A 57,469-nucleotide genomic window follows, 5' to 3' on the forward strand; every position below is an offset into this window, starting at 1 on the left:
CAGACGCCGCAAAAGAACGCGGGAACATCGGCAAACCCGCGGAGCCGGTGGGCGACGGCGGCACCGTGCTGGCCAATGGCAAGAAACCCGTGCTCGCGATTCCCACGGTGCAGGAGTTCGACGGGATGTCGCAGAACGCGCTGGTCTTCGACCACGAGGACGCGCTGGCGCTGCGCAACGGCACGGTCGCCTTCCGCTTCAAGACCGGGTCGGAGCTGTCCTACGGTGCGCTCTTCTCGAAGGACGCGACGGATTACGGCGCGGGCGGGCACCTGACCGCCTATGTGGAATCCGACGGCGACCTGGTGGTGCGGTTCCAGACGCGGGACGCCACGCATTACCTCGTTGCCTCCGACATCCTGGAGACGAAGACCAGCTACGAGTTCGCCTTCAGCTTCGGCAAAGAGGGCGCGGCGCTCTACGTGGACGGGGTGAAAGTCGCCTATGACGAGGACCTGACGCAGACGCTCTACCGCAACAGCGAGGCGCTGGTCGTCGGCGCGAGCGGCACGAGCAATACCCCGGGCAAGGCCGACAAGGTCAACGGCGCGTTCACCGGCAAGATCGACGATTTCGCGATCTATTCCGGCCAGCTGGAAATGAAGGCGCTCTACGGAAACGCAAAGGCCGAGGGAACCGTCAGTTTCGACGGCGAGGTTGGCAAATACCGGTTCTCCACCAACGATGGCGGATGGCTGGAGGTCACCGGGAAAGGCGCGACCAAGGTCATCGGCAACAAGGCCCGTTTCCTCGACTTCGACGATCTGACGGTGCGGCCGGACGACGTGCAGGTGGGCACGGGCGAGGACGAGACGCTCTACGGCACCTCGGCATCCGAGATCTTCTCCGCGGGCGGCGGCAACGATACGGTGCATGGCCAGGATCACGACGACTACATCTTCGGCGGCGGCGGGGACGACCGGCTCTATGCCGGCGATGGCCGCGACATCGTGAAAGGCGGCGACGGCGACGACTACATCGACGGCGGCGCCAATGCCGACGTGATCGCGGGCGGCGCCGGCAATGACGAGCTCAAGGGGAATACCGGCAACGACCGCCTCGCCGGCGGGCTTGGCGACGACTCGCTCTTCGGCAACGGATGGGGCGACGGTGGCGTGAAATCCGAGCGCGACCGGGCGATCTTCGACGGCGACTACGCCGATTACCATATCGTCGCAGAGAGCTACTACAACAGCGCGCGCGGCAAGGATCAGCAGCGCCTGATCGTGACAGACAGCTATGACGGTGGCGCAGACGGCTACTACGAGGGTCGGGACCTGCTTTACGACATCGACTTCCTGGTCTTTGATGACCGCACGGTTGCTGTGGCCGATATCGTCTGAAGCGGGCGCGGTGACGCGTGTCAGGCGACCGCGCGGAACCGCGCGGTTGCCGGATCGCAGCGGTAGCGCGGCAGAAGTTCGTCCAGCCGGTCCAGCAGGTCCAGCACCGAGGCGATGATGTAGCGCGCCGTTTCGTCGGACATCAGCACCGAGAAGTTCAGCCGCACCCAGCCCGGTTTCTCAAGCTCGTGACCTGCCGCGAGTTCGCGCTGAAGGTCGCGCGAGGCGGCACGGCCGATCCCCAGCAGACGGTGGGCATAGGGGCCGGCGCAGGCGCAGCCGCCGCGGGCCTGTATCCCGTAGAGATCCGACAGCATGCGGGTGAACAATTGCTGGTGAACCGGCTGGCCAGACGTGTCCCGCACCAGCATGGAGAAGATTGGCAGGCGGCGGGCGGTGTCGCAGCCCAACAACGTGAGTTGCGGGTGGCCGTGCCAGGCGGCGAGCGCCATTGCGTTCAACTCGGCCTCGCGCGCGTCGAGGCGCGCCTGCCCGATGGCCTCCTTGACCAGGAACACGAGGGCCGCGCGGATGTCTCCGACGATGTTCGGCGTGCCGGCCTCCTCGCGCGCCGCGAGATCGCTGGAATAGCTGTGCGCCCAGGGGGACACGAAGGAAACGGTTCCGCCGCCGGGCCAGCTGGGCCGCTGCCGGTGCACGGCGCGGCGGCGCAGAACCGTCACGCCGGAGGCGCCCGGACCGCCGGGGAACTTGTGCGGCGACAGGACGATGGCGTCCTTTGCTGCGGCACCTTCGCCCATGTCCATGTCGAGATAGGGTGCGCCACCGGCGTAGTCCCACACCGAAAGTGCGCCATGTCGCTTCAGTGCAAGCGTGACCGCGCGGTCGTCCGTGACAATCCCCGTTACATTCGAGGCGGCGGAGAAGCTGCCGATCTTCAGATCGGCCGCATCATATTGTTCCAGAGCGATTTCGAGCGCCTCAATGTCCGGCCCGCCGTCCGGCGCTTCGGGGATTTCGACGACCTTCGCCTTGCTCTCCCGCCACGGGAGGATGTTCGAATGGTGCTCGTAGGGGCCGATGAAAACCACCGGGTTCTGCGCCTCTTCGACGCCCAGCAGCGTCACCAGCCGGTTGAGACCCGCCGTCGCACCGGCGCCGGTGAAGATGACCGCGCAATCGTCGCCCGCCCTCGTCAGCCGCGCGATCTCGGCGCGCGCGGCATTGCGAAGCCGGGTCATGTAGCTGCCGCACCAGGAGGCCTCGGTATGGCTGTTGGCGTAGAAGGGCAGCACATGCGCGGTAACGAATGCCTCCACCTGCTGCAGTGCCCGCCCGGAGGCAACGTAATCCGCGTAGACCAGCCGCACGGGCCCATCGAGGCCCGGTATCGCCACCCCCTCCCCGATCAGGCCGGCCTGAAGCTTGGCGATCACGTCGTCGGATTGGAGATCGGTTTTGAACTGGTCGAGCGGTGCAGGCATGGATGAACACTCCCTTTCCGCCAAGAATGCACCCGTCGCCCGTTGAAAACCTCCCACAATTTGCTAGAATTTCGCGAGTTTATCTATCATACGATAGGCAAATGGCTGAAAATATAGATCATATTGACCGGGCCATTCTTCGCGCGCTTCAACGCGATTCCGCCCTGTCCCAGCGGGAACTGGCGGAGGCCGTCGGGATCTCGCAGAACGCGTGCTGGCGGCGGCTCAAGGCTCTCAGGGATACAGAAATCCTTAAAGGCAGCACGGCCCGCGTGGACCGCAAGGCGCTCGGGCTGGGGCTCGTGGTCTTCGTCATGCTGCGGACCCGCCACCACTCGGCCGAGTGGCTGGATACGTTCCGCCGCCACGTGCAGACGATCCCCGAAGTCGTGGATTTCTTCCGTATCGGCGGCGACTACGATTACCTGCTGAAGGTCGTCACCGAGTCGATGGACAGCTACGACGCGGTGTACCAGCGGTTGATCTCGAAGGTGGAGCTGGATTCCGTGACGTCGTATTTCGCAATGGAATCAATCGTCGAGCAGCGTCCGCTGCCGCTCTAGCACGCAATCGCGGAGCTACCGGAATTCTGCAGACCGTCCTTGTCCACATAGTGGATGAACCGCTGGGGCCGGTTCGATAGACTCGCGTCGGGGCGTTCGCTGACGTCCCGAAAGGAGTTTTTCATGGCACGAACCCGTTTCCTCGGAGACCTGTTGTCCAACCTCTACGGCCGCGGCCGCTGGAGCGCCAACGGCACCGACCGCCGGCCGATCGAAGAGATGTGCATGGCGCTGCTGTCCACCGTGGGCGAGGTTGCCGGCCTGCGACTCGCCTCGGCGATTTTCGACAAGTACCGCGCCATGTCACGCGACGAGAAGTTGGCCTTCTTCACCTTCCTCAACGAAGAACTCGATGTCGATGCCGCGACGGTCGCGGGGCTGGCGCAGGCCTATGGCGAGGTGCCCACGACCGAGAATTTCGCGGCACTTGTACGCGCCGCCGAACCCGGACGGCAGGAATTGTTCCGCCGGCTGCACCAGGCGCCCGGCGCAACGGCGGAATTGGTTGCGGCAAGGGTGGACCTTCTGGAGATGCTGAAGGAGCGGCCGGACCTCCGGCGAACCGACATGGATTTCGTCCACCTGCTGCGCAGCTGGTTCAACCGTGGGTTCCTGAGAATCGAGCAGATCGACTGGAACACATCGGCGGAGCTGCTGGAGAAGGTCGTCGCCTACGAGGCGGTCCACGAGATCCACGACTGGGACGATCTGCGCCGCCGCCTGCACCCGGCCGACCGGCGCTGTTTCGCCTTCTTCCACCCGACGATGCCGGACGAGCCGTTGATATTCGTCGAAGTGGCGCTGACCAAGGGCGTGCCCGGGTCGATCCAGGCATTGCTGGAAGTGGAGCGGGAAGAGCTGCCGCCCGAGGAGGCGAACACGGCTGTCTTCTACTCGATTTCCAATTGCCAGAAAGGTCTCAAGGGCGTCTCGTTCGGCAATTTTCTCATCAAGCAGGTGGTGACGGAGTTGTCGCAGGAACTGCCGAAGCTCGACACGTTCGTCACGCTCTCGCCGCTGCCCGGGTTCAACCGCTGGCTGGAAACGCTCAAGGGCGATGCCAAGGCCGAAACGGTGCTGGCAGGCGCGGCCACGGACGCGGAGGCCGAGGCTTTTGCCGCGCGCTACCTGCTGGAAGCAAAACGCCCGGACGGCTATCCCCGAGATCCGGTCGCGCGTTTCCACCTCGGCAATGGCGCCATGGTGCACGATGTTCACTCCGGCGCCGACACGAGCGCGAATGGCATGGCGCAGTCGAGCGGCGTAATGGTCAACTACCTCTATGACCGGGCACAGACGGAGAAGCGCCACGAGAGCTTCACGGCGGACAAGAGTATCGCCGCCAGCCGCGCCGTGCGATCCCGCGCCCGCTCCGAGAAGGGCGCGCCGACGGTGCCGGCGCCGGCGGAGACGGAGACGGAGACGGAGTGACCTCCCACCCGCCCCTTGCGCGGGCAAGGCATTGATCGAGCAAAGGGTTCCGTTGATTTCCGCACAAACACCGCTAGGGTGACCCGACACGTCCATCGGGCCCGAACCGGAACGTTATGCGTTTTGTCAAAGAACCACTCTTTCATTTCCTTCTGCTCGCCATGGCGATCTTTGCCTATTACGCGTGGCAGTCGCCGTCCGGGCCCGCCGACGACCGCGCGGACCGCATCGTCATCGACGATCAGGATGTGAACAGACTGCTGGAACAATACCGCTCCACCTGGCGTCGCCCGCCCACGGCGGAAGAGCTTGAACGCCTGGTCGATAGCCTTGTGCGGGAGGAGGTGCTGGTCCGGGAGGCACGGGCCATGGGCCTCGACGCTGGCGACAGCGTGATCCGGGGCCGGCTGACGCAGAAGATGGATTTCCTGACGACATCCATCGCGCAGTCGATGGAACCGGAGGAATCGGCGCTGCAATCGCATCTCGCAGCCAATCCGGAGCGCTTTCTGCAGGCCGGGAAGCTCGCATTCGAGCAGGTCTTTCTCGGCGCGCAGGCGGAGCCGCAGAGCGTGGAGGAACTCCGCGCGGCGCTCGATGGCGGGGCCGACCCGGCAACGCTCGGCCAACGCTCCCTGCTGCCGCAGCAGGTGCCGCTTTCCCCGCAGCAGGCAATCGACGCCACCTTCGGCCAGGGCGTCTTCGCCGCGCTCGAGGAACTGCAGGAAAGCGCGTGGCAGGGACCAATCCGGTCCGGCTACGGCGACCATCTCGTCCGCATCGTCGCGCGGGAACCGGCGCGGCTTCCGGAGCTGTCGGAAATCGAGGAGGCGGTGCTCTTCGACTGGCAGCGTGAAATGTCGCAAACATTGTCGGAGGCGCAGGTCGCGACCCTCGCGGATCGTTACGAAATCGTCAGGCCAGACCTCTCCGACTGGTCCGGAGACGTGCTGCAATGATGCCGCTTCGTCGGCTTTTCCTGGCCATGGCGCTTCTTGTCGCGAGCCTGTGCAGCGCGTCCGGACACGCGCTGGAGCCGGGTTTCCTGGACATCCGACAAGTGGCGCCGGAGAGTTTCCGGGTGTTCTGGCGCAAGCCGGATGTGAATGGCGCGCCCATGGCGATCGACGCGGTCCTACCGGAAACCTGCGCGCCGAACATCGGGCCAGACCCGCGCCACGACGGAGCCGCCTGGGTCGCGGCCTGGGTGAGCACCTGCCCGGGCGGAATTTCCGGTCAGGTGGTCGAGATCGACGGGCTGGAGAGCCAGCGAACCGACGTGCTGCTACGGCTGGAGTTCCTTGACGGCGGGGCGGGCAGCCATCGGCTGACGCCGGATGTCACGACATACACAATCCCGGAAACGCCATCGACGCGCGAAGTGTTCAGCAGCTATTTCCAGCTCGGGTTCGATCACATCCTGCAAGGGCTCGACCACCTGCTGTTCGTCTTCGCGCTGTTGATGCTGATCCGCGACCCGTGGCGTCTTGTCGGGGCGGTGACCGCGTTTACGGTGGCGCATTCCATAACGCTTGCCCTGGCGACGCTCGGCCTGCTCTCGGTGCCCGGACCACCGGTGGAGGCAACGATTGCACTCTCCATCGTGTTCCTGGCGGTCGAGATCCTGAAGCAGGAAGAGGGGCAACAACGGCTCAGCCAGCGGTTTCCGTGGATTGCGTCCTTTGCCTTCGGCCTCCTGCACGGGCTCGGGTTTGCCGGTGCGTTGAGCGAAATCGGGTTGCCCGCTGGCGATATCCCGGCGGCCCTGCTGGCCTTCAATGTCGGCGTCGAGGCCGGTCAACTCGCGTTCGTCGCGGCTGTTCTCTCGGCGGCGGCACTCGCCCGCGCCGCGCTTCCGTCCCTGCTCGCCGCGTTGCGAACCCCGCATGCGCCCGGATCGACGGCCATGGGATATGCCATCGGCAGCACCGCAACACTCTGGCTCGTCCAACGTGTGATGGCATTCTGAGCCGTGCTCAGGCCATTGGGATCCCGGCTGTAATTCTCCGAACGCGGCCGTCCATCGAGAGGGCGGAAGCGCACAGTCGCCTGATGCCACCTAATCGCCAGCCCGGCGGGGCGGACCGGCGATGCGCGGCGACCTGACGGCCTTAGATTCCGCGCGGGAAACGGCGTGCTCGAACGCGGGGCCCGTCGACGCCTTCGGGGCTACCGGGCCTCGTCCCGCCTACCCTTCCGGTCCGTACCAGATCGGCGATGTATAGGCGCGCTCCTGATGGGAGGTTTCCGCGCCTTCGGGAATCGCGACACCGAACCGGAGCGCATCGTAGGCGACCCACCGCGGCGTCGGAATTTCCAGCACGCGGGCATAGTAGAAGGCCTTCTGCGACGCATCGAATTCCGGATCGGTCCAGACCGTCGCCAGTTCGGCCGCGCCGATGGTGTTCGTGTATCCCGCGGCTTCCACGTCCACCGTATTGCCGACGGCGGGCAGCTTCCCGTCCGCGTCCGGCTCACGCCCCTGCGACCAGGCGACGTCGAATACCTTTTCCTGGAGACCGCCCTCGGCGTCCATCCATCCCTTTACGATTTGGATCCGGTCGAGGTTTGCGCCAATCGGATCGCGCAGCGCATAGACCATGAAGGTGGGCGCTTCGGCACCGTCGGGCGCGGCGCGCAGGTCGCTGCCCATGGGCACACCGCGCTCGTACCCGGCGAAGGCCGCCTGGCGGGAGCGCAGGTCGTTCTCGGTGAAGTCCCAGCCGCCGAAGAAGCGCACCATCATGCGCGGCCCGGTCGTGGCGTAGGTCTCCCGGCGCTTCATCGCATCCCAAAGCGCGTGGCGGGTGTTTTCCTCCGCCCAGACGCCCGTGTAGCCGGACGCCACCAACTCGTAGCCTTCGAAGGCGCCGATGTCGGTCTTGGTGAACGGGTGTTGCATGCGGTTCGGGTTGGGCTCCGCGTTCGTCGCCTTGCCGAAGTAGTTGTCGGAATCCGCTGTCGCGAGCGATGTGTGGCTGTCCGTCGACCCCACCGCGCCGAACTTGTACGGGTTGGTGCCGAGTTTCGTCTCAAGCGCCATCCCCTGCTTGAGCGCCTCGCGGGCATATTCGCCCTTGAGCATCTCCGGTGTCTTGGCTTCGGTCAGGTCGAGGTTGCCGACGTCCCATGTCTCGTAATCGGCGAATTCATCCTCCGGGCTGAGCGCCGGATGCGCCTCGCCGTCGCCCTTGATCTGGGTGAACTCATAGAGCGGCTCCCATTTTCCGCGCAGAGCGGCATAGTTCTCGTCGATCGGTGCGCCGGTGTATTGCTGTTCGGTCGGGAACATCAGGCCGTTGGAGAGGTTCCCGTTATGCGCCAGCGCGAAAACGCGCCCGCCGGTCTTTTCCTCGTAGGCTTCCAGCCAGGCATAGAGATCGAGCGGGTCGGTGGAGCCGACCGGCGGCTGGGTCACGATGGGTTCCACCATCAGCGCGCGGTCACCGTTGTCCCGCAGAACGACGTTGCGGTGCAGGTTGTTGCCCTTGACCAGCGAGGTCCATTCGAAACCGATGAACGCGGTGAAAATGCCCGGTTCGTTGTACTCCTCCGCCTTCTCCACCACCGTTTCCCAGACCGAGGCATAGATCGGCGAACCCGGTGAATACTGCGCCATCAGGTCGGGGTCGATCTTGCCCTGCGAGAAGGTGGTGATCAGATCGAGCGCGGCGGCCGCGCTGGCCTCCCCGCCCTCGGCAAGCGCCTCGGCCCAGGCGCGGCTCTGCTCCACCTCCATGACGTTGGGTTTCTGGTCGCGCATGTCGAAGATCAGGCCCATGCCGTCGGAATGGTCGGTCAGCACCATCCAGTCGAGCGGCCGGGCGAGCTTCACCGGCTGGCCGGTTGCGGCCATCACCTGCTCGCCACGGGCGAACTGGTAGGCCGTGTCATGGCCGGTGGTGTTGCCGAAGAGACCGGCATCCATCGAGTAGCCGGTGTGAAGATGGGTGTCGCCCCAGAAGACACGGCTTGGAAAAGACCGCTCGGCATAGGGGGAATAGGCTTTGCCCGGGTACAGACCCTGGATGGATTCCTCGGACGGAATGAATTGCGCGGCGGCGGGCATCGCCAACAGACAGGCGATACCGGTCACGACGGACGCACGAATGAACATAGAAGGCCTCCCACGGCTCAATGGACGTGCAGGCTTGGCGCCTGCCTTGTTGAATCGCTGGGAGCATACCACGAAATCCGGAGAATCTGCCCGCGACCCAAATGCGCGATCCCTGCGGTATTCCACGGCGACGCGACGCGGCGGTGGCGGGAAGTTCCCCTGGGGCGCGCGCGCGTCGCCGCTCAGGTCACGCGTTCCGAAACCGCGCGGGCAATGACAAGCTCCTCATCGGTTTTCACCACCAGAACCTTGACCGGGCCGGTGCCGATGTCTTCGGTGCCGCGGGTCCGGTTGGCATCTGCGTCGACGCCGATCCCGAGGAAGCCCAGATCCGCGCAGACACGCTCGCGGATCTGCCAGGCGTTCTCGCCGATGCCGCCGGTGAAGACGAGCGCGTCGATACCGCCATCGGCGGCTGCGAGCGCCCCCACCTCCCGGCGGACCCGTGCCACGAAATAGGACACCGCCTCCTCGGCTTCCGGTGCGTCGGACTCCAGCAGCGTGCGCATGTCGTGACTGATGCCGGACATGCCGAGGAGGCCGCATTTCTTGAACAGCATGTCGGAGATTTCCTTTGACGACATGCCCTGATCCAGCAGGTAGAGGACGACCGCAGGGTCGAGTTGGCCGCAGCGCGTTCCCATTGGCAGGCCGTCCACTGCCGAGAATCCAAGGGTGGAGGCAATGGACTGGCGGCCCTTGACGCAGCACATGGACGCGCCGTTGCCGAGATGCGCAATCACCACGCGGGCATTGCGGAGATCTGGATAGGTCTCTTCGATGTAGCCGGTCACGTAGTCGTAGCTCAGGCCGTGAAACCCATAGCGCCGCACACCCTTGGCGTAGAACTCCCGCGGCAGCGCGTAGGTGTCGTTCACGAAGGGATGGCCACGGTGAAACCCGGTGTCGAAACAGCCGACCTGGATCGCATCGGGAAACGCTTCCATCGCGGCACGGATCGCCGCGAGATTGTGCGGCTGATGCAATGGCGCGAGCGGCGTGAGTTTTGCAAGGTTATCCAGGATCGGCCCGGTCAATAGGATCGGGTCGGCATATTCCGTGCCACCGTGCACGATCCGGTGTCCGACACCGGAGACAGGCCGGTCCCCCAAGATCGGCTGGAGCACCTTCAACACCGCCTGAAGACCTGCCCTGTGGTCGGCCTGACCAAGCGCGGTTTCCGTTTTCTCGCCCTTGTATGTCAGGATCAGGCGGGCATCGGGGCCGATCCCGTCGATCTGCCCGACAGCGATGCACTCCGGGTCGCCGTCACCGTTCGTGTCCTCGTCGAGATATACGGAATACTTGATGGAGCTGGACCCGGCATTCAGGGTCAGGATGGCGGACATCGGCCCCCTCCTTGTGAGAAAGTGAAAGCAGGCGCCGCCACGCTGCGGTGCGGCGCCGGTCCTGTACAGGCTTACTGTGCCGCGTTCGGGACAGCAACCGGGCCGAGCAGCCCCTCGATGCGTTCGATCATCGCACGGGTCGCCGCCTCCATTTCCGTGGGATCGCCGGCGATGTACTTGGCGGTGTCGAGCGCGCGCATGCGGTCCTCACCGGTGGTCAGGATCTGCGGCAACGTCTCGATCGCCCGCTCCCCACCATATTCCACGATGAGGGTCTGTTCCTGGATCTTTTTGGTCCGAAGCTCGGGTGGCATCTCGTGAAACGGCGGCGTCTCCGAGAGGATCTCGGCCGACCGTGCCAGCCGATCCTGGCGCACGTCGGCGCGGGTATTGGCCAGGAGGATCAAAATGCGCAACAGGCCCTCGGCAAACCCGCCCTCGCCGGTCCGGGCCAGGGCATCCTGCACGCCGGGCAGGCTGACCAGGTCTTCCGGGCGTTTTCGCGTGCGGTGGATATTGCGCGGGATACCGTAGTTGATCGCCATGGGCGCGCCCCAGATCGAGAAGAAGGTCACCTCCTGCATCGCCTCGCGCCAGCTCGTCATCATGTTCAGGCTGGTTTCGATCATGTCGACCGTCAGTTGTTCGGCCAGCAGGAACGGATTGTCCTTCGCCACCGGCTTGCGCAGGTTGCGCACGTTCTCCGCGGCGGCGGGGACATTGGCCATCAGCGGATTGGACGTTCCGAAGGCGCGGCGCTGCAAACGCATGGGGTGGGTGTCTCGGGCAATCTTGCCCATGTCTTCGGTCACCGTCGCCTGCAGGACAGGGCTGACCATCGTGTCATAGGCCTCCGTGATCGCCTCCGACGCACGGGCGACGGCCGCAAAGGCAGGCTCGTCGCGCCGCAAACCGGAATGAGCAGCGACATCCTTGAGGGTCCGGCGCGCGAAACTCAGCGCGAAGTGCTTCTCGTGGCCTTCGCCCTGCACATCCTCGATGACGATTTCGTAGAGCCCGGGCGCCAGCGCCTCGATGGTCTTGAGCGTGGAGGCCATTTCCGTGTGCTCACGCTTCGCGATCTTGGAAGAGACGAAGATCCCGAGATGCCCGACGTCTTCGTGTACGAGGTAGAGTATTCGCTGCCCGAGCACCTCGATCTCGTGTTCGTCGGCATAGGTATCGACGATCCAGTTCAGCGCCTGTCCAACCGGCGTGATGTTGTCGCCATGGGAGGCGAAACAGATGATCGGTGCGCGGATTGCCTTGAGATCAACCGGGCGGCCGGGTTCCAGCTGCGCGGTATTCTGCCCGAGCTTGTTTCCGACAAAGAGGTTTTCAACGATCCAGCGGATCTCGTCGCCGGTCATGCAGTAGAAGGCGCCCCACCACTTCTCGAAGTCGAGGAAGCGGTCGACCCCGTCATCGACGGTGGCGTAAAGGTCGTAGTATTTCCGGAAATAGTTCCGGCCCGGATTCAGCTTCTCGAAATTGTCCACCAAATACGCACCGTCGAAGATGCCGCCGCCGAGATCGGAGGCCATCTGCGCGAGGAAGGTGCCACCATTCACACCGGCGGAATAGCGCATCGGGTCCTGGCCGAGCTTGCCCGACCAATAGGACATGGGCGCGCCGTTGAGCACGATGGGACCGGCGAGGTCGGGATTGGTCGCCGCCAGAATGGCCGTGGCCCAGCCGCCCTGGCAATTGCCCACGACGATGGGATTCGGGCTGTCCGGGTGGCGCTCCCGGATCTTGCGCAGGAAGGCCGCTTCGGCCCGGGTCACGTGCGCGAGGGTTTGCCCCGGTTGCGGCATCTGGCGGAAGGTGACGAAATAGACCGGGTGGCCATCTGCCAGCGCCACACCGACCTGGCTTTCCTTCTTGAAACCGCCGATTCCGGGGCCGTGACCGGCGCGCGGGTCAATGATCACATAGGGGCGCTTCCACGGCTTGATGTCCTGACCGCCGTCCGGGAGGATGCGCAGCAAGACGTAGTTGGACGGCTCCGGCAGATCCTTGCCCTCCATGACGATCTCAAAATCGTACATCAGCACGTGTTCCGGCGGCGCACCGTTGTCCTGCGTCTCGATGTTCATGTCGGACCATTTGCGCAGAGCGTCGAGCGTCAGCACGCTGCGCTGTGCGGCATCGGTCACATATTCGGCCCAGGCGCGGACCAGTTTGCCGTCCCCGCTCGGCATGGCGGCTTCCACGAGGGTCTGCGCTTCCGCACGGACCCTGTCCGCATCCGCCTGCGTCTTGTTCAGCGCCTTCACGCCAAGCCGTTGTGTCACGGTCTGGAGGAAATAGGACTGGAGTTCGGCGGCACCGCGGGCCGCGTCGATGGTATCGGAAAGTGAGCGATGCATCTGATGTCTTCCCCTGTTGGAGACCGCGAGAGGGTGCACGAGGTGCTCCCCGCGACCCGGCGGCCTCAACCCATGATCGAGTACCCGCCGTCGATCTTCACGATCGCGCCGGTGACGTTGCGTGCCTCTTCACTGGCAAGGAAAGCGGCATAGGCGCCGATATCCTCGATGGACGCGAGCTGATGGGTAGGTGCCCGCTTGGCTGCATCGGCCAGCATCTCGTCGAAATGCGCGATACCGGAGGCCGCGCGGGTAGCCAGCGGCCCCGGCGAGAGCGCGTTGACGGAGATCATCTTGTCGCCAAGTTCCGCCGCGACGTAGCGCGTGACGCTTTCCAGTGCCGCCTTGACCGGCCCCATGACGTTGTAATCTTCCACCACCTCCTCGGAGCCGTAGAAGGAGACGGTCAGGCAGGTGCCGCCCTGCGCCATCATCGGTTCGGCAAGCCGGATCAAGCGCAGGTAGGAATGAACCGAAATGTCCATTGCCAGCTTGAACCCCTCGGCAGAGCAATCGATGACGCGGCCGTGCAGATCCTCCTTGGGGCAGAAGGCGATGGAGTGAACGAGAATGTCCAGCGTTCCCCACGTGTCGCGAATGACATCGAAGAGCGCCGCCTCCTGCTCCGGCATGCTCACGTCCAGCGGTTCGATGATCTCGGCGTCCAGCTTCTCGGCGAGCGGACGCACGTATTTCTCCGCCCTGTCGTTCAGATAGGTGATCGCGAGGTCGGCGCCCTGTGCCCGCAGTGCGGACGCGCAGCCGTAGGCGATTGACTGGTCATTTGCGACGCCGACAACGAGCGCCTTCTTGCCGGAGAGTGAAAACATGGCGGAATCCCGAGATTGAGTCGCACCTACCCTAGGGGCGAATGGTAACAATCTCGCTGCAATGCAGCAACAATCGCCCCGGGCACGGCGCGGCCGCTCACCCCGCGGCGGGATGCTCCAGGGCGAGGTTGAGAAACTTGTTCTCGCCGGTGATCGGCCGCGCCCAGAGCGCGGCGAAGGTCTCGCGCAGGTTGGCGCCTTCGTGCAGGATATCATGCACCGCCCGGCTGACCGGCATGTCGATGCCAATGCGGTCGGCCAGGTCGATGACGGAGATCGCGCCGACCTCCCCCTCGATCACCACGGGATTGCCCTGGAAAACGTTCCGCCGCTCGATCCCGGACCCGAGTTGCGCGCCGAAATGCATGTTGCGCGACGTGGTGGACGAGCAAGTCAGTGTCAAATCGCCAATGCCGGACAATCCGGCGATGGTCTCCCGCCGGCCGCCCAGTGCCTCTGCCATGGTCATCATCTCGGCGATCCCCCAGGTGATGAGCGAGGCACGAGTGTTCTCGGCGTAGCCCGCGCCGGTCATCATTCCGCAGGCGATGGCGATCACGTTCTTCACCGCCCCGGCCACCTCGACGCCCACGAGATCATCGCTCACATAGGGGCGAAAGGACTCGGACCCGAGCGACAACGCAAGCCGGGAGGCAGGTGCCGCACGCGGCGCGCGCCGGTCCGCCTGGGCGAAGGGAAAGGCGAGCGTCGCGGCGGTGGGGTAGTTCAGCGCCACCTCGCGCGCGAAGGTCGGCCCCGAAAGCGCCCCCACCGGATGCCCCGGCAATTCCTCGCTCGCCACCTCGCTCAGAAGCTTGCCCGACCCGGTCTCGATCCCCTTGGCGCAGAGCACAACCGGCGCCCCCGGCGCGATATGGGGCGCCACTTTGCGGCAGATCTCCCGCAGGGTGACCGAGGGCGTCACCATCAGTACGCAATCCGCTCCGTCGAGCGCCTGCGCCATATCCGACGTGGCACGAATGGAGGCGGGCAGGTCGATTCCGGGCAGGTAGCGCAGGTTGCAGCCGGTCTTGGCGATGGTGGCCACGTCCTCGGCATTGCGCCCCCAGAGCCGCACCGCGCGGCCAGCCTGCCCGGCGACCAGTGCCAGGGCCGTTCCCCAGGCCCCGGCGCCAAGAACGGCAATATTCTCATAGGGTACGGCCTCCGGTTTGTCGGCGGCCTCCGGTCTGGGGATCGGGGACAGGGTCATGTCAACGTTCCTGCGCGTCGTTGTTGTCGTATTTCGCGAAGGTCCCGCGCCGTGGGCACCGCGCCCGGCACGAGAGGACGAGACAATCGCGCATCCGCGCCGGCTCCGCAACCTTGTTCGGCATGCCCCCTTTTCGCGCCCGCAGCGAGTGCTATGGTTCTACACTATTGCCAGATGCCCGATACCGGAGCCCGTCCACGTGTTTGCCAAATTGCGCACTGCCGTCACCTTTCTTGCGCGTATCGGCCAGGGGATCGGGACCCGACATCTCGGCCTGATCGCCGCCGGGGTCGCATTCTACGGCCTTCTGGCGATCTTTCCCGCAATCACGTCAATCGTGACTTTGTGGGGTTTCTTTGCCGATCCCGACCTAGTGGAGCAGCAATTGCTCACCTACGAGGATGTCATCCCCGAGGCGGCGTTCGGGATCATCGATGGGCAGGTCCGGGCAATCGCCAACGGGCCGAAAGAGGTCCTGGGCTGGGCCTCGGCCCTCTCCATTGGCACGGCGCTCTGGGCATCCCGCGCGGGTGTGGCCGCCATCGTTGGCGGGCTGAATGCCGTCTACCGCACACCACCGCGCGGCGGCCTGCGGGGCATGGCGCGCGCGCTTGTGCTGACCCTGTTGCTGATTGCCGTGGCACTGGTCGCGCTCGCGACGGTCGTTGTCGCTCCGGTGGTCCTGACCTTCCTGCCGCTCGGGCCGTTCACCGGATTCGCGCTCGAATTGTCGCGCTGGTTGATTGGCGGCGGTGTCGTGCTGCTCGGCATCGGCCTGTTGTATCGCATGGGGCCGAACCGGAGCGATCAGCGCACCGATATCCTGTCACCCGGCGCGGTGATGGCCGTGATTCTGTGGGCGCTCGTTTCGTGGGGGTTCTCGGCCTATCTGACAAACTTCGGGAATTACAACGAGGTATACGGCTCTCTTGGTGCGGTGGTGGCGATGCTCATGTGGTTCTACCTGAGCGCCTTCGTGGTGCTTCTGGGCGGTCTGACCAATGCCGAGCTCGAAACTCTGAAGGCAGAACGAGCGGCGGCGGACGAAGAGACCGCCCCGGCCCCGCCTCCCGAATCGACGGATACCGAGACGCCCGACCCGGAATTGGAGCCGGAGGAAGAACGCGTCGATCCGACGCCCCCTTTGGTATCCTGACGCGCCCCTGCCCCTTGCCCGCACCGCAGGCACGGCGTAAGCCGCCCGAACACGCCAATACGGGAGCCGCTGACCGGTGTTCTTCTATCGCCTCGCCCTGACCCTTGCGACGCCGGGTGTCGCGGGCATGCTGGCCCTGCGTCTGCTTCGCGGCCGGGAGCGGCTGGGCGATCTGGCGGAGCGGCTGGGCATGGGCGCCGGAGCAGCGCCCGCTGCGGCGAAAACGATCTGGCTGCATGGCGCATCCAATGGCGAGCTGACCTCCGCACGGGATTTTATCGACGCCCTTTTCCGGCAGGCGCCGGACCTTGCCCTGCTGGTTACGACCAACAGCGTGACCGGGCGCGACATGGTCCGTGGCTGGAACCTGCCCAATCTGCAGGCCCGGCTCGCGCCCCTGGACTATCGTGCGTGCCTCGCTGCCGTCCTCCACGGACACCGGCCCGCCGCCTTCGTGCTGCTGGAGGGCGACATCTGGCCGAACCGCATGGCGATGGCGGCAAGTCGCGAGGTTCCGGCCGCAATGCTGTCCGCGCGCATTTCCGAGAAGAGCGCACGCGCGTGGCACAGGTTCAACGGCTTGGCGCGGCAGGCACTGGCACCGGTGAGGCTGCTCTCGGCACAAGATGCGGGGTCGGAAGCACGGTTTGTCGCGCTTGGCCTCGACCCGGCAACTCTCGCCCCGCAGCTGACATTCAAGGCCGCGGTGACCCTGCCCCCGCCGGACGCGGAACTGCTGGAAACCTACCGCCCGTTCTTTCCTCGGAGCGAGACGCTTCTGGCGGCCTCGACCCACGAGGGCGAGGAACAACAGGTTATCGAGGCCTTCCAGCGTGCGCGCCGGGTCCGGCCCGACCTGCGGCTGATCCTTGCGCCTCGGCATCCGGCACGGGGCCCGGAGGTTGCGTCGCTGCTCGCACGCAGCGGCGTGCGCTTTCGCACCCGGTCAGCGGGCGAGGCCCCGGTGGCCGGGACCGACGTATACCTCGCCGACACGCTCGGAGAAATGCCGCTGTGGTACACGCTCGCAGGGCAATGTTTCGTCGGCGGATCGCTCGCACCGAAGGGGGGGCATACGCCCTATGAGCCCGCTCAGTTCGACTGTGCCATCCTGCATGGCCCCGATCTGCGGAACTTCGCGGAGCCCTATGCGGCGCTTACCGAAGCCCGTGGGGCGATTGGCGCGGCGGATGCCGGGGCGCTCGGGGATGCGATCGCCGGATTGGACGACGCGGCGCGCAGCCGGATGACGGTGGCCGCGCGTGCCGCCCTCCAACTGGACACCGAGGCACAGGTGGATGATCTGTCGAGACGGGTGCTGGCGCTGGCGTCCGGTCACGGGGAGCCGGCGCGCCTCCATTGACGCCCCTGCCCGGTCAGGCTGCCTGCCGGGAGCTGCCGGTTTCCGTGCGCGACCGTTCCGCAAGGCCCGCCGCCACGGCCCAACCGGCGCTGAAACAGGCAAGTTCGCCGACGAGTGTCACCAGCCGGAACTGGACCGCGAGCAGCAGCGCGTTTTCCGCGCTGCTTCCCACCGCCGTCAGCGCCGCCACGAGGATCGCTTCCCGCGCGCCCAGCCCGGCGGGCGCCCCCGGTGTCACGTAGCCTGCCAGCCAGGCAAACACCGCAGCAACCGCAGCAACTACGACGGGCGCGTCGGTACCATGCCATGCGAGCACCGCGAAGAGCGCGCCGAGCCCTGTCATGAACACGGCCGACAGCAGCACAGGAGCGGCCGGCGGGCGCAGATCGGGCAGCGCTTCGACACGGCTGACCAGGGCGAACACGGACAGCCCTGCGCCGAGCGCTGCCAAGGGGAGCCATTGGGGTATCGCCGCAAGCGGCGGCGGCAGGACCGCCGCGGGCACGACGGGCCACAGCACCGCGAGGACCAGCGCGGCCCCGGTGGGCGTGACGGCAAGTTCCGTCGCCGTGGCGCGGGCCAAGGCCGAAGCGGAGAGCGGCCCATCCCGGAGATAGACGGCGCGTCCGATCAGGTGGCACACGTTTCCGGGAAGATACCGCGCAACAAGGCTGGCCGTGTAGGACAGGTATGTGCGCGCGCGCGGTTCCTGCCCGTGACCGGCGACGATCCGGTGCCAGCATTCGGCCAGGAGGAACAGCGCCGCGCCATAGGCAAGTGCCAGGGCCAGCATCAGCGCAATCTCGGCGGCATCCGGGCGCAACTGGGAGAGCGCCGCCCGGTTCGCCGCGAATGTGCGCAGAAGGTACCAGAGGGCGAGTCCGAGCAGCGCGAGGCCCGCCAGCCTGATCGCGCGGTTGAGCGTTGGACCGTTCATCGACGGCGCGGTGGAACCGACAGCAGCGTCGTCTCGTCAGGATAGGGCAAGGCCGGTGTGAGCCCGCGGTATCGCTCAACCTGCATGCGGCTCCGGGCCAGCGCATCCTGATAACGGGGTCGGTTGGAGTTGTCGAAGACGATCATCCCGTCCGGTGCAAGCCGCTGGATGGCGTGTTTCAGGCACGCCTGCCGCGCCCGCCCATCGATAACGATCAGATCGAAGGGGGCGGCCTCTTCGAGTATGGCCTTGGCGTAGCGTTCGAAACTATCGCCTTCCTCGCCGGGTTTCTGCGACAGGTAGAGGGGGTCTGTCGAAGGCGCCCTGTCCGGCTTGACGAGGTTCAGGTCCACCCGGGGCCCGATGCCGATATCGTCGAGCAAACGCCCGACGCGCGCATGCCAGTCGGGCACGTGTTCCACCGACACGACCTCGGACGCGCGACGCGCGAGCCAGACGGTGCTCGCACCCGAGCCGAACTCGAATGCCCGCGCCTTCGGGCGTTCCTCGAGAAATGCCTCGATCCGGTCGATTGCCTGGTATGTCCACCACGGCACATCCAGCGCGACCAGCGTCTCCACGTCGTGAATTGCGCTAAGGCTGCGAAGCCAATGTGCCGTGCGGGATTTGTCGCTGCGGCGATCGAGCCAGCCGATAAGTCCGACCGCTTCGCCGATCCGACCTGCCCCGTGGGCGACGGTGACATATCCCGATTTCAATGCCTGCGACACAATCATGCTGCCCATCTCCTCATCTCGCACCCGCCGGGCCATAGGGTTGCCGGCAGATCTGGCGCGCGCGCGCTTCCGCGAAGTTCTTTTGCCCTGTGTGGTCCAGACACATTTCCTCGCTCCACGGCTCGAAGAACGTGCCCGGGTCTTCGTTCAGCAGCACCGAGCTGTAGAGCGCCGTCGCGCCGCTGGACACCGCGCCCACCGCGCAGACCACAAGGGCCAGGAAACCGACGGCGATTTTCGACCGCGCCCGCGCTGCCCAAGGGGCGAAGCGGCCACAACCGACCAGTGCCAGCACGCCGATGATCGGAAAGATCTCCACGTGGTAGCGCAGCGTGATCGTCCCGTAGGACAGGGTCACGACCGCGATTGTACCGGCGGCAAGGACCAGCCCGGCGTAAGGGCGCAGCCGGGCGATACCGCTGCAGAGGCCGATCCCGGCCAGAACACAGAACCCGGTCCAGAGGAAGATCGCCCCTGCCCCGGGTTTCTCGATCCGGATGAACCCCAACCGGTCCTCGGTCAGGGACGCGTGCAGCGCAACCACGCGGTCATAGGATCGCGAAGCCAGCAATTGCGGCGGCGCGGCGCCGTAGACCATCAGGTTTGCCGGAATTCGGGCGAGGTTGAACCGCCCGTGTTCGATGAAGGCGGCCGCCTTCTTGCCCTCGATATTGTCAGCGCCCCAGAACGTCGTCCCATATTGCACGCCGTCGGCCTCGAAGGTTCCATGGGTCTGCCCGACGTTTCCGAATTTGGCGGCGTTGAGCCCCAGGAACGCGACCCCGCCCGCGAAAAGGATCGCCATCGCCAGCAATGCGGGCCGCACGGCACGCCATCTGTCACGCAAAAGCACGAGGCCCGCGGCGAAAACGGTGCCTGCATAAAGGCCAACCGCAACGTTCGGACGGGCGTGCACGGCAATGGCGGCCAGCAGCGCGAGCAGCCAAAGCACGTTCGCAATCGGGCGCTCGCGTGCAACCGTCCGCGTCCAGACGAGCACGAAGGCGGCCGTCAGGGCATAGGCAACCACGATCGGCTCGTTATAGAGGACGAAGTTGACCACGAGCAGCAATCCCGGCGCACAGAGCCAGACAAGCAGCGCCAGCACCGCTGCCCAGACAGCCCCGGCCCGCCCGTCCTCCGGCCAGTGCTTGCGAGCGATCTCGGCAAAGGACATGTGCCAGCAGAATGTGCCCAGCGTGCCCCAGAACCAGACCGAGACCGGCGCAAGCGACACCGTTCCGATTTCGACGAAGGGCGCAAGGAGTACCCGCGTCAGCAGCGGGGCCATCCCGTGATAGAGATGCGCGGTACCGTCGGGCCAGTAGTGCCCCTCGAACCGCAGGACACGGGCCGGCAGGTCGAGCCGCCCGTCGCGCAGCGCGAGGAAGAGCTGGTCGTAGATCTCCATTCCGAAGAAGGGAATCGTCAGGTTCGACAGAACCCGCGCGGAAATCAGCGTGTAGAAGACGACCCCCAGAAGCGCACCGACAATCGTGACGACGGCGGACGTCGAGATTGTCGGCCGGGAACGCGCGAACTCAATCCCGATCATCGTCCTTGCTCGCTTGCGTATCGACCGTGGCATCGAGGATCGGCTCCAGTCGGCGGAGCCGGATCAGTGCCGCCTCGGTCAGGCGCCGGTTGGTGGCAATCGTATCGCTCAGGAATGCCACCACGACGGTAAGGTACCCCGCCATGAGGAAGACCGAGCCGAGAACGAGCGATTGCACATGCCCGTCCCCCTGACCGGTCACGTAGAAGTAAAGGAACCGCAGCACTGGCACCGCACCGATCCCCAGCAGGAGCAGGCCGAGCGCGAGAAACGTCGAAAGTGCCCGGTACATCAGGCAGCTGCGCAGGATCGTGACGATCTGCTTGCGGATAAACTGCAGATTGGAGCGGAAGAGCCGCGAGGGCCGCGACACCGGGTTGGTGCGCACCGGCACCGATGCGACGGTCAGCCCGTGCTGGCCTGCGTGGATCAGCGTTTCGACAGTGTAGCTGAAGGGCGTCATGACATTGATCGTCATCGCGGCATCGCGGGAATAGGCCCGGAAACCGGACACCGCATCGGAAACCTCGACACCGGCCAGATTGCGGACAACCCGGCTGCCGAGCCTTTGCAGCAGCCGCTTGCTGCGGGAGAATTCGGTGTTCTGACCGGGCTTCCTGTCCCCCAGCACGATATCGGCCTGCCGGTCCACAATGGGACGGATCAGGTCCGGGATCGAGGAACCGTCGTACTGGTTGTCCCCATCGGTGTTCACGATGATGTCGGCGCCGACAGACAGCGCGTTCTCGATTCCGGCCTGGAACGCGGAGGCCAGCCCCTTGTTGCGGGCGTGGCGCACGATGTGATCGACGCCGAGCCGCTCGGCAATCTCCACCGTGGCATCGGAAGAGCCGTCGTCGACCACCTGTATCTCGACAACGCCAACGCCGGGTATCTTGCGCGGTATCGCGGCAAGCGTGGCTGGCAGAGTCTTCTCCTCGTTGAAACAGGGGATCTGGACGACGAGCTTGAGCGGACGCGGAGTCCGACGTGCCGTTTTCACCTGTCGTGCCGCGGACTCGGCCGCAGGCAGACAATCCTCGAAACGGCGGTATGTGTAGGACATGGAGCGATCCAGCATAGTTCCTTCGGCTCAGGGCCCCCAAAGCCGCCTCCACAAGATTAACTTAGCTTGTCAAAACTGAGGCACGGACGCGCATTTGTTTGGACCAACGCCATTCCCGATGGTCGATCTGTGCCAGTTGATTGAGATCAACGCTTTTCCGGGGTTTTCATCTACCGTCCTGAGGGCCCCGAGGTGAGGACGGAACGTGCAACGCGGACTTTGCGAGAGCGAGATTTCCGGGCTGCGCCGGCAACACGGCTGGAACGAATTGCCCCAAGTGAAGCCAGCGTCGCTGCTGGCCTTGCTGGCCCGGCAATTCACCGATCTGCTCGTCGTGTTGCTCATCATCGCCGCCGCGATTTCGCTTGCCGTCGGGGAGTGGACCGACGCGATAGCGATACTTGCCGTCGTGGTCCTGAACGCGGTCCTTGGCCTCGTGCAGGAATGGCGTGCCGAGAACACGATGCAGGCGCTCAGGCGCATGATGTCGCCGGAAGCCGTGGTTGTGCGGGACGGTCGGGAGCAAGTCATTCCGGCGAGGGAGATCCTTCCGGGCGACATCGTTCTGCTTGCCGAAGGCGATCGGGTACCCGCCGACGGCGATCTGGAGCGGGAATCCGGCCTGCTTCTGGATGAAAGCGTTCTGACCGGGGAGTCGGTGCCGGTGTCGCGCGCGGCCGGTGAGAGCGTTGCATCGGGCACCACGGTGCTGGCCGGCCACGCAGAGGCGCAGGTGACGCGGATTGGCTTGCAAACCCAGTTCGGTCAGATCGCTTCCATGACCGCCTCGCTGCGCGACGCGCCGACCCAATTGCAGCGGGAACTACACGGGCTGGCCCGCCAACTCGGATTGCTCGCGGTCGGGCTGGCGAGCCTCGTGATGGCCGTGGCCTTCCTCACGGACCGGGGGCCCATGGAAGTGTTCATGCTCGGGCTTTCCCTCTCCGTGGCCATGGTCCCGGAGGGTCTGCCGGCGGTGGTGACAATCACGCTGGCCCTGGGTGCAAGTGCGATGGCACGACAGAAGGCGCTGGTGCGCAACCTGCAGGCGGTCGAAACGCTGGGTGCCGCGAGCGTCATCTGCACCGACAAGACCGGCACCCTGACCGAAAACAAGATGACGGCACGAAAGATCCGCACACTGGAGGCGGACTACGCCGTGACAGGCAGCGGCTACGATCCGGCCGGGCATATCTTGCGGGACGACCAAAAGGTCCGGGCGCAGGACGATGCGGTGCTGGCCCGCCTGTGTCATACGGCGCAAATCTGCTCGCACGCCCGGCTGAGCCGGACGGGGCAGGATTGGGAGATGATCGGCGAACCGACGGAGGGCGCCCTGGTCACGCTTGCGGCGAAGGCCTGGGCAGAGGCAGGCGATCAAGATGCGGTCGTCGCCGAACTTCCATTCACCAGCGAGCGGAAATGCATGAGCGTTCTGGAGCGGGACGAGCACCGCTTCACGATTCACACGAAAGGGGCACCAGAGCGGATCCTGGACATCTGCAGCCGCGTTGAGCGGAAAGACGGGGCCGGTCCGCTGCTGGCCGAAGAGCGGCGCAGGCTCACCGATACCATCGAAGAGATGGCGGCGGAGGGGCTCCGTACGATCGCGCTCGCCTACCGGCCTACCGATGAGGAACGGATCGACGAGGCCGACCTGATCTTCCTGGCGCTCGTCGGCATCGTGGATCCGCCCCGCGCGGAGGTCCGGGACGCCGTCCGGCTCGCCGCTTCGGCGGGCATTCGCACTGTCATGATCACCGGCGACCACCCGGCAACGGCCCGTCGAATCGCCGGGCTTCTTGGCATTCCGGCCAAAAAGGTCCTCACGAGCGTGGATCTCGCGGAAATGGACGATCCAACGCTTGCGGCGGCGCTGCAGGAGGACATCGTGTTCGCCCGCGTCCGGCCGGAAGACAAGCTGCGCATTGTGGCCGGTTTCCAATCACGCGGCGCAGTGGTGGCGATGACCGGCGACGGCGTCAACGACGCGCCGGCGTTGAAGAAGGCGGACATCGGGCTGTCGATGGGAATCCGGGGCACCGCCGTTGCCAGGGACGCGTCCGATCTCATTCTCCTGGACGACAATTTCGCCACCATCGTCCGCGCGGTTCGGGAAGGCCGGCGCCAGTTCGAGAACATTCGCAAATTCGTCCGGTACCTGCTCGCGTCGAACACCGGAGAGGTCTTCGCGCTGCTGGTCAACCTGCTCGTCGGCGGGCCGCTCATCTTTCTGCCAACCCAGATCCTGTGGATGAACCTGGTCACCGACGGGGTGACGGCCGTTGCGCTTGGCCTGGAGAAGGCCGAGCCGGGTCAGATGGAGGTGCCGCCGAGGGATCCGCGTGCGCGCCTGCTCGGCCTGTCGGCGCTCCCGGTCATCGTCGCCTTCGGTCTCTACACGTCCGGCGCCGCGCTCTGGATCTTCTACTCGCTGTTGGAGGCCGGGCCGGACCTGGCCCGGACGGCAGCCTTTACCGGAATGGTGATCTTCGAAAAGACGAGCGTTTTCGCTTTCCGGTCGCTCCGCGGCACCTGTTGGAAATTGGGGTGGTTTTCCAATCCGTTATTGTGGCTCGCTCTGGCAGCGATGGTGCTTGCACAGGTTGCCGCCGTCTACTGGCCGCCGTTGCAAACGCTGCTCCACACGGTGCCACTCGGCGTGAGCGAATGGGGCATGATATTCGCCCTCGCCCTGCCACTCGTGCTTGTTCCCGAGGCATTGAAGTGGGTGTGGTCGCATCGGAGCGAACCGGCGTGAGATACCCGAAGCGGGTCGACACGGATGGCGCGTGAAAGGGCATTCTCGCACGATTGGATGTGCCGATGCGTGCACTCAGGCCGCCATTCGGGCACCCAGGTAGTCGGTTGCGAGCGCGGGCGTGGCAATCCGAACATAATCGGGCTCCGGGATGTCGACCCCGAAACGCGTGTGCAGGGCCGCAACAAGGTTGAGAACATCCATCGAGTCGAGCTCCAGATCGTCCTGGATGTGGTCGTCGTCGCCGATTTCATCGGCCTCAAGGTCGGGCGCGACCTTCACAAGTTCCTCCAGAAACGCGGCGCGGATGTCGTCGTGGGTCATAGGGCCTCCGGTGACTGCAAAAGGGTGTCTATTTCAGCGAGGAACTTGTTGGCCTGTCGGCCATCGCTGACACGATGATCCGCCGAGAGCGTCAAGGTCACGAGCAGGCGCGGAACGATCGCTCCGTCCACCACCCATGGCCGCACTTTCGGCGCACCGATGGCCAGCAGCGCCACTTGCGGCGGGAAGATGATGCCCGCCATCGCGTCCGCGCCTTTCTCGCCAAGCGCGGAGACCGTCAGCGTGCCACTGGTCATCTCCGAGGACCGCAAGCGCATTGCGCGAGCCCGGGCGACGAGATCCTTCATCGCCGCCATCAACGCCGGCAGCGATAGCTTATCGGCCTCGGGGATTGCGGGCGCGATCAAGCCGCCGCCGCGCAGGGCAACGGCCACGCCAAGATTGACCTGTGCGGCGGGCGTAAACCCGCCCTCGCCGTAATGCCCGTTCATTTCCTTGACCTGCGCGGCTGCGCGGGCCGCCGCTTTCATGAACAGCGTACCGAGCAGGATGCGTTCGGCAGGCGGAACGGCCGCGTTGCGCGCGGCCAGCCAGTCGGAGGCTGTCTGAATGTCGACGTTCTGGCTGAGTTGGAAATGCGGAATCTCGCGCTTGGAGCGTTGCATCGCCGCCGCGATGGCCTTGCGCATCTCCGTCATGGCATCGGCAGCTTTCGCGGGCCTGGCCGGCTCCGCGCTTGGCGGGATGGCGGAAACGACATCCGAAAGAACCACCGCCCCTGCCGGGCCGCTTCCGGCAAGAGCCGCGAGATCGACGCCACGTTCCGCCGCCCGTTGCCGGGCCGCCGGCGAGGCGGCGATACCGAGCATAGCGGGTCTTGGTAGCTCGCTATCGGCGACAGCGGTCGACACCGGCGCCTTCTCGGGCTCTGGAGTTTCCACCTCCGGAACCGTTGCGGGCATCGGCGCCGCCTGAGCAGACGACGGCGCCTCCCCTGCGGCGAGGATCGTCGCCAGGGGGGCGCCAACAGGCAACTTGGCGCCCAGTTCCGCATCCAGTGAGTGAACGACCCCGTCCTGGAATATCTCGATCTCGATGGCGCCCTTCTGGGTCTCGACCACCGCAACGATATCGCCTCGATGGACCTCGTCACCCGGTTTCACCATCCATTCGACAAGGGTTCCGTCCTCCATGTCGGCACCCAGCGAAGGCATCTGGAAAATGCCCATGGCTCACCTCCGCCCAAGCGCGACCTTCGCGGCCGCGACGATCTGTTCTACCTGCGGCGTGGCGGCCCTCTCGAGGTGCGCCGGATAGGGTATCGGCACCTCCGCCGAGCAGACGCGTTCAACGGGAGCGTCCATGTGCCAGAACACGTGCTCGTGGATCCGTGCCGCGATCTCGGCCGCGAGCGAACCGGACCTCCAGCCCTCGTCGATGATCACCGCGCGGCGGGTGCGTCCAACCGAGGCCATGATGGTCGCATCGTCCAGCGGACGCAGGACGCGCAGGTCGATCACTTCGGCCTCGATGCCTTCTGCCGCGAGTTCCTCTGCCGCCTCCAGGGTCTTGTAGAGCGAGCCGCCATAGGTGATCAGCGTCACGTCGTTGCCCTGCCGCCGGACAGCGGCCTTCGAGATGTCGACCGGTCCGGCGTTCAGATCAAGTTGGCCGGTGCGGTTGTAGAGCATGACATTTTCGAAGATCAGTACCGGGTCCGGGTCCTCCAGCGCCGTCCAGATCATGCCGCGGGCATCCTCCAGCGTTGCCGGGGTCAGCACCTTGAGCCCCGGGATATGGGCGAACCAGCCTTCCAGCGAATGCGAGTGCTGCGCGGCGAGCTGTTTGCCCGCCCCGGTCGCCATGCGGATCACCACCGGGACGCCGAACTGCCCGCCAGACATGTGGCGGATCGTGGCGGCGTTGTTGAGGATCTGGTCCAGCGCCAGCAAGCTGAAGTTCACCGTCATCACCTCGACGATGGGCCTCATTCCATTCGCGGCCGCGCCGATGCCCGCGCCGGTGAAACCGGATTCCGAGAGCGGGGTGTCGCGGATCCTGTCCTCTCCGAACTCGGCCAGCAATCCCTTCGACACGGCGTAGCACCCGCCGTAGGCGCCGACGTCCTCGCCCATCAGGAAGACACGCGCGTCACGTTGCAGCGCGTCCCGAATTCCCTGCTTCACCGCTTCCCGGTAGGTCATTTCCACCGTCTGGCCGGATGGCTGGGCTGGCACCGGGTCCGGCTGCGCTTCCCCCATCGTATGCGTGAGAAGGTCGCCTTCCGGCTCCCATGTCCCGGCCTCGGCAAATGCCACCGCTTCGGCGATCTCCGCATCTACCTCGGCCTCGATGCTGGCGACGTCTTCCGGGTGGATCAGGTTGTTTTCCTCAAGCCAGCCCTGGAACCGGACGATTGGGCCGCGTTTCCGCCAGGTCTCGATTTCGTCCTTGTCCCGGTAGAGCTGCGCGTCGAACATCGAGTGCGGCCGGAAACGATAGGTCCGGCACTCAAGGAACACCGGGCGCCCGGACGCGCGAATGTGCTGGATGGCTGAACGCGCAGCGGCCTCGACGGCAACGACGTCCATCCCATCCACCTGTCGGCTCTCGATACCGTAGGCCAGTGCCTTGGCATGGATGTCGGTGTCGGAATCGTAGCGGCCGATGGCGGTGCCCATGGCGTAGCCATTGTTCTCGCAAACGAAGAGCACCGGCAGGTCCCAGAGACCCGCGAGGTTCATCGTCTCGTGGAATTCGCCCTCCGCTGCCGCTCCGTCGCCGAAGAAGCATGCCGTGACATGGTTGTTCGACCGCATCCGATCTGCCAGCGCGATGCCTGCCGCGAGCGGCAAGCCGCCGCCGACGATGGCGTTGCCGCCATAGAAATTGGTCGCGGCGTCGAAGATGTGCATGGATCCTCCGCGCCCGCCGGAGCTGCCTTCGGCCTTGCCGTACATCTCCGCCATGACCTCGGTCATGGGCACGCCGCGCGCCAGGGCCTGGCCGTGCTCCCGGTAGGTGGCGACAACCTTGTCGTCCTTTTCCAGAACCGGGATGATCCCGGCCGCTATCGCCTCCTCGCCATCGTAGAGATGCAGGAATCCACGGATTTTTTCCTGCTGGTAGAGTTCGGCACACTTGTCCTCGAACTTCCTGATCCGGATCATGCCCTTCAGGAGCGAGAGCACGTGTTCGCGCGTCAGCCGCGGTTTGTCGATCACGGTCATGTCTCGTCAGTCTCCAAGGTTGAGATATCCCCCTCGGGCAGTCCGAGTTCACGCGCCTTCAACAGGCGGCGCATGATCTTGCCCGAGCGGGTTTTCGGCAGGGTCTTGCGGAACACGATCTCGCGCGGAGCGACCGCCGGACCGAGTTTCTTGCGCGCATGACCACGTATGTCGCGCTCCAGCGCCTCGTCCGGCTCGAAATCCGGATTCAGCGTGACATAGGCCTTGATGACCTCGCCCGCCGTCTCGTCCGGCACGCCGATCACCCCGGCCTCGGCCACGGCCTCGTGTTCGATCAGCGCGCTTTCGACCTCGAAGGGGCCGACGAGATGGCCGGAGGACTTGATCAGGTCGTCGGCACGGCCAACGAACCAGAAATAGCCGTCCTTGTCCCGCATCGCGAGATCGCCCGAGAGATACCAGTCATCGACAAAGCACTTGTCGTACCGCGCCTGCTCGTCGAGATAGGTCCGCATCATGGAGGGCCAGCCGGGCCGCAGCGCCAACTCGCCGATATCGCCGTCACCGAGTTCCTTGACGCCGGTGCTGGTGCGCTCGACGATTCCGGCCTTGATGCCGGGCATCGGCTTGCCCATGGAGCCGGGCCGCACATCCGCCGCGGCGAGGTTGGCGATCATGATGCCGCCGGTCTCGGTCTGCCACCAATTGTCGTGGAAGGGCTTGCCGAAGACCCGGTTGGACCAGACCACCGCCTCGGGGTTCAGCGGCTCGCCGACGGAGGCGAGGAAACGCAGGCCGGAGAAATCGTAGGGCTTGGTCGCCTCGTCGCCCGCCCGCATCATCATGCGGATCGCGGTCGGCGCCGAGTACCAGACCTCGACCCCCTCCCGCTCGATGGTTGAATACCAGCGGTCGAGATCGAATTCCGCCTCGTCGACGATCATCGTCACCCGGTTCACCAGCGGCGAGATGATGCCATAGGACGTACCGGTGACCCAGCCGGGATCGGCCGTGCACCAGTAGATCGTGCCGGGCGTTAGCTCCAGCGCATAGCGCCCCGAGAGCGCGTGATACATCACCGCGCGGTGCACATGCACGGCGCCCTTGGGCTTTCCAGTGGTGCCGGAGGTGAAGTGAATGAGTGCCCGGTCTTCGGGCATGGTTCGAGCGGTCTCGAATTCCGGGCTGGCCTCTGCCATCGCCGGGCCGAGTGCGACGCAGCCTTCGGGCGCTTCGTCGCCGACGATAAGCACCAGCTTCAGTGTCGGAATCTCGTCCCGCCACTTGGCGATCTTGCGGCGATAGAGCGTTTCGGTTGTCACCAGAACGCGCGCCGAGCCGATCTCCATCCGGGTGCGGATCGGTTCCGGCCCGAAGGCCGAGAAGAGGGGCGTGAAGACGAGACCCGCCTTCAGCGTACCGAGCGCGGTCACGTAGAGATCGGGGACCCGCCCCATCAGGCCGAAAACGCTGTCGCCGCGCTCCAGCCCATGCGCCTTCAGCACATTGGCGAAACGCGATGTGAACTCTGCAAGATCGGCATAGGTGATCTCCTCGCGGGCGCCGCTCTTGCCGAGCCAGCGGATGGCCGTCTGCTCGCCGTGTCCCGCTCCAACGTGCCTGTCGACGGCCTCATGGGCGATGTTCAGCGCGCCGTCAGGCAGGCCGTCGAGCATCTTCTCTGCAATCTCCCAGGTGAATTCCGCGCGCGCCTTGTCCGGATCGGGAAGTGACGCGCCCCGAAACCCGCCCGACCCTTTCCGGATCGTACCAAGCATATCGGATTCCTCCCCGCGCCAAGTGTGGCACCACTTGGCAAGCGTCGCTATGACCCACGTCAAGCAGACGTTGGAGATTTGTCTGGCAGCGTTGATTGCCGGTTGCGACGGCCCATTGCCGTGGCCGCGATGACCACGTTTCCGGCCAGCCGAGTGGCCGGCAAGTCAATGTAACGCCGGGGAATAATTGGCGGGATCCAATGCACCGCTTGCCAATGCCATCGCCGATTGAACCGCCCGATGGCATGGCAACGATCCCTGTTGGAACCAAGTCGGAGCAAATGCCGTTCTGCTACCCTCGTGGCCCTGGGTCCACGGGCATCGCAGGAGCGCATTTTCGACGTGGCCGTGTCCGACGGCCGCGAGGTCGGAGAGGACAGACGTGTAACGACATTCGTCGGGAGCACGGTGCGCGGTGCAGCATATACCAATACGATTGGAGATGCGGTGTTCGGCGCGTTCTGGGAAGATCGTGACATCGATCCGGGCGAAACCGCCTCCTATTACGTGCGGGGCCTCGAAATCCGAACGCCCGCGTGTATCGCCTATGGCGAGACCGTCTTTGGGAAACGAGACGCGTCGAACAGACGACGATGCACGGCATCCAGCCGACCTGTTGGCGCTACGTGGATTGATCCTCGCGAAACTCGTTGATCTCCAGAAGATTCATGCCGGGGTCGTAAACGTAGACGTGACGCATGCCCGGAATCGCATACTCGCCGGCCAGCGAGTAGTTGATCCCTGCCGCTTCGAGCCGCGCGATGACCGCGTCGAGATCCTCGACCTGGATCGCGACATGCCCGCCAATCGACGGGTTGTGATCCAGTCCATTCTCCCGCGCGAAGGCCGGATCGGGCTCGATCAGGTGCAGCCCTTCGTTCGCTCCCTGGGCCGGTCCAGACACCGGATACAACCGGAGCCGCATCGGGTCGTCCGACACCGCACCGCGCTTGGACGGAAACGTCCACGTCTCAGCAGACAATCCAAGGACGGTTTCGTAGAACTTCGCAGACGCCGCCATGTCTGGCGCCGGTAGGTTTACGTGATGGATCGACCATCGCATGTGCCGTCTCCCGATTGGCGTTCACGCGACCTTAGACCACAATCGCCACCGAAGACCAACGGATCCCGCCGCATCGCCCCCCATTTGCGGAAGCGCAATTGACTGCGCTCAAATCGGGAAGCCAAGCGCGGAAATCGTGGCCATTCTTTCAGATCGGCAACCACGCCGCCTCCTGCGCTGAACCGCACGGGGCCGGGTTGTGGACACGGACCGAACAGCAGAGATCTCGGTCAATTGCGCAATGCTGATCGCTTGAACGTGCGACCCATCCAGTTGCCATCTGTTTGCGGGCGGATGCGCTGACAAGCGATGTCGCCATGGCCTCGGCGCCACTAATGCGTCCAATTGGTTCGGCTCCTCATCGCGCGTGCGACATGCGAAGGTCGGGTCTGGAAAACCCGGTGGCAACCAATCGCCATGGAGGGTCGCGTTTCTGCTTCCCAGCCCCGCGGATCCCTCCCCCGTCACACGCGGGAAAGCTCCCGCCCGACCGTGACGCCACATGGCGAGTGTTGGTGCTCCCCCACAGCCGCGGCTTCCAGGTCATCGCGCCGATGTATCGCTTGTTTTGCTGTGCATGACAGGAATTAGCGTGGACACGGCAGCAGAACTCGCCGCGCGCCCACGGCCGTTGCTGGGGAAGTGACCGCGCCGTTGCGTATCCCTGAAGCACGAACCAGTCGCTCCTCGAGCATGGCTCCGGAAGCAATCGGTCGACCGATATTCATTCGTGAGGAATGGTCTCGCCCAGCTCAGCGGGTCAACACGTCAGGACAATTGAACCCATGGTGCTTCTTGCGGCAAGCTTCTCCTGGGCCGATGCCGCATCCTTCAAACCAAGCTTGAGGCCGATCTGCGGAACCACCGCCCCCGCGCGCATCTTCTCGAAGAGGATTCTGGACATCTGCGCCAACAGGTCCGGGTCGCCAATGTGCTTCAGAAGGATTGGACGAGTGACCTTCAACGATCCACGAACGGCTAATTCCATGATATCCAACGGTGGTACCATGCCGGAGGCGTTACCGAAGGAAATCATGGTTCCCAGAGGACGCAAACAGTCGAGAGATCCCATGAACGTGTCCTTTCCGACGCCGTCCATCACCACATCGACGCCCTCACCGTCGGTCAGCCTTTTGACTTCCTGAACGAAATCGGACCTGCGGTAGTTCACCATCTCGGAGGCGCCAAGGGCTAGCGCCTGTGCGCATTTCTCGTCGCTCCCCGCAGTGCCGATCAGGCGCACGCCCTCGGACCGTGCCCACTGGCAGGCGACAAGGCCGACCCCGCCCGCCGCCGCGTGAAACAGGACAGTGTCGCCGGCGCGCACGGGGGAAATTCGGTTGAATAGCAGTTCCACCGTGAGCCCCTGAACCATGATGGATGACGCATCTTCGAACGATACGTCGTCCGGCAACGGGCAAAGGAACGATGCTGGCAGATTGCGCAACTCGGCGTAGGCACCCGGGGTGGTGGAGACATATGCCACCCGATCTCCCGGCGAGACATGCTCCACTCCGTCACCGACTGCGTCGACGACGCCGGCAGCTTCAAGCCCCAGACCGTGCGGGAGCGGCAACGGGTAAAGCCCCTGCCGATGATAAATGTCTATGAAGTTCACACCGCAAGCATGCTGGCGAATCCGAACCTCACCCGGGCCAGGCGCGCCCACGTCCAAGGTCTCGAGTTGAAGAACCTCTACTCCGCCATGTTCGTGCTGCCTGATGGCTTTCGTTTCCATTCAGATGCTCCACCAAACCCGTCATTTCATTCCCGCGCCACCGGCGGCTTTAAACGGCGTCCCGCACCAAAGGCATGTGAGGCAGGTCAACGCTGAAAATCGTTCGTGACGTCTGTCCAATACGATCCCTCCTTCCGCCCGATATGGTTTTCCAGAACGCGCAGCGCGTCGTCCAGGTCCCCAAGCTTCAACGCGTCTACAATCTTGATGTGCTCCTGGAAGGACTTTTCCATGTGACGCGCATGCCGCCCCAATTGCATCCTCAGCGCGGCCATCATCGCGGAAATCGTGTGATAGGCGTCGCTCAGGAACCTGTTGTCCGCACAATCGAACAAGATCTGGTGGAACACGGTATCGTCCTGAAGATACTCCGTATCTTCGCCCCTCTCCCGGTGGCGACGCATGTTGTCGAGACACTTATCCAGGCTCTCGGTGAGACGCTTGCGGTCATGGTCAAACGCCGCGCGCATGGCAGTCGTTTCGAGGCACACGCGCACATCGCAGATCTTCACCAGCTCATCCGGCTCCAACCGGAACACGAAAGTACCGCGGTTAGGTTCCGTCCTGACCAGCCCCTCCGACTCGAGTCGGTTGATGGCCTCCCGAACAGGTGTCCGGCTGACGTCGAGATCTCGGGAGATACCGACCTCCGACAATGAATCGCCCATCTGAATCTGACCGTTGATTATCCACGACCGTACTTCCTCGGTAACCAGTTCCGTCAGGCTTTTTGGGCGTTTGAGAGCTTTCATGGCGACGGCCTCCTGAGCGCAAGCTATCGGATTTGACGCCAGCATACAACATACGAAGAACGATGCGATTGACATGCAGGACACTGTATGCCAGTTTTCCGGCCACGGTTTCGCGAAGAACGTCGAAGCCGACGGGAGGAAGACAATGAACCGACTAAGAGCTGGCTTTGTCGAAGCGAACAGGGCCCTTGTCGCGGCAATCCTCGCAATCGTGTTCGGGATAGTCTTCGCGAATGTTCTCGGTCGCTACGTGTTCAACTACTCCTTTCCCTGGGTCGAGGAAGCCGCCCGGCACCTGATGGTTCTGGGAGCTTTCTGCGGTGCCGGCATCGCGCTGCGTGAAGGCCGCCTCGTGGCCATCGACCTCCTGCCCGATTTGCTCCCCGACCGCCTTGGGACGCTCCTGCGATGGTTCGGTGTCGCAACCATGTTCGTGTTCATGTCGGTCATGCTCTGGTTGGGCATCCGCTTCGTCGCGTTTGGCTGGCCAAAGGAAACCATGTCCACCGGCATGCCTCGCGGCGTGCCCTATCTCGCGATTCCTATCGGCTGCGCCTTGTTCCTCGTGCATCTCGCAACGTTTGCGCGACGCTACGTGCATCACGATTGGGACCTTGGCGACGACAGTAGCCTTGAAGAGCCCGGTACCCCGGTCGCGTCGACGACCTCGGACAAAGAGGGCTAGGCCATGGGCAAAACCCTTATCCTCCTGTTCTTCGCATCCTTGATCCTTGGCATCCCCGTCGCGTTCACCATGGGCATCGCCGGCATCACCGCGATCCTGACAGATGGTTCGTTGAACCCGCTCGCGGCAACGCAGCGCATGTTCGCGGGGATCGATTCCTTCCCGCTCATGGCGGTTCCATTCTTCATCCTCGCGTCCGAACTGATGACAGCCTGCGGACTGACGCGCGCCCTCCTTCGCTTCGCGAATGCTCTCGTCGGGCACGTCCGCGGCGGGCTCGGCCATGTGAACATCCTTGTCTCAATGCTCTTTGCCGGGATCAGCGGTTCCGCCCTGGCAGACGCCGCCGGCCCCTCCGCGATCGTCATGCGCATGATGCGCAATGCAGGCTACGAGGCGAACTACGCGGGCGCGCTTTCGGCGGCCACCGCGACCATCGGCCCGATCATTCCGCCCTCCATCCTCGCCGTGATCTTCGCCATTTCGACAACGGGTGTGTCGGTCGCCGCGCTCTTCCTTGCCGGTGTGGTACCCGGACTGTTGCTGGGGCTATCGCTCGCCATCGCCAACCATATCGTGTCCACACGGCGAGGGTACCGCGGCCGCGAGGACCGGGCGAGCCGGAAGGAACTGCGTGACAGCACGATCGCCGCGATGCCCGCTATCGTCATGCCGGCGATCATCCTCGGCGGCATCCTCTTTGGCGTCTTCACCCCCACCGAGGCCGGCGCCGTCGCCTCCGCCTATGCGCTGCTGCTCGGCGTCGTCCTGCGAGCATTCACGCTGAAATCGATATACGACGCTTTTGCCCGGGCTGCCGTGATCACCTCATCGGTGCTGCTGATCGTCGCCATGGCCTCGATCTTCGCATGGCTGCTGACCTATCTGCAGATCCCGCAGACGCTCGCCGAGGGCATCGCCTCGATCACGACGAATAAGATCGGCGTCATTTTCATCCTGGCCGGTTTCGCGCTCGTCTGCGGATTCTTCATCGATACGTTGCCGGCGTTGATCATCCTGACGCCGATCCTCGGCCCCATCGCCTACAGCGCGGGTATCGACCCGCTTCAATTCGGCATGATGCTCGTGCTCAACCTGACCATCGGGATGATCACACCGCCCGTGGGGCCGGTTCTCTTCGTTATCGCGACCGTTGGCCGGCTCAAGGTCGAGGGACTGTCCCGCGCTGTCATTCCGCTGCTGCTTGCCGAAATGATCGTTCTTCTCCTGGTGATGCTGGTTCCCGGCATCTCCACCTTCATCCCGCACTTCTTCGGGTTCTCGCACTGACATAAAAGGGAGGTTTCCAATGAAAACCATGTCGAAACTGTTCACCGCAACGGCTGCGGCCGCACTGGCGCTCGGCACCCAGGCGGCAATGGCCAAGGAGCTTAAGTACGCCCATTTCCAGGCCGGTGATCTGAGCTCGCCCAAGCATGCCGCAGCGCTCGCCTTCGAGGCCTGCGTCGAAGGCAAGACGTCCGGTTCGATCGACGTTCAGGTCTATCCGGCAAGCCAGCTTGGCGGAGGCACGGAAATACTCGAAGCCCTGCAGCTCGGCACGGTCCAGATGACCGCCATCCACGACGGCCCGGTCTCGGCGATCTACAAGCCCTTCGGCGTTCTCGCCATGCCCTATATCTTCGATGATCAGGCGATGGCCTGGGCGGTGATGGACGGCCCCTTCGGCGACGAACTGTTCGAGGACATGCGTACCAAGACCGGCATCCGCGGCTTCGGAGTGGCCGATAACGGCGTGCGCAACTTCACCAACAACGTCAAGCCGGTGGCCTCGCCCGAGGACATGGAAGGCCTGAAAATGCGGGTCATGACCGCCCCGGTCTGGGTCAAGCTGGTCGAAAGCCTCGGCGCCTCGGCCACCCCGGTACCGTGGCCGGAACTGCCCGGTGCGCTCCAGCAAGGTGTGGTCGACGGACAGGAGAATGGCGTTACCAACATCGTCAACGCGTCGCTCTACCAGCACCAGAAATATGTGTCGCTCGACGGGCATGTCTTCTCTTGGCACGCCTACCTGATGTCCGACGCCTTCTACGAAGGGCTGACCGACGGCGAGAAAACCGCAGTCGATCAATGCGTTCAAATCGCCAAGGTCATCCATCGCGGCATGACGGCGGCACAGGACGCAAATGCGACAGCGATCCTGTCCGAACTCGGCATGGAAGTTGTGCCGGTAAGCCCGGACCAGAAAGAGGCCTTCCGCACCTCGGCGCAACCTGCCGTGCGCGAGTTCCTGGTCAGCGACATCGGTGCCGAATGGCCCGACAGGCTTGATGCCGCAATTACCGCCTACCGGGCCGAGTAACCCCCTAGAACCGAAGAGACCGTGTCATGAGCACTCCTATCGTTGCCGTCCTTGAACCAGGCTATGCCGATTACGATGTCGAGAGGTCCATTCTCGGACCGTTGGGCATTGAGGTTCTTCCGGTACCCACGGGTGCCGATGCGGTCTCTTCGCTGACCGGTCAGATGACTGTTGGATTGATGGTGCGCGAACGCGAGGTATCGGAACGCCTGATGAATGCCTGTCCGGACCTCAGGGTCGTGGTGCGCTATGGTGTCGGGGTCGACAACATCGATCTGGATGCCGCGCGCGCACGCCTCGTGAAGGTCGCGAACGTGCCTGACTACGGTGCCGAGATCGAGGTCTCCGAACAGGCCGTCGCACTCTATCTCGCCGTTCAGCGCCGTATCGTGAGCCGCGACAGCGAAGTCCGGGCGGGTGCCTGGGCGGTCGGGCAGGCAGCGACGATTCCCGGGCGGGACAACGCCACGCTCGGTATGATCGGTTGCGGCAAGATCGGCATGGCGGCTGCCCGGAAATTCTCAGCGCTCGGCTTCACACGGACCTTGGCGCACGATCCGAATCTGACCGCGGAAAAGGCTGCGGCTGCCGGAATCGAACGCGCGGACCTCGACACTATCTATCGGGAAGCCGACGTGCTGAGCCTGCACGCGCCGCTTACACCAGAAACCCGCCACATGATCGGGGCCGCCGAACTCGCGCTGCTGAAACCGACGTCCATCCTCGTGAACGTCTCGCGCGGCGGGCTCGTGGACGAGGTGGCGCTGGCGCAAGCGCTGCATCAGGGGCGCCTCTTCGGCGCTGGCGTGGACGTTTTCGAGCAGGAGCCGGTATCGGCAGACAACCCACTTTTGTCCGCGCCCAACACGGTGCTGTCGGATCACGCGGGCTGGTATTCGGAACGTTCCGTCCGCGTTCTTCAGAGTCTCGCGGCAAAAGAAGTCGCGCGTGTTCTCGAGGGAACGTCGCCCCGAAACTGGATGAACTCCTGGTGAGGACACCCGCCATCGGACTTCCGCACCGGGGAACGCCCAATGCGCCCCGGTCTCCACAACAAACGAACTGAAAGGACTTCAGAATGACACTTGAAGAACTGGTGGCAGGCTTTCGCGAGGTGGCGACCGCCTCCTGCGCCGATGCCGTCGAAAAGATTGCCGAAGGCAAGGGGGGATGGCTCGACAGCGATCTGCGCCCCAGGATCAACGAAAAGAAAATCGCCGGTCCGGCCGTAACGGTGCTCGAGGGACCGACCGACGAAAACGTCGCCCCGGAACACGCACTCAACGCGATAGACGAGGCCGACGCAGGTTCGGTGATCGTGATTTCCACCAACGGACACGGTGAGATCGCTGTTTGGGGCGGGCTGATGACCGCCGGCGCAGTCGCGAACAAGCATGAGGCCGCCGTGCTCGACGCCGGTGTCCGCGACATCGTCGAAATCAAGCGCGACTACGACTTCCCGGTCTACTCCCGGACCGTCTGCCCGGGCACCACGCTCGGCAACTACAAGACGATCGCCTCGAACGTCGAAGTCAAGATCGGCGAAGTGATCATCCATCCTGGCGACATCATCATGGGTGACATCGACGGTGTCGTATGCATCCCGCGCGAACATGCCGAGGCCGTTCTGGAAATGTCGCGCGAGATCGACGAGCGCGAGGCGGAGCAGGCCAAGCTGATCATCGACAGCGGTTCCCTCCGCGAGGGGCTCGCAAAATACGGACGGATCTGATCCGGAACCCGGTGCCCGCGAGCTGTTGCAGCAGCTCGCGAGCGCCAGTCACACAGAAAGGGAGGTCTAAAATGCTGAATCGGACGTTCAACACATTCACCCTGGCTTTGCTCTTGGCATCTCCGGTCGCTGCGGAACAGCTACCGGAGGTCGTCGCAGAGTGGAATAGCCTGCCATATGCCGTCAAGGACGACACCACGAAAGCCACGTGGGAGCAGAGTGAGCTTTTCGGAAAGGCTCTGATTCAGGGTGCAAAGCTCGACAGCCAGGGCAACATCTATGTCTCCACCGCCCGCTGGGGTGGTCCGGAGATCCCCTCGACGCTGTCCAAACTGGTCCGCAACGGAGAGGTCTGGGAACTCGAAGCCTATCCCAGCGAAGAGATGAACGATGTCGCCAACGCGGCCGGCTTGAAGGCGGTCCTCGGTTTCGAGATAGACCGCAACGACGTGATGTGGATCCTCGACCAAGGCCATGTCGCAGGCTCGGAACTCCAGCCGGGCGATGCCAAGCTTGTTCTTTGGGACATTGCGACGAACGAGGAGATCCAGCGCTACGAGTTCACGCCCGAGGAAGCCTCGCCGACCTGTTCCTTCCTGAACGACCTCGCGGTCGACAACGATACGGGTTTTGCCTACATCGCCGACAGCGGTATCTTCTGCAATCCTCTCGAAGGCGGGCTGATCGTCTACGACAGCGAAGCCAACTCGGTACGGCGCATCCTCGACAGCCACAGGTTCACCAACAACGAGCCGAACTTCTTCTTCAACATCGACGACCGCCAGGTGCTCCAGGGCGGTGGCATGCAGACCGGCGCCGATGGTATCGCCCTGGGCGGCGACAAGGAGACGGTCTACTGGACGAACCTGACAGGCAACCATCTCTACAGCCTGCCGACCGAGATCCTGCGGAACTTCGAAACGAGCGAAACCGTTATCGAGAACGCGGTCACCATCGAGACTGCTTTGCCCTCCAACACCGACGGCATGACAGCCGACAACCAGGGCAACATCTACATGACCGCCCTGTCACTCGACGGCGTCATGAAGTTCGACGAGTCCACCGGCGCGGTGACCCGCTTTGCCCATCACCCCGAGATGAACTGGCCCGATACGCTCGCATGGGGGCCGGATGACGCGCTCTATGTCGTGTCGAACCACCTGCATGTCTGGGTCGATGGCGAGATGGACTTCGAAAACCCGGCCATCCCGAACTTCCGTATCTGGAAGATCCCGGGCGTCGGCAAGAGCTACACAACCGAGGAATGATCCTCCCAAACTGGTCGCGTCCCCACGGGGCGCAACCCTTTTCATGAAAGACCGGACATGACAGCTGATATCCTGTGCCTTGGCGAGCCGATGCTGGAGTTCAACCAGCAACCCGATGGCAACTACCTCCCCGGCCATGGCGGCGACACGTCGAACACCGCATGCGCCGCTGCGAGGCAGGGGGCTTCTGTCGCCTATTTCACGCTGCTCGGGCAGGATACGTTCGGCAACAGTTTCATGGACTTGTGGAACGCAGAAGGCATCGACACATCCGCTGTCCGGCAGATCGACAGTGCGCCGACGGCCGTCTATTTCGTGACCCACGGGCCAGATGGCCACGAGTTCAGCTATTTCCGCGCCGGTTCGGCGGCCAGCATGATGCGTCCCGAGGACCTGCCAGTCGACACCCTCAAAGGCGCGAAATTCCTGCACGTCTCCGGCATCAGCCAAGCCATCTCTGCCTCCGCCGCCGATGCGGTGTTCGAGGCCATCGACATCGTGAAGGGAGCCGGCGGCGCGGTTTCCTATGACACCAACCTTCGCCTGAAACTCTGGCCCCTGTCCCGCGCGCGTGCTGTCATCCACGAGGCCATGAAAAGCTGCGATATTGCGTTACCTGGCATGGATGATGCCACACACCTGACGGGTCAGGATGACCCAGACAAGATCGTCGATTTCTACCTTGCGCTCGGCGCTGGTACGGTCGCCCTGACTCTGGGCGCGAAGGGCACGCTTGTTGCGACACCGGAGGCTCGAAAACTGATCGGGGGTCGCAAGGTCTCGCCCGTCGACGCAACTGCTGCGGGCGACACGTTCGACGGGGCATTCCTAGCGCGGCTCGCGGCAGGCGACGACCCGTTCGAGGCGGCACGGTACGCCAATGCCGCTGCCGCGCTGTCGACACAGGGCTACGGTGCAGTTGCGCCAATGCCTCAAAAAGGTGATGTGCTCGCTTTCCTCAAGGGCGCCGACGCCTGAGGCACCCGGCCAAACCGCGCGCCCGGGTCCGGGCACGTTCCACCATTGTGCCGTTAATGAAAGACCCCCGATAGCGGCCACGTTCGTGCCCGGCATTCTACGAGTGGTGGGCACGCACAACACACCGGACGTAAGGAAGGTTGAACCCGATGCTCCTCGAACTCAGAACCTACGACTTCGCGCCCGGCGTGGCCCATCAATATCTGGAGCTTCTTGCGCACGATGGCATTCACCTTATCACGCGGCACCTCCCGCTTGCCGGATACTGGATAACCGAGGTTGGGCAACTCAACAGACTCCACCACTTGTGGGCCTATGCGGACATTGCCGATCGGCTTAGGCGACGTGACAAGCTCATGTCGGACCGCGATTGGACCGAAGGCTTCGTACCCCGGGCCATGCCGATGATTGGCAATCAACAATCCCGGTTTTTCGAGGTTGTATCGGCTTCCGACGCCACCACGTCGACGCTTGAACAGGCCGGGAAGCACGGTGCGATCTTCAATAGTGACGACACGCTTATGACCGGCGAGTTTCAGGTGCTGTCAATGGGTTATCTCCCCGACGTCGAATACGCGCGCACCTTGGCAGGCCGATGCCTCCTTGGTCCCCACGCGGGCGAGCAGATTTCGTTCCATACGTTGCGCGGCCTACCACAAGCTCCCGTTGAACGCGGCGCAACGGAACTCCTGCGCCGGCTGAGTTTCTCCCCACTGTGACCTGTCAAAGCCCAGTGACGTTGGAGACGGAAACGTTTGGTGCGCAGCGCGCAGGCGGTCCCATCGCCGCGGCAAACCCAAAATACTGCCGTTGTGATCTGACGCAGTATTTCTCGACCGCCGTCGGGTTCAGCCACCGGCTTTGAACCGCGGCGTCGCTGTTACACGAAATGCTCTCGTCAGTCGTTCCACTGTCGCGAGAACGCCCGATCAATGATGAACACGAGACACAGGCACATCGCTGCGGACAGGGTTGCGCCGGGCAGACCGAACGCACTGTAGATCGGTTTGAACGCGGCCGTCCCCACGAACATCGAGGCGTAGGTCACGCCGCTGTAGAGACCCAGGATGGCCGCCCGGTTGCGCGGTGAAATCGACGTTAGCCGGCCGACCAGGATCGTCATGCCAAGATGCACGAAAACACCCCAGAAAAACGCTGAGGCCAGCAGTGTCGGATAGCTCTGGCCGGCAACGGCGAGGCCGACGTAGGTCGCGGTCAGCGCAGCGAAGATGACAGGACCTGCCCTCCTGCGTCCAAACCTGTCAATTACAGGATCAAGGATCGTGGCAGCTCCGTATCCAAGGCCGTAACTCAACGAAACGAGCCCGGCCAGCGTCGTCGATTTGCCAAGGGCGTCGTGCACGTGAGGTCCGACGAAAGCGTAGAGGCCATAAAACGCGACCATGAAGGCTGAGACCGACACGAGTACAGGGGCGATACCTGCGACCTTCAGCGCGTCGAGCGGAGAAGGAACGTCAACCCGGTCGGCCTTTGTTCCATCGGGCGGAAGCACGCGGAACAAGGCAAGGCAAATGAGCAGCCCCAAGCATGACAACGCGAGGAAGACAACGCGCCAGTGCACAAGATCGGCGAGGAAAGCGGCGATACTCACGCCGACCACGAGGCTGACCGTCCACCCAGTCAGCACCTTCCCAACCGTCTCGTTCTGTCGACCTGGCGGGGAAAAATCTGCCGCAAACCCGTAGATTGACGGCAAACACACACCGGCCGCGATCCCGGCCATGGCCTGATACAGGTTGATGTGATGGAGCTGAGTGGCCCCGGCAGTTGCCACAAGCGCAAGCGACAACGCGAACATCGCCAGCAACAGCGCGCGGCGCGCGCCGATACGGCCGATATGCGGCGCAAGCAGAACGGCGCTGACAGCGGTCGCTGCGCCGTACCACGCCGAGGCCACCAGAACATCGGCGGGCACCTTGCCATCAAAGGACAGGGCAACGGATCCGGCAAGCGGGCTCAGGGCAAGCGAGTTGGAGCCAACGACGCCAATCGCGAGAGACAACAGCAGGATGCGGTTCATTACTTGCCTCTGACCGGAAGCCCCGGTCAGGTCGGCCACAAGGCCTGGCGTGATCGGCTGGCCGCCAAGTGGCGAACAATTCCCCGCTTGGTACCTGCCAGCATGCAGGTGGGCAAGACCGCTGTAACGCGGCGTTCGGCCGCGTTACCCCCTTACGCTTTGCAACCGCGCAAACCGTCGAAAATACTTACAATTTCCGTTGCCTTGGTTGATACGACATCCGCCGCATCGCCGGGCTTGTAGAGTGCATTTCCAATTCCGAACCCGGTAACGCCGGCGCCGATCCAATCGGCGAAATCCTCTTTCGATGCACCACCAACTGCGTAGATCTTCGTCGCAGCCGGTAGAACCGCCCGCAACGCGCCGAGGCCGGAAACCCCCAGCACAGAAGCGGGGAAGATCTTCAGTCCATCCGCCCCATGCCGGAGGGCCGTGAAACACTCGCTGGGGGTCAGTACACCGGGAAAGGAAGCCAGTCCCGCAGCTTTCGTGGCGTCTATGACATCCGGGTTGCAATCCGGAGAGACAATCATCTTCCCTCCTACCTCACGGACCTTCTCGACGTCCCCGACCGAAAGCACCGTGCCCGCACCGATCAGCGCTCGATCACCGAATGCAACGGCCAGTCGCTCAATGCTGTCGAAGGGTTTCGGCGAGTTCAGAGGCACCTCAATGCGAGAGATCCCAGCGGCGTGGATCGCAGAGGCGACGTCCACTACCTCGTCGGGCCGAACGCCGCGGAGGATTGCGATCAGATCTCTCGGCATCATGATACCCTGCCTTGGCAGTTCGCCGGTACCGGCGAGTATTGCCGCCCGGCGCGAATGCAAAGCGCCAGACGACAACCAGCCAGCTCCAACCGACTACGCGTGGCGGAACTGGCTCACGTTTTCCGGCGTGATCTTCATCACCCCCGTGACCACCTGCTCGGGGAGCGGGTTCACCGCAGCGGACTTCCAGTCGGGCAGAACCCTCATCCCGTCGGTGTTCAGCCAGTGCAGGAGGTGAACCGCAAGGAAGGCCTCCGCGAAGGACTTCTGAGCGATTGCTCCGACCAAGGTCCCATCCTCGATGTACGGCAGCATGTCGTCGTTGCGGTCCATTCCGACGATCTTGATTTCACCCGCGCGCCCGGCTTCGGTAACGGCTATCGCAGCTCCCTTGCCGCTGTCGCCATCGGTTCCGCCGATACCGACGATATCGGGGTTTGCAAGAATCGCCTGGGCATAGGCAGTCGGCGCATAGGAGGGATCCGCCTTGTCGTTGATGACGTCCACGACCTCGATTTCCGGCGCGTTTTCGGCGAAGTAAGCCTTGTATCCTTCGACGCGCTCCAGAACGGCGGGTGCCGGAAATGTCCCTAACAACACCTTGCCTTTGCCGCCGACGGCCTCTGCGAGCATTTTACCGCCTTCCTTGCCGGCCTCGAAATTCGAGATGCCGAGATGCAACATTCGGCCGGAACTGGGTGCGTCGCCGATAATCATCGCCACGGGGATACCCGCCTCTGTGGCCCGCGCGATTCCGGGTTCCAAGGCTCCGACATCTCCGGGAAAGATCAGGATTCCGGCCGGGCGACGGACGATCAACTCGTCAAGCTGACGCGCCTGCCCGGCGGTGTCGAAATCGAGCGGGCCGGTGAATGTCGTCTTCACCCCGAGCGACTGTGCCGCGGCATCGAGCCCGTCGCGGTGATCGCGCCAGAATGGCACCTGCGTTACTACCGACAAAAAGACGTACTCCATGCCGGCACCCTGTGCGAGCGCCTCGCGAGAGAAACTCGGAAGCATCGATCCGGCAAGGCCGGTGGCCCCGGCCATGAGGGCCTGCCGCCGGTTCAGTTGAAGTCTGGGTGTCATGATTTCCTCCTCTGTAAACTTGATGAATCAGCGGGCGCGCCGGCGCATCAGCATGTCGAGCGCCACGGCAACCACCAGCACCAGGCCGATGATGATCATTTGCCAGTAGACGGAGACGGCAAGCATGGTCATGGCATTGTTGATCAGTGCCACGAAGACGACGCCGAGGAACGCTCCGAGGATCGTGCCTTCTCCGCCCTTCAGGCTCGCCCCGCCGATCACGGCTGCCGCAAGCACCTGAAGTTCCAACCCATTCCCGGCCGTTGGCGTGCCACTCATCAGGCGCGAAGCCAGAAGAACACCAGCCAGCGAAGCGAGGATCCCGGTGATCACGTAGGCGACCACGCGCACCCGGTTGACCGCGATACCAGACAGCGCCGCCGCGCGTTCGTTGGCACCGATGAAATAAACCTGCCGGAAAAAGGCCGTGTGACGCACGGCGAGATCGAAAGTGACCACCATTACAATTGTCACCCAGAACAGGACGGGCAGCCCGGCAAGCGACGCTCTACCAGCCGCGCCAAACCCGGCTGGCAGGCTGGACACGGAAAAGCCCTCTGTCATCACCAGCGCGATCCCCCGCGCGATGGACATTGTGCCAAGCGTGGCGACCAGCGGGTTGATCCCGAACCCGGTGACCAACCCGCCATTCACCAATCCCGCGGCAGTCCCGACCAGCAACGCCGCAAGTACCGCCGTGGGAGTTGACCAGCCCGCGAGCAACAAGAGGGCCACCACCGTGCTCGACAAGGCCATGACCGATCCGACCGACAGATCGAATCCGCCGGAGGCGAGCAGGATCGCCATCCCGATTACAATGATCGCGTTTGGGGTCATGCCAATCGAGATCGCCCTGAAGTTCGCGACCGACAGGAAATGCGGCGAGGCGAGCGACATCGCGACGATGATTGCCATGATCAACGCAAGTAGCGTCAGTTCCCGCGTGCGTGCGATCCGTTCCAGCAGGCCAGCGTGGCCGCGTTCGGACGAAACGGAGATGGTCATGAATCTGCTCCCTCGTGGACAAGGGCCGGCAACTGCTGCGCCCCGGAGGCGACCGAAAGCAGGTCATCCTCATTGAAGTTCTGCGGATCGGTCTCGCCGACGATCCGACCGTCGCGGACCACGAGGATCCGGTCGCAGATCCCCAGGAGCTCCGGGAAATCCGACGAGGCGAGCAGGATCGCCATGCCATCTTTGGCACAACGCTCCAGTTCCTCGTGGATCTTGCGTTTGGCGCCGATATCGACCCCCTTTGTCGGCTCGTTCAACACCAGCAGGCGCGGTTGGGTTTCGAGCCATTTTGCCAGCAGGATCTTCTGTTGGTTTCCACCGGAGAGCGCGCCCGTTGTCTGTTCGGGACCGGAAGTCTTCACCTCCAACTGATCAATCGCGCGTTCGGTGGCCCGGGCGGCCACCTTCCGTTGAAACAGGCCGCGGCGGCTGAAGGCACCCAGATTGGCCGCCGCGAGGTTTCCCAGATTGGTTTCGTCGAGAAACAGGCCCTCTGTCTTTCGCTCTTCTGGAACGAACGCGGCCCCCGCCGCGATGCCCTCGCGCAGCGAGCGCGGCGCATAGGCGCGACCACAGAGCGACATCCGGCCGCTTGCCGCCGGCAGCAGCCCAGCCACGGCCCGAGCAATCAACTTCGACCGCGACCCAAGTAGGCCCGCCAGCCCGACAATCTCGCCCGCGCGGACGTCGAAACTCACATCGTCAAAAATGCCCGTTAGCGAAAGGTCGCGCGCTTGGAACACCGCCGCCCCGATCTCTCTTGGCGCGCGTTCCTGCCGCGCCGTGGCCAAACGTCCGACCATCTGTGACACGACTTCCTTCTCCGTCGTTTCACTTGTCCGGTGGGTTGCCACCTTCTGGCCATCGCGCATCACGGTGATGCGGTCGGAGATACGGAATATCTCTGACAGGTGATGACTGACATAAATCACGCCGATGCCGCGTTCTTTCAGCTTTCGGACAATACCGAAGAGCGACTCCACCTCGTCCGGGGCGAGCGCCGAGGTTGGCTCGTCGAGAAGCAGGATCTTTGCCTCCAGCGAGAGCGCCTTTGCAATCTCTACCACCTGGCGTGCGCTGACCGGCAGGCTGTCCACCGTCTTGCGGACGTCGAGGTTCAGCTCGAATTCCGACAGGAGTGCCGCGGCGTCGGCCTGCAGTCGCTTCCAGTTCACGACGCCGAAGCGCTGCCGGGGATGACCGGCAAAGATGTTCTCAGCTACCGTCAACCCGCCGGCGAGGCTCAGCTCCTGAAAGACACAGCTAACCCCGGCGGCCTGCGCGTCGGAAGTCGACCGGAAGGATTGACGGTTTCCCTCGATCTCGACCTGCCCATTGTCGGGCGCGATCACCCCATAGATCAGGCCGAGCGCGGTGGATTTGCCCGCTCCGTTCTCGCCGACCAGCGCATGCACCTCGCCGGGTAGCAGATCGAAATCCAGCGCATTGAGTGCCAGTGTCGGACCAAAGGACTTACTTACCGACTTCAGTTCGAGCAATGCGGACATCTCAACCCTCCATCAACCCGGCCATGCGGGCGATGGCCAGATGCCCGCGTGTGGCCAGGTCGGGCGGCGTCTCGACAACGCCGATCCCGGCGATTCCGAGCGCTTCGCCGTAGCGTCGCGCAAGGTCGCTTCGCCCAATGATCGACACACAGTCTATGTCTCGCCCGGCGATTGCCGCGCCAATCTCGGTTCCGATCAATAGGCCGGATAGAAAATCGGCGGTTTCCCACTCTTCAAGGAGTCCCATGAGCGGTAGGGTGCGGGCATGGAAAAGCCGGTGCAGCAACGCGCCAGGGGAAGCAAATCCAGCTCGCACCCCTCGCGCAAAGGCCTCTGGCGCAGGTTCGGTTCCCGCCATCAGCTTTCCAAGTATGGTGGCGTCGCGCAGCGCCGCGAAGACCTCGCCGGTCATGAAGGTCTCGAAGGCAGCAATGCGACCGGTCGAGAGCTTCACCCATTTGGAATGCGTCCCCGGCATGACGAGCAAACCGTCTGTGAGCCCCGTATCGAGCGCTCCTGCGATTTCCGTCTCCTCACCGCGCATCACGTCCGGCGCTCCGGTCGCGTCGAGCGCCGTGGCGCCAGTAATGAAGTAGATCTCCAGCCCATCGGCCAGCCGGTGCGCCGTGAGCTTCTCGGCAAGTTCCTCCGGTCCGGCCGGCAGCTCCACGTAAGGAGTCTCGATCCAGCCATTCCGGCTGGTGATCATCCCCGAGACGATCACTGGTAGCGGGTATTCCGTGAGCCACGGCCCGACATGGGTACGGAAGAAACCCTCGAAATCGCCCTCCTCCACATGCAGGATGCCGCGCCTGAGTTCGATCCGGCGGAGGATGGCTCCGCCGGTTCCAAGCAGATAGGCCCGAAAGGAGGTTGTCCCCCAATCGACCCCAATCAAGCGTGGTTCAGATCCGTCCGAATTCATCGAGAAGATCCTGCACCGTCTTGCCCTGGGCGACCCATTCACGGGTCTTCTCTTCGCGTTCGGCCTGTTCCGTAGCCAATTCAACCACCTTCTCGGCGTTCTCCAGCGGAATGACGGTCACGCCCATGAGGTCCGCCACCACAAAGTCACCGGGGTTCACGCGGATCCCGCCGCATTGAATAGGCACGTTGATCGACAGTTCCTCCTTGCGCTGAGAGAACATCGTGTGAGTTCCGCGCGGGGTGACGGCACGTGTCCAGATCGGCCAGCCGATTTCTTCGAGTTCGTCCGTATCCCGGCCCGCACCGTCAACGACCATCGCGCGAATGCCCCGGTTCTGTGCCAGCCCTCCCATAAGCCCGCCGCAAACGGACGTGTTCGGATCGCCACCGGCATCGACCACAATGACGTCGCCAGGGTGGCCCATTTCCAGTGCCTTGAGCGGATCGACCAGGTCGCCGACCGAAAGCTGAACCGTTAGGGCCTGCCCGCAGGTCTTGGCGCGAAACGCGGGCTTGATCCCAGCATCCATGACACCGGTGCGGTATTGCACATCGGCGAAAACCGCCGTTGCGGAAAGGCACCCCACCACTGCATCGAACTTCTCCAGAAGGTCGGGACGGCGTTCAAAATCATTGTAGACTTGGAGCATTTCGGTTTGTCCTTTTCGTTCGCTGATCAGTCGAGAACATCGGTGTTCAAGAGGTTTTTCGGGCGTTCGCCGCGCAGGACACGGGCAACTTCCGAGGCGGCGGTTTGGCGCGCCTGCTCGATGGATTCTTCGGAGTAGTAGGCGGTGTGCGGTGTGACGATGACGTTGGGCAGCGTGAAGATCGGGTTGTCCGCCGGATCCCAATGCGCGCGCTTGGCGGGCTCCTCCTCTGGGTCGTCCAAACCGGCACCCGCGAGCGTGCCCTCGGTCAGCGCCCGGTAGAGCGCCGCGTTGTCCACCGTGGGCCCACGCCCCGTGTTGACCAAGATTGCGCCCGGCTGCATTGCAGCGAACTCGGCATCGGACAGGAAATGCCGCGTCTCCGGCGTCATCGGTGCCTGCATGAGAATGTAGTTGGACTGGGCGACAAGCGTCTGCTTATCGACCAGTTCAACCCCAATATCTGCCGCAACGGCGGGGTCTAGATACGGATCGTAGGCGATAATCCGAACACCGAATGCACGCGCGCGTTCGGCAATCGCCTGACCTATCTTGCCGAGGGAAACGATCCCCATCACCCGCCCCCGGAGCCGGTAGACCGGCCGCGCCGCATGCCAGGACCACACGCCCGAATGGGTGGACTCATTGAATTGCAGCAGCTTTCGAACGAGCGTCAGCCAAAGCGAAATCGCGTGATCGGCAACCTCGTCCGTGCAGTAGTCCTGCACATTGGTCACCATGATGCGGCGCTCTGTTGCGGTCTTGACGTCGACGATATCGACGCCCACGCCGTAGCGGGCAATCACCTTGCATTTCTTCATACGCGCGATGGTCTTGGCACCGACGCGCGCATATTGGTTGATCATGGCGAAGCAGTCTTCGGCATGTTCGAAGAGGTCTTCCTCGGATTTCGCCTGCAGGCCGACGACCCGGCCGCCCGCCGCTTCGATGATGGCTTTCTCGATATCGTTGTCACCGTAGTCGAAGTCGGTGATGACAACCTTGGGTCTGTCGGACATGGCGTGCTCCAGTCTCCGGCGATCAGTCCTGATAGGCGCCGGCGGAATAGGTAAGTTCGTATGAGTGGGAATAGAGCTCGAAGATGTTTCCGAACGGGTCTTCGCAATAGACCATCCGGTAGGGCTTCTCGCCCGGATAGTACTTGCGGACCTGCTTCATGCGCTGCTTGCCACCGAGTGACTCGATGACCTTCACGCGCTCTTCCAGGTTCTCGTCCTGAATGCAGAAGTGGAACAGGCCGGGACGCCAGTACTCGAACGGCCGGTCCTCGGGTTCCGTCTTGGGGAATTCGAACAGCTCGATGCCGATGCCGTCGCCCGTCGAGAGATGCGCGATGCGGAATGAGCCCCAGCCCGGCCCGAAAACGTCGTCGCACATCTCGCCGATGGCACTGTCGTCCTGCTGGATCTCGGTCGGCTCCATAATGGTATAGAAGCCAAAAGCCTTGGTGTAGAACTCCACCGCCTTTTCAAGATCCGGAACGGTGATCCCGATATGGGAGAAAGTGTTGGCAGGCATTGCGTATGCTCCTTTGATTTCAGGATTTCCCGGGGCGTGTCGCGGCCAGGCCGCGCAAGACGCCCCCGATTTCGTTGCGCCACATGTCGAGTCCGACGGCGGTGACGATGATCGCACCGATGACGATGGTCTGTACCGAAGTCGGCACGGCGTTCAGGTTCAGCCCGTTCTGGACGATGACGATGGTCAGCGCGCCGATCACGGTGTTGATGATATTTCCGCGCCCGCCTGCGAGGCTCGCGCCGCCGATCACTGCGGCAGCGATGGCTGACAGCTCCAGACCGACCCCGTAATTCGGCGAGCCGGAATTGAGCCGTGCGGCCATGAGAACTGCGCCGATCCCGGCCATAGCCCCGGCGATTACGAACGCGTAAAACTGTATACGGCGGACCTTGAGACCCGAGAGGTCAGCAGCGTTCGGATTGCCACCCACCGCATAGAGTGCACGCCCAAAGGCGGTATAGCGCAGCACGTACCACGCCACCGCGTAGAGCAGAACGAGATAGTAGAGCGGCAGCGGCAAGCCGAGGAAGGTACCGTAGAAGATCCCTTCCAACGCATCATGCACCGAAAACACAGGCGAGCCGTTGTTGAACAGGAACGCCATCCCCCTGAACGCCGATAGCGCCGCCAGCGTGGTGATAAAGGCCGGGATGCGCAGATACGCGGTCAGGAAACCGTTGAACGCCCCCAATCCCGCCCCGAGCGCGATCGTCAGCAGGATTGCAAGCGGCAGTGGCACACCCTGGAACTTGACCGAGACGGCAAAGATCATGGTCAGCAACGCGATGGCGGATCCGGGTGAGAGGTCGATCCCAGCGATCAGGATGACGAATGTCGAGCCGATCGCCACGATGGCCACGATGGAGACCTGCAGGGCAAGGTTGGAGAGGTTCCCCGCATCGAGAAATCGCGGCGTGGTCAGCGCCGCGATGGCAGTGACGATCAGCAGCGCTGCGAGTGGAGCGATGACTGGGGAACGAAGAAGCGCGGTCATGCGGCGGCCTCCTGACTTGAGGATGCGCGGACAAGGTCCGATTTCTTGACATCGGCGGCGGCGCGAATGTCGACGAGACGGCCGTGACTGACGATGCCGATCCGGTCAGACATGGCGAGCAGCTCGTTGTCGTCGGAAGAGATGAGAACCACGGCATGCCCGGCCGCCGTCAGTTCGTTTATCAGGTTGTAGACGGCTGTCCGGGCGCCCACGTCGATCCCTTGTGTCGGCTCGTCGAGCAGGAAAACGCGGGCACCGGCAAAGAGCCAGCGGCCGATGACGATCTTCTGCTGGTTGCCGCCCGACAGCAACCCAACCAGACGATCCTTGGCGCTGGCAGATACTTCCAGCCGGTCATACAGGTCATGCGTCAGCCGCGTTTCTTCCCGAAGGCGCATCGCCAGCGGCGATCCGAGGCGCGAAAGCGCGGCAACCGACATGTTCTGCTGCCCCTGGAAGTTGAAGAAGAGCCCGTCGGACTTGCGGTTCTCGGGCACCAGCGCGATCCCGGCGGCCACGGCATCGGCCGGTGAGCGCAGCCGCAACGCCTCTCCAGCGACCGAGATCGTGCCCGCGAGCAGCGGATCGACCCCGAACAGGGCCCGCGCTATCTCGGTCCGGCCCGAGCCAAGCACCCCGCCCAGCCCGAAAACCTCGCCCGCGCGCACGGTGAAGCTGACATCCCGGACACGGTTGGCTGTACGAAGGCCGTGCGCTTCCAGCAGCACATCCTCTCTTGTATTGACGGTTTTTGGATAGTGGTTGGAGACCTCGCCGATCATCGCGGCGACGAACGCTTCGACGGAGACTTCCGTTTCCGCTGCGGTGGACACAACACGACCGTCCTTGAGGACGGTCACGCAATCGACCAGCTCTTCCACCTCATCCAGACGATGCGAAATGTAGAGGACCGCCTTGTTCTGTGCGGCCAGACCACGGAGAACCCGATGCAGCTCGTGAATCTCTTCGAGACCGAGGGCCGTGGTCGGCTCGTCAAGAATGAGCATGCTGGCATCGGTGGCAATTGCCTTGGCGATCTCGACCAATTGCTGATCGGCGACGGAAAGATCCGCCACGATGGCTTCGGGGTCGATGGAGACCGACAGGCGCGACATCACTTCTGTCGCGCTGTCGCGCATCGCTTGCCAGTCCACCCTGGTGCGCCGTCCGGGCAGGTTTCCCAGCCAGATGTTCTCGGCCACCGTGAGCGTCGGCACCAGCGAGAACTCCTGGAATACCGCGGCCACGCCTGCTGCGCGTGCGGCCATAGGGCCGGGAATCGTGACCGGTTTACCGTCCCGGAGGATTTCTCCGCCGCTTGGGCGAAAGACCCCCATGAGCATCTTAATCAGCGTCGACTTCCCGCAGCCGTTCTCTCCGAGCAATCCATGGATCTTGCCGCGCTCCAACACCAAGCTGACAGAGTCATTTGCGACGATCCCGGCGAATCTCTTGGTCAGATTACGCACCTCCCACACAGGGACAGCGCTTTTGGTCTGGTCAGGCATGGGACGTGCACCAGTCGGTTCGAGGTTGGTATCGGGATTGGTGGGCGGCCCCGGGGAGGGGGAAGGGACCGCCCGTTCGTAACCGTCAGTAACTCTTGGACGGTTTCGGATAGAGGCTGTCGGGATCCTGCAATGCAGGAAGAACGCTCTCGCCATCGACCACAACCGTCGGGGTTTCCACGAATCCGCCCCCGAAATTCCCATCGAGCGAGTCGAGCGTAACCTGAAGGGCAATCTGTCCCATGACGAAGGGCGTGGTGTTCACGGTGGCCGTTACGCTTCCGCCGGCGATCTCCTCGAGCGCTGCCGTGTCGCCATCGTTCCCGAGCAATACCAAGTCGGATTTCCCAAGCGCCTTGGCCGCAAGCGCAGCCCCCATGATCATGTAATCATTGGCGGCGAACAGAACGTCGATATCCGGGTTTGCCTGAAGCAGGTCCATGCCGGCGGTGTTGCCGCCCTCGACGTTCCAACCGCCGGCGATCGAGGCCACGACCTCCAGGTTCTCGCTGCCTTCGATCCCGTCGAGGAAGCCGCCCACGCGTTCGGTGGAGTGATAGCCCGGCAGGCCTTCGATCACACCAACCTGAAGCGCTTCGCCACCCGCCTTGTCGACGAGATACTCACCAATCTTGTGAGTACCGTTGCGCTGAGAGTAGCCGACGACGGCATGAACCGGTGTCGGGAAATTACCGATGTCGGAATTGACGATCACAACGGCAATGCCCTTTTCAACGGCCCGCTTCACGAGCGGCGCAGCGGCTGCCTCGTCGTGGGTGGACAGGATAATCGCGTCCACGTCCTGCGTGATCGCATCCTGGATCATGCCCATCTGCCCGTTGATGTCCGAACCCGATTGCGGCGCCAGCATGAAGACCTCTACGCCAGCCTCGGCGGCCTGCGCCTTCACGCCTTCTCCGATGGCAATGTAGTAATTGAACTCTGTCGCCGGAGGCATGTAGGCGATGCGAACGTCGCCGTCATTGCTCAGCGCCGCCATGTCTGCCTGAGCGCCGTCCTCCATTGATTGCGGTGCCGCGTAGTCGACCGCCCCTGCAATCGAAGTGCTCGCCAAAAGCGCGGCCACGCCGGCGATTGTACGGAATGAATAAGTCGTCATGTGTTCCTCCCTTGACGAAACGTTCGGTTCAACCCGCGAAGGGCGTATCGATAAGCCCGCGCACGCCCGGCCTGACTGCATAAAGGCCGCCCGACGTCGGCTCAGCCGCAATCTCTTCCGGAGTACTCATGAGGCGCGATGTTGTGATGAAGAGCGTGTCGAGATCAGGCCCGCCGAAGGCGCAGCAGGTCGGCTTCCACACCGGAACTTCGACAACCTGATCGATGGAACCATCCGGCGCAACGCGCACGACGCGGCGCCCTTCCCATTCGGCATTCCAGACGCCACCCTCCGCATCCACGCAAGAACCGTCCGGAATGCCGGGCTCGTCGGCAAAGTCAGCGAGAATTCTCATCGCGCCGAGCGCCCCTGTCTCGGGATCGTATTCATATGCACGGATTGTCTGCTCCGGCGTGTCCGTGAAGTACATCGTCCGTCCATCCGGCGAGAAGCAGGTGGAGTTGGCACAGGAGACACCGTCTATCAACATGGCGATGCTGCCGTCGGCGTCGATACGGACAACGCTGCTGTCTGCCTTGCCGGACACCTCGTTCATGCCGCCGACGATGAACCGCCCCTGCCGGTCGCATCGCCCGTCGTTGGTCCGGGTTTCAGTGTTCCCAGGCTCGAAAGCGCCAAGCTCATCAAGCGCGCCGGTCTCCGGGTCGAAGAAGGCGAAGCGATCGGCAAAAGCCACGATCATCCCGCCACCCTGGCGATGCGCGAAACAACACACGCGGTCCGGCATATCGATCTTTGCCGAGTCTCCAGAGACGGGATCGAAGGACCAGAGCGCCCTGCCCTCGATATCCGTCCACCACAGCCGGTCATCGGCAGGATTGTAGTACAGACCCTCGCCATGGTGGTTCTGGCAGTCCAACACCAGCTCAGCCAGCATTCCCGGTTCCTCCCTGAACTGAGGCAGAAATAACTCCTGTTCCGCAGTTGCTGATATGTGATATATCAGATATGATACGGCAGTCAATAGGCCAGTTCGGGGCGCAGTGGAAGCTGAACCGAAGCTGGGCTAACAAGCAGGGATGCGACGGAGGAGACGCCTGCCATGGAACGCTTCGAGAAACCGAAAAGTCTGACCGAGAGCGTTCTTGAGCACCTGAGGAACGAGATTGTCTCGGGAAAACTCGAACTTGGTGCCGCGCTTTCCGAACGCCAGTTGGCCGAACAGCTTAGCGTTTCTAAGACTCCGGTACGCGAAGCGCTTGCGCAATTGCGCACTGAAGGTCTCGTGATGGTCGAACCGCGCAAGGGCGCGTATGTCTTTTCGCTCAGCGCCCGCGAGGTCATTGAAATATGCGACTTCCGGATCGCGATTGAATCCGCTGCGGTGAAACTCGCAATAGAGCGCAACCCGGATGCCTACATTGCAGACATCGGACGTATTGTCGGAGAAATGGATCGGAAGATCTCGGCGAATGAGATTCCGGCCTACCTGGCATTGGACACCGAGTTCCATGCCGCGGCCTTCCGCCACTGCGAGAACAGCTACCTTCGCGATAGCTACGAACGCTATGCCGGAAAGATCGCAGCGCTACGGACGCACCTTGCCGCCAAGCCTATGCACACCAAACTTTCCTTTGAGGAGCATGTTGCGTTGCTGGCGGCGCTCCGTAACCGTCAGTTTGAGGACGTCGACAAGACGCTGCTTCGCCACATCGGGCGCACCCGGCACAGCTACGCGGCGACCGTCGACGATATCGCCGTCGCAGATGCTCCGCCACTTCGCGGCAACGAACCGGCACCTTTCGTCGTCCGAAGTGCACCGAAACGTCCATCTTCGTGAACGCAGCCACGATGGCGAAGTCCGGCGCGATGATCTCCACCTGGACGATCAGGCAAATCTCCTCTCCGGCAGGCTGTCAGTCGAGGCCTATTGGCATCGCGCCTACCCCTCCGCCGCCCCGGTGACGGGACAGAATTGCGCGGAGCTGGCACGCCACAAACCCTGTTACGTTGACATTGCGTGCGCACGCTCCGCTCCCTCGTGCAACCATTCGCACCTGCACCCGCCGGTCACGCACTCAGAACGGTGCCAGTGTTGGTCGTCACGTCGGCGTCCGGCATGAACGCGATGCGTCCGTTGACGTAGACCCTCAGGATGCCCTCCGCCGGCGCTGTGGGTGTATCATAGTTCGCCGCATCCCTGATGCGGGCAGGATCAAAAAGGACGAGATCGGCAGCTGCCCCAACTTTGATCTTGCCACGATCGGAAAGACCGAGAACTGCCGCCGTCTGGCCCGTCATCTTGGCTACCGCCGACGACAATGTCAGTAGCGATCTGTCCCGCACGTAGCGTCCCAGAACCCGCGGGAAGGCGCCCCACAGGCGAGGATGCGGTCGCCGGTCGCGCGGCAACCCGTCGGAGCCGACAAGTGATGGCGGCCATGCCAGAATCCGTTCCAGGTCATCATCGTCCATCTGGTGATAAATGGCCCCTCCCGGCGTCAGCCGTTCCAGCGCGGTCGACGGGTCCACGCCCCAGTCCGCCGCCACATCCTTCAGGTCACGACCGGTCATTTCTGGATGCGGATCGGACCAGCTTACGGTCACTGTACGGCTGTCTCGGGCGAAACTATCGATCAGGACCGTAGAACTGGCCGTATACGGGTAGACATCGACGTCGAGACGGATTTCCTGACGCGCCGCGTCGATCATCGCCAGCGTCGTGCGTGACAAGCCGAAGGCCGCCTCGCCGCAACACTTGTGATGCGAGATCAATGTCCGCGCACCGCTGCGGCGTGCGATGTCGATGGTCTCGGCCACCGCCGAAACGACTCCGGTTCGCTCGTCGCGCATGTGCGTCGTCCAAAGTCGCCCGGCATTGGCGACGTCGGTGACGAGTGCGAGGAGTTCATCGGTGGCCGTTGCCTTCGCCGGCGGGTAGGCAAGGCCGGTTGAAAGGCCAATGGCGCCCTGCCTCAACGCGGCATCGAGATCGTCTCGCATGGCCGCGATCTCGTCCGCCGAGGCCGGGCCGGTCAAATCGTCAACCGCCCGCGCCCGCAGAACGGTGTGCCCGACCAGCGGAGCCACATTGACCGCCGGCCCTGCAAGGCGTAGCGCGTCCAGGAAATCACCGAAACTCTCGTATCTGTATTCCTCGGCTGTCGCGATCAGGTCGAGCGGTGGCACCGGTACCTCCCGGCGACGAAGCGGGGTCGGGCCGAGACTTATCCCGCAGTTTCCGGTCACAACCGTAGTGACACCCTGGCTCAGCTTCGGCAGGATGGTGTCCCGCGCCATCGCTGCGGCATCATCGTGGGTATGCACGTCGATGAAACCGGGTGCGAGGGCGTATCCGGATGCATCTATCGCCTCGCGCCGCGACAGCGATAGGTCGGGACCGACCTGAACGATCCGATCCCCCGCCACCGCAACATCGGCACGTACGGGATCTTCACCCGAACCGTCGAAAACCAGCGCGTCGCGGATCAACATATCGCATTCGAAATCACCACTCATCGCCGATCGCCTTTGACCCAGGAGACGGTTTCGCCGCCCCGCGTTCCCACCACAATTCCGTCGCGCAGAATACAATACGCCTCCTGCACGATCCTGCCCACCACGCGACCATCGGCTAGAACCGGGTCGCCCCGGCGCACCGGGCAGCCCTCCCACTCGTGGCGACGCCAAATGGCATCGGATGCCTGAAACGCAATTGGACGGTTGAACCGGGGGTCGATGACCAAAGCACGCAGCATTGCACCATTGCGCACTTCCAGCCCGGCTACACTGCTGCAGTGGTCGGAAATGTCAGCGGGCATGACACAGTCGATGATCGCTGACACAGCAAGCTGTGCCAAGGTACGGTGTGGGAAGATCGAATTGTGCAGGACACCGATAGACAGCCCCGTCGACGCATCCGACACCAATGCGGATCCGATATCGGCCCGCGCATCGACCGACACCGAATTGCCAATCGCGATTTTGCCACTCCGGTTCATTGCGATCAATCCGGCGTCGAGGTTCGGAAATGGCGAGAGTGCGGTATTGATTGCCGCCTCGGGCGAAGCTCCATCTGCCATGGCTTCCAGCGCGACCAAGTTCGGAGGCTTGCCATCCGGCCCCGGCATGTTCGGCAACCGATGCCCCGTCATCAAACCGGCCGCAGGATCGGCTGGCGTGAACTGCGACAGCGGTTCCGGACGATCCGGACCGGAAGACATCAGGACGGCATGTCTGGCAGAAGTCAACGCCGCTCGCTCTGTCGAGGCGAGCAGTGCTTTTGCGCCGCCTCTCTGCGTGTCGAGGTTCCTG

General features: G+C 63.7%; 50 protein-coding genes (1 of these 50 cut by a window edge). 18 read left to right on the forward strand and 32 right to left on the reverse strand.

Features of this window, described 5'->3' with window-relative positions; translation table 11 throughout:
- A partial coding sequence (locus tag ARC39_RS20575; protein ID WP_303645111.1) for a LamG-like jellyroll fold domain-containing protein occupies window positions 1-1,343 on the forward strand: 1,343 nt, incomplete at its 5' end.
- Between the two features lie 20 nt (window positions 1,344-1,363).
- Here the strand turns inward: ARC39_RS20575 and ARC39_RS20580 are convergent.
- The gene (locus tag ARC39_RS20580) at window positions 1,364-2,788 is read right to left on the reverse strand and encodes an aminotransferase class V-fold PLP-dependent enzyme (RefSeq protein ID WP_068117213.1); all 1,425 of its coding nucleotides are present in this window, start codon (window positions 2,786-2,788) and stop codon (window positions 1,364-1,366) included.
- 101 nt (window positions 2,789-2,889) lie between these two features.
- Here ARC39_RS20580 and ARC39_RS20585 point away from each other — a divergent pair, with 101 nt between their 5' ends.
- The 4 genes from ARC39_RS20585 (at window position 2,890) to ARC39_RS20600 (ending at window position 6,751) form a co-directional block, all read left to right on the forward strand.
- On the forward strand, window positions 2,890-3,351 hold the full coding sequence (locus ARC39_RS20585; RefSeq protein WP_068117218.1) for an Lrp/AsnC family transcriptional regulator: 462 nt from the start codon (window positions 2,890-2,892) through the stop codon (window positions 3,349-3,351).
- Between the two features lie 123 nt (window positions 3,352-3,474).
- Window positions 3,475-4,782, forward strand: coding sequence for a malonyl-CoA decarboxylase (locus ARC39_RS20590; protein WP_068117221.1), 1,308 nt, complete (start codon window positions 3,475-3,477; stop codon window positions 4,780-4,782).
- Window positions 4,783-4,898: 116 nt separating this feature from the next.
- Window positions 4,899-5,741 (forward strand): peptidylprolyl isomerase, encoded by an 843-nt coding sequence (locus ARC39_RS20595; protein WP_068117225.1) that lies wholly within the window; start codon window positions 4,899-4,901, stop codon window positions 5,739-5,741.
- Window positions 5,738-6,751, forward strand: a complete 1,014-nt coding sequence (locus tag ARC39_RS20600) for a HupE/UreJ family protein (RefSeq protein ID WP_068117229.1) — start codon at window positions 5,738-5,740, stop codon at window positions 6,749-6,751. Before ARC39_RS20595 ends, ARC39_RS20600 begins: the two co-directional genes overlap by 4 nt.
- Window positions 6,752-6,970: 219 nt before the next feature.
- Here the strand turns inward: ARC39_RS20600 and ARC39_RS20605 are convergent, their stop codons facing one another.
- From ARC39_RS20605 to ARC39_RS20625, 5 genes are all read right to left on the reverse strand, one after another.
- The gene (locus ARC39_RS20605; RefSeq protein ID WP_068117232.1) at window positions 6,971-8,899 is read right to left on the reverse strand and encodes a DUF3604 domain-containing protein; all 1,929 of its coding nucleotides are present in this window, start codon (window positions 8,897-8,899) and stop codon (window positions 6,971-6,973) included.
- 182 nt (window positions 8,900-9,081) lie between these two features.
- Window positions 9,082-10,248: an acetate/propionate family kinase gene (locus tag ARC39_RS20610; RefSeq protein WP_068117235.1), complete on the reverse strand. Its 1,167-nt coding sequence runs from the start codon at window positions 10,246-10,248 to the stop codon at window positions 9,082-9,084.
- A gap of 71 nt (window positions 10,249-10,319) precedes the next feature.
- Window positions 10,320-12,620: an alpha/beta fold hydrolase gene (locus ARC39_RS20615; RefSeq protein WP_068117239.1), complete on the reverse strand. Its 2,301-nt coding sequence runs from the start codon at window positions 12,618-12,620 to the stop codon at window positions 10,320-10,322.
- A gap of 65 nt (window positions 12,621-12,685) precedes the next feature.
- Complete coding sequence (fabI, locus tag ARC39_RS20620; RefSeq protein ID WP_068117242.1) at window positions 12,686-13,450, reverse strand: enoyl-ACP reductase FabI; 765 nt, start codon at window positions 13,448-13,450, stop codon at window positions 12,686-12,688.
- A gap of 97 nt (window positions 13,451-13,547) precedes the next feature.
- Window positions 13,548-14,663 (reverse strand): NAD(P)H-dependent glycerol-3-phosphate dehydrogenase, encoded by a 1,116-nt coding sequence (locus ARC39_RS20625; protein WP_078059382.1) that lies wholly within the window; start codon window positions 14,661-14,663, stop codon window positions 13,548-13,550.
- A gap of 199 nt (window positions 14,664-14,862) precedes the next feature.
- On the opposite strand from ARC39_RS20625, the gene ARC39_RS20630 reads away from it, so the two are divergent.
- Together ARC39_RS20630 and ARC39_RS20635 are read left to right on the forward strand one after the other, a co-directional pair.
- Window positions 14,863-15,819 carry a YihY/virulence factor BrkB family protein gene (locus tag ARC39_RS20630; RefSeq protein ID WP_068117245.1) on the forward strand — a complete coding sequence of 319 codons (957 nt, stop codon included), beginning with the start codon at window positions 14,863-14,865 and terminating at the stop codon, window positions 15,817-15,819.
- A 76-nt stretch (window positions 15,820-15,895) separates the two neighbouring features.
- Window positions 15,896-17,182, forward strand: a complete 1,287-nt coding sequence (locus ARC39_RS20635) for a 3-deoxy-D-manno-octulosonic acid transferase (protein ID WP_068117248.1) — start codon at window positions 15,896-15,898, stop codon at window positions 17,180-17,182.
- A gap of 13 nt (window positions 17,183-17,195) precedes the next feature.
- Here ARC39_RS20635 and ARC39_RS20640 read toward each other — a convergent pair whose 3' ends face one another.
- The 4 genes from ARC39_RS20640 to ARC39_RS20655 are packed head-to-tail and all read right to left on the reverse strand — an operon-like array spanning window position 17,196 to window position 21,492.
- A complete protein-coding gene (locus ARC39_RS20640) occupies window positions 17,196-18,119 on the reverse strand; it encodes a lysylphosphatidylglycerol synthase domain-containing protein (protein ID WP_068117251.1) in 924 nt (307 codons plus the stop codon).
- Window positions 18,116-18,856: a class I SAM-dependent methyltransferase gene (locus ARC39_RS20645; RefSeq protein ID WP_078059395.1), complete on the reverse strand. Its 741-nt coding sequence runs from the start codon at window positions 18,854-18,856 to the stop codon at window positions 18,116-18,118. The genes ARC39_RS20640 and ARC39_RS20645 overlap by 4 nt, the downstream gene beginning before the upstream one ends.
- Window positions 18,857-18,869: 13 nt before the next feature.
- On the reverse strand, window positions 18,870-20,411 hold the full coding sequence (locus ARC39_RS20650; protein ID WP_068117256.1) for a hypothetical protein: 1,542 nt from the start codon (window positions 20,409-20,411) through the stop codon (window positions 18,870-18,872).
- Entirely contained in the window at window positions 20,398-21,492 is a 1,095-nt protein-coding gene (locus ARC39_RS20655; protein ID WP_236545320.1) for a glycosyltransferase family 2 protein, read from the reverse strand. Before ARC39_RS20655 ends, ARC39_RS20650 begins: the two co-directional genes overlap by 14 nt.
- A gap of 190 nt (window positions 21,493-21,682) precedes the next feature.
- On the opposite strand from ARC39_RS20655, the gene ARC39_RS20660 reads away from it, so the two are divergent.
- The gene (locus ARC39_RS20660) at window positions 21,683-24,238 is read left to right on the forward strand and encodes a cation-translocating P-type ATPase (RefSeq protein ID WP_068117259.1); all 2,556 of its coding nucleotides are present in this window, start codon (window positions 21,683-21,685) and stop codon (window positions 24,236-24,238) included.
- Between the two features lie 75 nt (window positions 24,239-24,313).
- Here the strand turns inward: ARC39_RS20660 and ARC39_RS20665 are convergent, their stop codons facing one another.
- The 4 genes from ARC39_RS20665 to acsA are packed head-to-tail and all read right to left on the reverse strand — an operon-like array spanning window position 24,314 to window position 29,492.
- Window positions 24,314-24,562 carry an acyl carrier protein gene (locus tag ARC39_RS20665; RefSeq protein ID WP_068117262.1) on the reverse strand — a complete coding sequence of 83 codons (249 nt, stop codon included), beginning with the start codon at window positions 24,560-24,562 and terminating at the stop codon, window positions 24,314-24,316.
- Window positions 24,559-25,752 carry a dihydrolipoamide acetyltransferase family protein gene (locus tag ARC39_RS20670; RefSeq protein WP_068117265.1) on the reverse strand — a complete coding sequence of 398 codons (1,194 nt, stop codon included), beginning with the start codon at window positions 25,750-25,752 and terminating at the stop codon, window positions 24,559-24,561. The genes ARC39_RS20665 and ARC39_RS20670 overlap by 4 nt, the downstream gene beginning before the upstream one ends.
- Window positions 25,753-25,755: 3 nt before the next feature.
- Window positions 25,756-27,753, reverse strand: coding sequence for a pyruvate dehydrogenase (acetyl-transferring) E1 component subunit alpha (gene pdhA, locus ARC39_RS25405; protein WP_078059384.1), 1,998 nt, complete (start codon window positions 27,751-27,753; stop codon window positions 25,756-25,758).
- A complete protein-coding gene (gene acsA / locus ARC39_RS20680; protein ID WP_068117268.1) occupies window positions 27,750-29,492 on the reverse strand; it encodes an acetate--CoA ligase in 1,743 nt (580 codons plus the stop codon). The genes pdhA and acsA overlap by 4 nt, the downstream gene beginning before the upstream one ends.
- Before the next feature lie 240 nt (window positions 29,493-29,732).
- Here acsA and ARC39_RS26525 point away from each other — a divergent pair, with 240 nt between their 5' ends.
- Window positions 29,733-30,146, forward strand: coding sequence for a DUF3604 domain-containing protein (locus ARC39_RS26525; RefSeq protein WP_078059385.1), 414 nt, complete (start codon window positions 29,733-29,735; stop codon window positions 30,144-30,146).
- Here the strand turns inward: ARC39_RS26525 and ARC39_RS20685 are convergent.
- The 3 genes from ARC39_RS20685 to ARC39_RS20695 all read right to left on the reverse strand — a co-directional run bounded on the left by ARC39_RS20685 (window position 30,115) and on the right by ARC39_RS20695 (window position 33,045).
- A complete protein-coding gene (locus tag ARC39_RS20685) occupies window positions 30,115-30,555 on the reverse strand; it encodes a VOC family protein (protein ID WP_068117274.1) in 441 nt (146 codons plus the stop codon). The two genes, ARC39_RS26525 and ARC39_RS20685, sit on opposite strands and share 32 nt — an antisense overlap.
- 760 nt (window positions 30,556-31,315) lie before the next feature.
- Window positions 31,316-32,293: a quinone oxidoreductase family protein gene (locus tag ARC39_RS20690; RefSeq protein ID WP_068117276.1), complete on the reverse strand. Its 978-nt coding sequence runs from the start codon at window positions 32,291-32,293 to the stop codon at window positions 31,316-31,318.
- A gap of 86 nt (window positions 32,294-32,379) precedes the next feature.
- Window positions 32,380-33,045, reverse strand: a complete 666-nt coding sequence (locus tag ARC39_RS20695) for a GntR family transcriptional regulator (protein WP_161470999.1) — start codon at window positions 33,043-33,045, stop codon at window positions 32,380-32,382.
- A 145-nt stretch (window positions 33,046-33,190) separates the two neighbouring features.
- Here ARC39_RS20695 and ARC39_RS20700 point away from each other — a divergent pair, with 145 nt between their 5' ends.
- The 8 genes from ARC39_RS20700 to ARC39_RS20735 all read left to right on the forward strand — a co-directional run bounded on the left by ARC39_RS20700 (window position 33,191) and on the right by ARC39_RS20735 (window position 40,750).
- The gene (locus ARC39_RS20700; protein ID WP_161471000.1) at window positions 33,191-33,730 is read left to right on the forward strand and encodes a TRAP transporter small permease; all 540 of its coding nucleotides are present in this window, start codon (window positions 33,191-33,193) and stop codon (window positions 33,728-33,730) included.
- Between the two features lie 3 nt (window positions 33,731-33,733).
- Window positions 33,734-35,020, forward strand: coding sequence for a TRAP transporter large permease (locus ARC39_RS20705; protein WP_068117285.1), 1,287 nt, complete (start codon window positions 33,734-33,736; stop codon window positions 35,018-35,020).
- Window positions 35,021-35,039: 19 nt separating this feature from the next.
- Window positions 35,040-36,053 (forward strand): DctP family TRAP transporter solute-binding subunit, encoded by a 1,014-nt coding sequence (locus ARC39_RS20710; protein WP_236545322.1) that lies wholly within the window; start codon window positions 35,040-35,042, stop codon window positions 36,051-36,053.
- Between the two features lie 26 nt (window positions 36,054-36,079).
- Entirely contained in the window at window positions 36,080-37,048 is a 969-nt protein-coding gene (locus ARC39_RS20715; protein WP_068117287.1) for a C-terminal binding protein, read from the forward strand.
- Window positions 37,049-37,131: 83 nt separating this feature from the next.
- On the forward strand, window positions 37,132-37,785 hold the full coding sequence (locus ARC39_RS20720) for an RraA family protein (RefSeq protein ID WP_068117291.1): 654 nt from the start codon (window positions 37,132-37,134) through the stop codon (window positions 37,783-37,785).
- Window positions 37,786-37,856: 71 nt separating this feature from the next.
- Window positions 37,857-39,053: an L-dopachrome tautomerase-related protein gene (locus ARC39_RS20725; RefSeq protein ID WP_068117292.1), complete on the forward strand. Its 1,197-nt coding sequence runs from the start codon at window positions 37,857-37,859 to the stop codon at window positions 39,051-39,053.
- Between the two features lie 57 nt (window positions 39,054-39,110).
- Complete coding sequence (locus tag ARC39_RS20730; RefSeq protein ID WP_068117295.1) at window positions 39,111-40,031, forward strand: sugar kinase; 921 nt, start codon at window positions 39,111-39,113, stop codon at window positions 40,029-40,031.
- 149 nt (window positions 40,032-40,180) lie between these two features.
- A complete protein-coding gene (locus ARC39_RS20735) occupies window positions 40,181-40,750 on the forward strand; it encodes an NIPSNAP family protein (protein WP_068117298.1) in 570 nt (189 codons plus the stop codon).
- Window positions 40,751-40,929: 179 nt separating this feature from the next.
- On the opposite strand, the gene ARC39_RS20740 is transcribed toward ARC39_RS20735, so the two are convergent.
- The 13 genes from ARC39_RS20740 to ARC39_RS20800 all read right to left on the reverse strand — a co-directional run bounded on the left by ARC39_RS20740 (window position 40,930) and on the right by ARC39_RS20800 (window position 54,092).
- Complete coding sequence (locus tag ARC39_RS20740) at window positions 40,930-42,072, reverse strand: MFS transporter (RefSeq protein ID WP_068117301.1); 1,143 nt, start codon at window positions 42,070-42,072, stop codon at window positions 40,930-40,932.
- Between the two features lie 152 nt (window positions 42,073-42,224).
- The gene (locus ARC39_RS20745; RefSeq protein WP_068117594.1) at window positions 42,225-42,839 is read right to left on the reverse strand and encodes a 2-dehydro-3-deoxy-6-phosphogalactonate aldolase; all 615 of its coding nucleotides are present in this window, start codon (window positions 42,837-42,839) and stop codon (window positions 42,225-42,227) included.
- 96 nt (window positions 42,840-42,935) lie between these two features.
- On the reverse strand, window positions 42,936-43,931 hold the full coding sequence (locus ARC39_RS20750) for a substrate-binding domain-containing protein (protein WP_068117303.1): 996 nt from the start codon (window positions 43,929-43,931) through the stop codon (window positions 42,936-42,938).
- 27 nt (window positions 43,932-43,958) lie between these two features.
- The gene (locus tag ARC39_RS20755; protein WP_068117305.1) at window positions 43,959-44,936 is read right to left on the reverse strand and encodes an ABC transporter permease; all 978 of its coding nucleotides are present in this window, start codon (window positions 44,934-44,936) and stop codon (window positions 43,959-43,961) included.
- On the reverse strand, window positions 44,933-46,453 hold the full coding sequence (locus ARC39_RS20760; protein ID WP_068117308.1) for a sugar ABC transporter ATP-binding protein: 1,521 nt from the start codon (window positions 46,451-46,453) through the stop codon (window positions 44,933-44,935). Before ARC39_RS20760 ends, ARC39_RS20755 begins: the two co-directional genes overlap by 4 nt.
- 1 nt (window position 46,454) lies before the next feature.
- A complete protein-coding gene (locus ARC39_RS20765) occupies window positions 46,455-47,378 on the reverse strand; it encodes a 2-dehydro-3-deoxygalactonokinase (protein ID WP_068117311.1) in 924 nt (307 codons plus the stop codon).
- Window positions 47,359-48,030 (reverse strand): RraA family protein, encoded by a 672-nt coding sequence (locus tag ARC39_RS20770; RefSeq protein WP_068117314.1) that lies wholly within the window; start codon window positions 48,028-48,030, stop codon window positions 47,359-47,361. Before ARC39_RS20770 ends, ARC39_RS20765 begins: the two co-directional genes overlap by 20 nt.
- A gap of 26 nt (window positions 48,031-48,056) precedes the next feature.
- A complete protein-coding gene (locus ARC39_RS20775; RefSeq protein ID WP_068117318.1) occupies window positions 48,057-49,049 on the reverse strand; it encodes a C-terminal binding protein in 993 nt (330 codons plus the stop codon).
- Window positions 49,050-49,071: 22 nt separating this feature from the next.
- Complete coding sequence (locus ARC39_RS20780; RefSeq protein WP_068117321.1) at window positions 49,072-49,569, reverse strand: lactoylglutathione lyase family protein; 498 nt, start codon at window positions 49,567-49,569, stop codon at window positions 49,072-49,074.
- Between the two features lie 19 nt (window positions 49,570-49,588).
- The gene (locus ARC39_RS20785) at window positions 49,589-50,566 is read right to left on the reverse strand and encodes an ABC transporter permease (RefSeq protein WP_068117324.1); all 978 of its coding nucleotides are present in this window, start codon (window positions 50,564-50,566) and stop codon (window positions 49,589-49,591) included.
- Complete coding sequence (locus tag ARC39_RS20790) at window positions 50,563-52,074, reverse strand: sugar ABC transporter ATP-binding protein (protein WP_068117327.1); 1,512 nt, start codon at window positions 52,072-52,074, stop codon at window positions 50,563-50,565. Before ARC39_RS20790 ends, ARC39_RS20785 begins: the two co-directional genes overlap by 4 nt.
- Window positions 52,075-52,159: 85 nt before the next feature.
- Window positions 52,160-53,194: a sugar ABC transporter substrate-binding protein gene (locus ARC39_RS20795; protein WP_068117330.1), complete on the reverse strand. Its 1,035-nt coding sequence runs from the start codon at window positions 53,192-53,194 to the stop codon at window positions 52,160-52,162.
- Between the two features lie 28 nt (window positions 53,195-53,222).
- The gene (locus tag ARC39_RS20800; protein ID WP_068117333.1) at window positions 53,223-54,092 is read right to left on the reverse strand and encodes an SMP-30/gluconolactonase/LRE family protein; all 870 of its coding nucleotides are present in this window, start codon (window positions 54,090-54,092) and stop codon (window positions 53,223-53,225) included.
- A 165-nt stretch (window positions 54,093-54,257) separates the two neighbouring features.
- Between ARC39_RS20800 and ARC39_RS20805 the strand changes: the two genes are divergently transcribed.
- Complete coding sequence (locus ARC39_RS20805) at window positions 54,258-54,995, forward strand: GntR family transcriptional regulator (protein WP_078059386.1); 738 nt, start codon at window positions 54,258-54,260, stop codon at window positions 54,993-54,995.
- 230 nt (window positions 54,996-55,225) lie between these two features.
- Here ARC39_RS20805 and ARC39_RS20810 read toward each other — a convergent pair whose 3' ends face one another.
- Window positions 55,226-56,674, reverse strand: coding sequence for an N-acyl-D-amino-acid deacylase family protein (locus tag ARC39_RS20810; protein WP_068117336.1), 1,449 nt, complete (start codon window positions 56,672-56,674; stop codon window positions 55,226-55,228).
- Window positions 56,671-57,469, reverse strand: the 3' portion of a protein-coding gene (locus ARC39_RS20815; RefSeq protein ID WP_068117340.1) for a DUF6963 family protein. The gene runs 137 nt beyond the window's last position; 799 of the gene's 936 nt are visible here — the last part of the coding sequence; the start codon falls outside the window, past its right edge; the stop codon is at window positions 56,671-56,673. Before ARC39_RS20815 ends, ARC39_RS20810 begins: the two co-directional genes overlap by 4 nt.

This window comes from Tropicimonas marinistellae, from assembly GCF_001509585.1.
Classification (GTDB): domain Bacteria; phylum Pseudomonadota; class Alphaproteobacteria; order Rhodobacterales; family Rhodobacteraceae; genus Tropicimonas; species Tropicimonas marinistellae.

Bases quoted from the DNA above. Each gene is read 5' to 3' on its own strand.
- ARC39_RS20775 (WP_068117318.1), bottom strand. From the start codon at position 49,049: ATGTCCGACAGACCCAAGGTTGTCATCACCGACTTCGACTACGGTGAC.
- ARC39_RS20740 (WP_068117301.1), bottom strand. From the start codon at position 42,072: ATGAACCGCATCCTGCTGTTGTCTCTCGCGATTGGCGTCGTTGGCTCC.
- ARC39_RS20750 (WP_068117303.1), bottom strand. From the start codon at position 43,931: ATGACACCCAGACTTCAACTGAACCGGCGGCAGGCCCTCATGGCCGGG.
- ARC39_RS20725 (WP_068117292.1), top strand. From the start codon at position 37,857: ATGCTGAATCGGACGTTCAACACATTCACCCTGGCTTTGCTCTTGGCA.
- ARC39_RS20800 (WP_068117333.1), bottom strand. From the start codon at position 54,092: ATGCTGGCTGAGCTGGTGTTGGACTGCCAGAACCACCATGGCGAGGGT.
- ARC39_RS20690 (WP_068117276.1), bottom strand. From the start codon at position 32,293: ATGGAAACGAAAGCCATCAGGCAGCACGAACATGGCGGAGTAGAGGTT.
- ARC39_RS20735 (WP_068117298.1), top strand. From the start codon at position 40,181: ATGCTCCTCGAACTCAGAACCTACGACTTCGCGCCCGGCGTGGCCCAT.
- ARC39_RS20685 (WP_068117274.1), bottom strand. From the start codon at position 30,555: ATGCGATGGTCGATCCATCACGTAAACCTACCGGCGCCAGACATGGCG.
- ARC39_RS20610 (WP_068117235.1), bottom strand. From the start codon at position 10,248: ATGTCCGCCATCCTGACCCTGAATGCCGGGTCCAGCTCCATCAAGTAT.
- ARC39_RS20695 (WP_161470999.1), bottom strand. From the start codon at position 33,045: ATGAAAGCTCTCAAACGCCCAAAAAGCCTGACGGAACTGGTTACCGAG.
- ARC39_RS20665 (WP_068117262.1), bottom strand. From the start codon at position 24,562: ATGACCCACGACGACATCCGCGCCGCGTTTCTGGAGGAACTTGTGAAG.
- ARC39_RS20595 (WP_068117225.1), top strand. From the start codon at position 4,899: ATGCGTTTTGTCAAAGAACCACTCTTTCATTTCCTTCTGCTCGCCATG.
- pdhA (WP_078059384.1), bottom strand. From the start codon at position 27,753: ATGACCGTGATCGACAAACCGCGGCTGACGCGCGAACACGTGCTCTCG.
- ARC39_RS20780 (WP_068117321.1), bottom strand. From the start codon at position 49,569: ATGCCTGCCAACACTTTCTCCCATATCGGGATCACCGTTCCGGATCTT.
- ARC39_RS20700 (WP_161471000.1), top strand. From the start codon at position 33,191: ATGAACCGACTAAGAGCTGGCTTTGTCGAAGCGAACAGGGCCCTTGTC.
- ARC39_RS20600 (WP_068117229.1), top strand. From the start codon at position 5,738: ATGATGCCGCTTCGTCGGCTTTTCCTGGCCATGGCGCTTCTTGTCGCG.
- ARC39_RS20805 (WP_078059386.1), top strand. From the start codon at position 54,258: ATGGAACGCTTCGAGAAACCGAAAAGTCTGACCGAGAGCGTTCTTGAG.
- ARC39_RS20585 (WP_068117218.1), top strand. From the start codon at position 2,890: ATGGCTGAAAATATAGATCATATTGACCGGGCCATTCTTCGCGCGCTT.
- ARC39_RS20810 (WP_068117336.1), bottom strand. From the start codon at position 56,674: ATGAGTGGTGATTTCGAATGCGATATGTTGATCCGCGACGCGCTGGTT.
- ARC39_RS20745 (WP_068117594.1), bottom strand. From the start codon at position 42,839: ATGCCGAGAGATCTGATCGCAATCCTCCGCGGCGTTCGGCCCGACGAG.
- ARC39_RS20710 (WP_236545322.1), top strand. From the start codon at position 35,040: ATGAAAACCATGTCGAAACTGTTCACCGCAACGGCTGCGGCCGCACTG.
- ARC39_RS20650 (WP_068117256.1), bottom strand. From the start codon at position 20,411: ATGATCGGGATTGAGTTCGCGCGTTCCCGGCCGACAATCTCGACGTCC.
- ARC39_RS20655 (WP_236545320.1), bottom strand. From the start codon at position 21,492: ATGCTGGATCGCTCCATGTCCTACACATACCGCCGTTTCGAGGATTGT.
- ARC39_RS20760 (WP_068117308.1), bottom strand. From the start codon at position 46,453: ATGTCCGCATTGCTCGAACTGAAGTCGGTAAGTAAGTCCTTTGGTCCG.
- ARC39_RS26525 (WP_078059385.1), top strand. From the start codon at position 29,733: ATGGCATGGCAACGATCCCTGTTGGAACCAAGTCGGAGCAAATGCCGT.
- ARC39_RS20625 (WP_078059382.1), bottom strand. From the start codon at position 14,663: ATGACCCTGTCCCCGATCCCCAGACCGGAGGCCGCCGACAAACCGGAG.
- ARC39_RS20795 (WP_068117330.1), bottom strand. From the start codon at position 53,194: ATGACGACTTATTCATTCCGTACAATCGCCGGCGTGGCCGCGCTTTTG.
- ARC39_RS20640 (WP_068117251.1), bottom strand. From the start codon at position 18,119: ATGAACGGTCCAACGCTCAACCGCGCGATCAGGCTGGCGGGCCTCGCG.
- ARC39_RS20765 (WP_068117311.1), bottom strand. From the start codon at position 47,378: ATGAATTCGGACGGATCTGAACCACGCTTGATTGGGGTCGATTGGGGG.
- ARC39_RS20790 (WP_068117327.1), bottom strand. From the start codon at position 52,074: ATGCCTGACCAGACCAAAAGCGCTGTCCCTGTGTGGGAGGTGCGTAAT.
- ARC39_RS20615 (WP_068117239.1), bottom strand. From the start codon at position 12,620: ATGCATCGCTCACTTTCCGATACCATCGACGCGGCCCGCGGTGCCGCC.
- ARC39_RS20670 (WP_068117265.1), bottom strand. From the start codon at position 25,752: ATGGGCATTTTCCAGATGCCTTCGCTGGGTGCCGACATGGAGGACGGA.
- ARC39_RS20785 (WP_068117324.1), bottom strand. From the start codon at position 50,566: ATGACCGCGCTTCTTCGTTCCCCAGTCATCGCTCCACTCGCAGCGCTG.
- ARC39_RS20755 (WP_068117305.1), bottom strand. From the start codon at position 44,936: ATGACCATCTCCGTTTCGTCCGAACGCGGCCACGCTGGCCTGCTGGAA.
- ARC39_RS20705 (WP_068117285.1), top strand. From the start codon at position 33,734: ATGGGCAAAACCCTTATCCTCCTGTTCTTCGCATCCTTGATCCTTGGC.
- ARC39_RS20715 (WP_068117287.1), top strand. From the start codon at position 36,080: ATGAGCACTCCTATCGTTGCCGTCCTTGAACCAGGCTATGCCGATTAC.
- ARC39_RS20730 (WP_068117295.1), top strand. From the start codon at position 39,111: ATGACAGCTGATATCCTGTGCCTTGGCGAGCCGATGCTGGAGTTCAAC.
- ARC39_RS20605 (WP_068117232.1), bottom strand. From the start codon at position 8,899: ATGTTCATTCGTGCGTCCGTCGTGACCGGTATCGCCTGTCTGTTGGCG.
- ARC39_RS20590 (WP_068117221.1), top strand. From the start codon at position 3,475: ATGGCACGAACCCGTTTCCTCGGAGACCTGTTGTCCAACCTCTACGGC.
- ARC39_RS20645 (WP_078059395.1), bottom strand. From the start codon at position 18,856: ATGATTGTGTCGCAGGCATTGAAATCGGGATATGTCACCGTCGCCCAC.
- ARC39_RS20720 (WP_068117291.1), top strand. From the start codon at position 37,132: ATGACACTTGAAGAACTGGTGGCAGGCTTTCGCGAGGTGGCGACCGCC.
- fabI (WP_068117242.1), bottom strand. From the start codon at position 13,450: ATGTTTTCACTCTCCGGCAAGAAGGCGCTCGTTGTCGGCGTCGCAAAT.
- ARC39_RS20580 (WP_068117213.1), bottom strand. From the start codon at position 2,788: ATGCCTGCACCGCTCGACCAGTTCAAAACCGATCTCCAATCCGACGAC.
- ARC39_RS20770 (WP_068117314.1), bottom strand. From the start codon at position 48,030: ATGCTCCAAGTCTACAATGATTTTGAACGCCGTCCCGACCTTCTGGAG.
- acsA (WP_068117268.1), bottom strand. From the start codon at position 29,492: ATGCTTGGTACGATCCGGAAAGGGTCGGGCGGGTTTCGGGGCGCGTCA.